Origin of the sequence: Massiliimalia timonensis (assembly GCF_900186585.1) — a bacterium.
Taxonomy (GTDB): domain Bacteria; phylum Bacillota; class Clostridia; order Oscillospirales; family Ruminococcaceae; genus Massiliimalia; species Massiliimalia timonensis.
This window is the reverse complement of record NZ_FYDD01000004.1, coordinates 115,344-172,827: the sequence shown is the minus strand read 5'-3', so window position 1 is coordinate 172,827 and position 57,484 is coordinate 115,344. Positions and strand designations below refer to the sequence as shown.

At 46.7% G+C, this 57,484-nt stretch carries 59 protein-coding genes, 1 riboswitch and 1 other annotated feature (2 of these 61 only partly in view); of the genes, 36 read left to right on the top strand and 23 right to left on the bottom strand.

Annotated elements, in window-relative coordinates; translation table 11 throughout:
- Window positions 1–288 carry the 5' end (the start) of a chromosomal replication initiator protein DnaA gene (gene dnaA / locus CIB36_RS08550; RefSeq protein ID WP_093989160.1) on the bottom strand. The gene continues 1,119 nt to the left of window position 1, outside the view, so only the first 288 of its 1,407 coding nucleotides appear in the window; the start codon lies at window positions 286–288; the stop codon falls past the left edge of the window.
- A gap of 613 nt (window positions 289–901) precedes the next feature.
- Here dnaA and rpmH point away from each other — a divergent pair.
- From rpmH to CIB36_RS13165, 13 genes are all read left to right on the top strand, one after another.
- Window positions 902–1,036 (top strand): 50S ribosomal protein L34, encoded by a 135-nt coding sequence (rpmH, locus tag CIB36_RS08545; RefSeq protein WP_093989159.1) that lies wholly within the window; start codon window positions 902–904, stop codon window positions 1,034–1,036.
- 147 nt (window positions 1,037–1,183) lie between these two features.
- Window positions 1,184–1,561 carry a ribonuclease P protein component gene (gene rnpA, locus CIB36_RS08540; protein ID WP_093989158.1) on the top strand — a complete coding sequence of 126 codons (378 nt, stop codon included), beginning with the start codon at window positions 1,184–1,186 and terminating at the stop codon, window positions 1,559–1,561.
- Between the two features lie 2 nt (window positions 1,562–1,563).
- Window positions 1,564–1,818 (top strand): membrane protein insertion efficiency factor YidD, encoded by a 255-nt coding sequence (yidD, locus tag CIB36_RS08535; RefSeq protein ID WP_093989157.1) that lies wholly within the window; start codon window positions 1,564–1,566, stop codon window positions 1,816–1,818.
- A gap of 40 nt (window positions 1,819–1,858) precedes the next feature.
- A complete protein-coding gene (locus tag CIB36_RS08530; protein WP_093989156.1) occupies window positions 1,859–2,944 on the top strand; it encodes a YidC/Oxa1 family membrane protein insertase in 1,086 nt (361 codons plus the stop codon).
- Window positions 2,945–2,959: 15 nt separating this feature from the next.
- Window positions 2,960–3,802, top strand: a complete 843-nt coding sequence (gene jag / locus CIB36_RS08525; protein ID WP_093989155.1) for an RNA-binding cell elongation regulator Jag/EloR — start codon at window positions 2,960–2,962, stop codon at window positions 3,800–3,802.
- Between the two features lie 98 nt (window positions 3,803–3,900).
- The gene (mnmE, locus tag CIB36_RS08520; RefSeq protein WP_093989154.1) at window positions 3,901–5,271 is read left to right on the top strand and encodes a tRNA uridine-5-carboxymethylaminomethyl(34) synthesis GTPase MnmE; all 1,371 of its coding nucleotides are present in this window, start codon (window positions 3,901–3,903) and stop codon (window positions 5,269–5,271) included.
- A 15-nt stretch (window positions 5,272–5,286) separates the two neighbouring features.
- The gene (mnmG, locus tag CIB36_RS08515; protein ID WP_093989153.1) at window positions 5,287–7,191 is read left to right on the top strand and encodes a tRNA uridine-5-carboxymethylaminomethyl(34) synthesis enzyme MnmG; all 1,905 of its coding nucleotides are present in this window, start codon (window positions 5,287–5,289) and stop codon (window positions 7,189–7,191) included.
- The gene (rsmG, locus tag CIB36_RS08510) at window positions 7,184–7,897 is read left to right on the top strand and encodes a 16S rRNA (guanine(527)-N(7))-methyltransferase RsmG (RefSeq protein WP_093989152.1); all 714 of its coding nucleotides are present in this window, start codon (window positions 7,184–7,186) and stop codon (window positions 7,895–7,897) included. The genes mnmG and rsmG overlap by 8 nt, the downstream gene beginning before the upstream one ends.
- A gap of 124 nt (window positions 7,898–8,021) precedes the next feature.
- Window positions 8,022–8,828 (top strand): ParB/RepB/Spo0J family partition protein, encoded by an 807-nt coding sequence (locus CIB36_RS08505; RefSeq protein WP_093989151.1) that lies wholly within the window; start codon window positions 8,022–8,024, stop codon window positions 8,826–8,828.
- A 157-nt stretch (window positions 8,829–8,985) separates the two neighbouring features.
- Window positions 8,986–9,759, top strand: coding sequence for a ParA family protein (locus CIB36_RS08500; protein ID WP_093989150.1), 774 nt, complete (start codon window positions 8,986–8,988; stop codon window positions 9,757–9,759).
- Window positions 9,760–9,770: 11 nt separating this feature from the next.
- Window positions 9,771–10,634 (top strand): ParB/RepB/Spo0J family partition protein, encoded by an 864-nt coding sequence (locus tag CIB36_RS08495; RefSeq protein ID WP_093989149.1) that lies wholly within the window; start codon window positions 9,771–9,773, stop codon window positions 10,632–10,634.
- 31 nt (window positions 10,635–10,665) lie between these two features.
- A complete protein-coding gene (gene serS / locus CIB36_RS08490; protein ID WP_093989148.1) occupies window positions 10,666–11,946 on the top strand; it encodes a serine--tRNA ligase in 1,281 nt (426 codons plus the stop codon).
- Between the two features lie 79 nt (window positions 11,947–12,025).
- Window positions 12,026–12,148 (top strand): HAD hydrolase family protein, encoded by a 123-nt coding sequence (locus CIB36_RS13165; protein WP_158662641.1) that lies wholly within the window; start codon window positions 12,026–12,028, stop codon window positions 12,146–12,148.
- Window positions 12,149–12,187: 39 nt separating this feature from the next.
- On the opposite strand, the gene CIB36_RS13310 is transcribed toward CIB36_RS13165, so the two are convergent.
- Window positions 12,188–12,349 carry a hypothetical protein gene (locus CIB36_RS13310; RefSeq protein WP_158662640.1) on the bottom strand — a complete coding sequence of 54 codons (162 nt, stop codon included), beginning with the start codon at window positions 12,347–12,349 and terminating at the stop codon, window positions 12,188–12,190.
- 137 nt (window positions 12,350–12,486) lie between these two features.
- On the opposite strand from CIB36_RS13310, the gene CIB36_RS08485 reads away from it, so the two are divergent.
- On the top strand, window positions 12,487–12,744 hold the full coding sequence (locus CIB36_RS08485; protein WP_154825409.1) for a pro-sigmaK processing inhibitor BofA family protein: 258 nt from the start codon (window positions 12,487–12,489) through the stop codon (window positions 12,742–12,744).
- Window positions 12,745–12,803: 59 nt separating this feature from the next.
- On the top strand, window positions 12,804–13,514 hold the full coding sequence (gene deoD, locus CIB36_RS08480) for a purine-nucleoside phosphorylase (RefSeq protein ID WP_093989146.1): 711 nt from the start codon (window positions 12,804–12,806) through the stop codon (window positions 13,512–13,514).
- Window positions 13,515–13,557: 43 nt separating this feature from the next.
- Here the strand turns inward: deoD and CIB36_RS08475 are convergent, their stop codons facing one another.
- From CIB36_RS08475 to CIB36_RS08460, 4 genes are all read right to left on the bottom strand, one after another.
- Complete coding sequence (locus CIB36_RS08475; protein WP_203226443.1) at window positions 13,558–14,220, bottom strand: zinc-ribbon domain-containing protein; 663 nt, start codon at window positions 14,218–14,220, stop codon at window positions 13,558–13,560.
- 55 nt (window positions 14,221–14,275) lie between these two features.
- Entirely contained in the window at window positions 14,276–15,082 is an 807-nt protein-coding gene (locus CIB36_RS08470; RefSeq protein ID WP_093989145.1) for an HAD family hydrolase, read from the bottom strand.
- A 162-nt stretch (window positions 15,083–15,244) separates the two neighbouring features.
- Window positions 15,245–16,720, bottom strand: a complete 1,476-nt coding sequence (guaB, locus tag CIB36_RS08465) for an IMP dehydrogenase (RefSeq protein WP_093989144.1) — start codon at window positions 16,718–16,720, stop codon at window positions 15,245–15,247.
- 252 nt (window positions 16,721–16,972) lie between these two features.
- Entirely contained in the window at window positions 16,973–17,740 is a 768-nt protein-coding gene (locus CIB36_RS08460) for a heparan-alpha-glucosaminide N-acetyltransferase (RefSeq protein ID WP_093989143.1), read from the bottom strand.
- 157 nt (window positions 17,741–17,897) lie between these two features.
- Here CIB36_RS08460 and CIB36_RS08455 point away from each other — a divergent pair, with 157 nt between their 5' ends.
- The 12 genes from CIB36_RS08455 to aspS all read left to right on the top strand — a co-directional run bounded on the left by CIB36_RS08455 (window position 17,898) and on the right by aspS (window position 30,605).
- Window positions 17,898–18,278, top strand: coding sequence for a cell division protein ZapA (locus CIB36_RS08455; RefSeq protein WP_154825406.1), 381 nt, complete (start codon window positions 17,898–17,900; stop codon window positions 18,276–18,278).
- Window positions 18,259–20,328, top strand: coding sequence for a U32 family peptidase (locus CIB36_RS08450; protein ID WP_093989141.1), 2,070 nt, complete (start codon window positions 18,259–18,261; stop codon window positions 20,326–20,328). The genes CIB36_RS08455 and CIB36_RS08450 overlap by 20 nt, the downstream gene beginning before the upstream one ends.
- A gap of 12 nt (window positions 20,329–20,340) precedes the next feature.
- Complete coding sequence (locus tag CIB36_RS08445) at window positions 20,341–20,610, top strand: DUF4321 domain-containing protein (protein ID WP_093989140.1); 270 nt, start codon at window positions 20,341–20,343, stop codon at window positions 20,608–20,610.
- Window positions 20,611–20,707: 97 nt separating this feature from the next.
- Window positions 20,708–21,271 (top strand): Maf family protein, encoded by a 564-nt coding sequence (locus CIB36_RS08440; RefSeq protein WP_229408222.1) that lies wholly within the window; start codon window positions 20,708–20,710, stop codon window positions 21,269–21,271.
- Between the two features lie 113 nt (window positions 21,272–21,384).
- Window positions 21,385–22,413: a rod shape-determining protein gene (locus CIB36_RS08435; protein WP_093989139.1), complete on the top strand. Its 1,029-nt coding sequence runs from the start codon at window positions 21,385–21,387 to the stop codon at window positions 22,411–22,413.
- Between the two features lie 58 nt (window positions 22,414–22,471).
- Entirely contained in the window at window positions 22,472–23,296 is an 825-nt protein-coding gene (gene mreC, locus CIB36_RS08430; RefSeq protein ID WP_158662639.1) for a rod shape-determining protein MreC, read from the top strand.
- On the top strand, window positions 23,293–23,793 hold the full coding sequence (gene mreD / locus CIB36_RS08425; RefSeq protein WP_093989137.1) for a rod shape-determining protein MreD: 501 nt from the start codon (window positions 23,293–23,295) through the stop codon (window positions 23,791–23,793). The genes mreC and mreD overlap by 4 nt, the downstream gene beginning before the upstream one ends.
- 14 nt (window positions 23,794–23,807) lie before the next feature.
- On the top strand, window positions 23,808–25,772 hold the full coding sequence (locus tag CIB36_RS08420; RefSeq protein ID WP_093989136.1) for a peptidoglycan D,D-transpeptidase FtsI family protein: 1,965 nt from the start codon (window positions 23,808–23,810) through the stop codon (window positions 25,770–25,772).
- Between the two features lie 148 nt (window positions 25,773–25,920).
- Window positions 25,921–26,661, top strand: coding sequence for a P-loop NTPase (locus tag CIB36_RS08415; protein ID WP_093989135.1), 741 nt, complete (start codon window positions 25,921–25,923; stop codon window positions 26,659–26,661).
- Window positions 26,662–26,760: 99 nt separating this feature from the next.
- Window positions 26,761–27,168 carry a methylglyoxal synthase gene (locus CIB36_RS08410; RefSeq protein WP_093989134.1) on the top strand — a complete coding sequence of 136 codons (408 nt, stop codon included), beginning with the start codon at window positions 26,761–26,763 and terminating at the stop codon, window positions 27,166–27,168.
- Between the two features lie 290 nt (window positions 27,169–27,458).
- Window positions 27,459–28,808, top strand: a complete 1,350-nt coding sequence (gene hisS / locus CIB36_RS08405) for a histidine--tRNA ligase (protein WP_093989133.1) — start codon at window positions 27,459–27,461, stop codon at window positions 28,806–28,808.
- A 15-nt stretch (window positions 28,809–28,823) separates the two neighbouring features.
- The gene (gene aspS, locus CIB36_RS08400; protein ID WP_093989132.1) at window positions 28,824–30,605 is read left to right on the top strand and encodes an aspartate--tRNA ligase; all 1,782 of its coding nucleotides are present in this window, start codon (window positions 28,824–28,826) and stop codon (window positions 30,603–30,605) included.
- Between the two features lie 74 nt (window positions 30,606–30,679).
- Here the strand turns inward: aspS and CIB36_RS08395 are convergent, their stop codons facing one another.
- From CIB36_RS08395 to rny, 3 genes are all read right to left on the bottom strand, one after another.
- A complete protein-coding gene (locus tag CIB36_RS08395) occupies window positions 30,680–35,380 on the bottom strand; it encodes an EAL domain-containing protein (RefSeq protein ID WP_093989131.1) in 4,701 nt (1,566 codons plus the stop codon).
- A gap of 18 nt (window positions 35,381–35,398) precedes the next feature.
- Complete coding sequence (locus CIB36_RS08390) at window positions 35,399–35,620, bottom strand: DUF6514 family protein (protein ID WP_093989130.1); 222 nt, start codon at window positions 35,618–35,620, stop codon at window positions 35,399–35,401.
- Window positions 35,621–35,722: 102 nt separating this feature from the next.
- Window positions 35,723–35,805, bottom strand: a riboswitch (cyclic di-GMP riboswitch).
- Window positions 35,806–35,971: 166 nt separating this feature from the next.
- Window positions 35,972–37,537: a ribonuclease Y gene (gene rny, locus CIB36_RS08385; protein WP_093989129.1), complete on the bottom strand. Its 1,566-nt coding sequence runs from the start codon at window positions 37,535–37,537 to the stop codon at window positions 35,972–35,974.
- A gap of 408 nt (window positions 37,538–37,945) precedes the next feature.
- Between rny and rpmG the strand changes: the two genes are divergently transcribed.
- From rpmG to CIB36_RS08340, 9 genes are all read left to right on the top strand, one after another.
- Window positions 37,946–38,095: a 50S ribosomal protein L33 gene (gene rpmG / locus CIB36_RS08380; RefSeq protein ID WP_093989128.1), complete on the top strand. Its 150-nt coding sequence runs from the start codon at window positions 37,946–37,948 to the stop codon at window positions 38,093–38,095.
- An 18-nt stretch (window positions 38,096–38,113) separates the two neighbouring features.
- Window positions 38,114–38,353, top strand: coding sequence for a preprotein translocase subunit SecE (secE, locus tag CIB36_RS08375; protein ID WP_093989127.1), 240 nt, complete (start codon window positions 38,114–38,116; stop codon window positions 38,351–38,353).
- Between the two features lie 64 nt (window positions 38,354–38,417).
- Window positions 38,418–38,936, top strand: coding sequence for a transcription termination/antitermination protein NusG (gene nusG, locus CIB36_RS08370; protein WP_093989126.1), 519 nt, complete (start codon window positions 38,418–38,420; stop codon window positions 38,934–38,936).
- A gap of 103 nt (window positions 38,937–39,039) precedes the next feature.
- Entirely contained in the window at window positions 39,040–39,465 is a 426-nt protein-coding gene (gene rplK / locus CIB36_RS08365; RefSeq protein ID WP_077532707.1) for a 50S ribosomal protein L11, read from the top strand.
- Window positions 39,466–39,520: 55 nt separating this feature from the next.
- Window positions 39,521–40,216 (top strand): 50S ribosomal protein L1, encoded by a 696-nt coding sequence (gene rplA / locus CIB36_RS08360; RefSeq protein ID WP_093989125.1) that lies wholly within the window; start codon window positions 39,521–39,523, stop codon window positions 40,214–40,216.
- 38 nt (window positions 40,217–40,254) lie between these two features.
- Window positions 40,255–40,430 (top strand) — a sequence feature (ribosomal protein L10 leader region).
- A gap of 75 nt (window positions 40,431–40,505) precedes the next feature.
- A complete protein-coding gene (gene rplJ, locus CIB36_RS08355) occupies window positions 40,506–41,006 on the top strand; it encodes a 50S ribosomal protein L10 (RefSeq protein WP_093989124.1) in 501 nt (166 codons plus the stop codon).
- 53 nt (window positions 41,007–41,059) lie between these two features.
- Complete coding sequence (gene rplL / locus CIB36_RS08350) at window positions 41,060–41,434, top strand: 50S ribosomal protein L7/L12 (RefSeq protein WP_093989123.1); 375 nt, start codon at window positions 41,060–41,062, stop codon at window positions 41,432–41,434.
- 300 nt (window positions 41,435–41,734) lie between these two features.
- Entirely contained in the window at window positions 41,735–42,151 is a 417-nt protein-coding gene (locus CIB36_RS08345; protein ID WP_158662638.1) for a DUF2752 domain-containing protein, read from the top strand.
- A gap of 16 nt (window positions 42,152–42,167) precedes the next feature.
- A complete protein-coding gene (locus CIB36_RS08340; RefSeq protein ID WP_093989121.1) occupies window positions 42,168–42,584 on the top strand; it encodes a DUF4234 domain-containing protein in 417 nt (138 codons plus the stop codon).
- A gap of 49 nt (window positions 42,585–42,633) precedes the next feature.
- Here CIB36_RS08340 and CIB36_RS08335 read toward each other — a convergent pair whose 3' ends face one another.
- The 14 genes in view from CIB36_RS08335 to alaS are tightly spaced (at most 32 nt apart) and all read right to left on the bottom strand, a layout consistent with a single transcriptional unit that may run on beyond the window.
- The gene (locus tag CIB36_RS08335; RefSeq protein ID WP_093989120.1) at window positions 42,634–43,368 is read right to left on the bottom strand and encodes a ThuA domain-containing protein; all 735 of its coding nucleotides are present in this window, start codon (window positions 43,366–43,368) and stop codon (window positions 42,634–42,636) included.
- A gap of 15 nt (window positions 43,369–43,383) precedes the next feature.
- A complete protein-coding gene (locus CIB36_RS08330; RefSeq protein WP_093989119.1) occupies window positions 43,384–44,340 on the bottom strand; it encodes a carbohydrate kinase family protein in 957 nt (318 codons plus the stop codon).
- Window positions 44,341–44,362: 22 nt separating this feature from the next.
- Window positions 44,363–45,439 (bottom strand): 6-phosphofructokinase, encoded by a 1,077-nt coding sequence (locus tag CIB36_RS08325; RefSeq protein ID WP_093989118.1) that lies wholly within the window; start codon window positions 45,437–45,439, stop codon window positions 44,363–44,365.
- A gap of 18 nt (window positions 45,440–45,457) precedes the next feature.
- Window positions 45,458–45,979 (bottom strand): Gx transporter family protein, encoded by a 522-nt coding sequence (locus CIB36_RS08320; RefSeq protein WP_093989117.1) that lies wholly within the window; start codon window positions 45,977–45,979, stop codon window positions 45,458–45,460.
- A gap of 13 nt (window positions 45,980–45,992) precedes the next feature.
- Entirely contained in the window at window positions 45,993–46,379 is a 387-nt protein-coding gene (locus CIB36_RS08315; RefSeq protein ID WP_093989116.1) for a NusG domain II-containing protein, read from the bottom strand.
- Entirely contained in the window at window positions 46,376–47,416 is a 1,041-nt protein-coding gene (locus CIB36_RS08310) for an FAD:protein FMN transferase (RefSeq protein ID WP_093989115.1), read from the bottom strand. The genes CIB36_RS08315 and CIB36_RS08310 overlap by 4 nt, the downstream gene beginning before the upstream one ends.
- Window positions 47,397–48,464: a DUF3048 domain-containing protein gene (locus CIB36_RS08305; RefSeq protein WP_093989114.1), complete on the bottom strand. Its 1,068-nt coding sequence runs from the start codon at window positions 48,462–48,464 to the stop codon at window positions 47,397–47,399. Before CIB36_RS08305 ends, CIB36_RS08310 begins: the two co-directional genes overlap by 20 nt.
- A gap of 17 nt (window positions 48,465–48,481) precedes the next feature.
- Window positions 48,482–49,693 (bottom strand): DHHW family protein, encoded by a 1,212-nt coding sequence (locus CIB36_RS08300; protein ID WP_093989113.1) that lies wholly within the window; start codon window positions 49,691–49,693, stop codon window positions 48,482–48,484.
- A gap of 27 nt (window positions 49,694–49,720) precedes the next feature.
- Window positions 49,721–51,160: an MBOAT family O-acyltransferase gene (locus CIB36_RS08295; RefSeq protein ID WP_093989112.1), complete on the bottom strand. Its 1,440-nt coding sequence runs from the start codon at window positions 51,158–51,160 to the stop codon at window positions 49,721–49,723.
- A 15-nt stretch (window positions 51,161–51,175) separates the two neighbouring features.
- Window positions 51,176–51,784, bottom strand: coding sequence for a toprim domain-containing protein (locus CIB36_RS08290; protein ID WP_093989111.1), 609 nt, complete (start codon window positions 51,782–51,784; stop codon window positions 51,176–51,178).
- A 13-nt stretch (window positions 51,785–51,797) separates the two neighbouring features.
- The gene (holA, locus tag CIB36_RS08285; protein WP_093989110.1) at window positions 51,798–52,832 is read right to left on the bottom strand and encodes a DNA polymerase III subunit delta; all 1,035 of its coding nucleotides are present in this window, start codon (window positions 52,830–52,832) and stop codon (window positions 51,798–51,800) included.
- Between the two features lie 12 nt (window positions 52,833–52,844).
- Complete coding sequence (locus CIB36_RS08280; protein ID WP_093989109.1) at window positions 52,845–55,022, bottom strand: ComEC/Rec2 family competence protein; 2,178 nt, start codon at window positions 55,020–55,022, stop codon at window positions 52,845–52,847.
- Between the two features lie 32 nt (window positions 55,023–55,054).
- Window positions 55,055–55,396: a histidine triad nucleotide-binding protein gene (locus tag CIB36_RS08275; RefSeq protein ID WP_093989108.1), complete on the bottom strand. Its 342-nt coding sequence runs from the start codon at window positions 55,394–55,396 to the stop codon at window positions 55,055–55,057.
- A gap of 27 nt (window positions 55,397–55,423) precedes the next feature.
- Window positions 55,424–57,484 carry the 3' portion of an alanine--tRNA ligase gene (alaS, locus tag CIB36_RS08270; RefSeq protein ID WP_093989107.1) on the bottom strand. The gene runs 579 nt beyond the window's last position, so the window shows 2,061 of its 2,640 coding nt (coding positions 580–2,640); the start codon falls outside the window, past its right edge; the stop codon is at window positions 55,424–55,426.

Below are 57,484 nucleotides of genomic sequence, written 5' to 3'. Positions count from 1 at the left end.
CGTTTTTGGGATGTCCTGTTGGTCAATATTTTGCTGGATCTCTTCATTGGTCTGGATCACTAGGTTTACTGGAAAGCCTAAAATTTCAGTAAAACCCTTTTCCAGCTTGTTTTTATACTGGTTATTCAAAATATCCTTATGAAAGGGATTCGCAACACAGATGTGTGCGTTGCTTCCCTCCAATTTGATCGCTTCAATCGGGCTGATCCAGCATTGAAAAGCAACATCACTGATTTCGGATTTTAAACTATTTTTAACGAGATTCAACACCTCAGAAAATGACTCCATGTTTAAAAAACCTCCTGTGTTGATAATAAGTGAAAAACTAGTAAAAATAATGTGGAAAAAGGTTGACAAATAAAAAAATGAAAGATATGATATAACAAATAATTGTGATAGAACCTTTCATTTAGATTGATTTAAAGTTCTAGAAAACGTATTTACCTAAGAATAAATTATACCAAAATTTCGTGGGTTTTTCAAGCGAAAATACCAGAAATAGGCGTTTTACACGAAAAAGAGTTTCTTTTTACAGCATAAAAATTTTGCTTGTATAAGAATCTATTATATAAGGAAGAAAGATGAGAGAAAAATCTTTATTTTTTTGCTTTTGGAATATATTGGAAATATAAATGAAACTGCATTTGTTTTTGATAAACAGCGTGGGAGGAAAATGGAAAAAAGTAGGATTTAGCTATGATAACAGAAAGATCATAAAAATTTGAAGCTGATTTTTTGAAAAAAAGATTGACAAATGCCTTTAAAATAGGATATAATACTAAATTGCAGGGTTTTGACCGGTTATTAAGGTATTATTTATTATGAATAATACGATATGTATAATTGGCAAGCTGAAGAAACTAGAAAATGTTTATTTTCTCTGCTGAGAGGAGGAAAAAAGATGAAAAGAACTTATCAGCCGAAAAAAATCCATAGAAAAAAAGAACACGGCTTCAGAAAAAGAATGGCAACTTCTAACGGAAGAAAAGTTTTGGCTAGAAGACGCGCAAAAGGCAGAAAACACTTGACCTACTAATTTGTTTTTAATCAGACCACGTTTTTTAAATGTGGTCTGAACTTTATTTTTTTCATTCATAACCACTTATACGGCCACCTTCAGAGAAACCGGACAAGCCGGTTTGTTTGTTGTGGTCAATTTTTATGTAACAGAGAATCATTATACATGAAAAATCTAGTCAGTATTAAGCTAAATAAAGAGTTTAAAAGAGCTTATTTTCAAGGGAAATTTAAAGCGCATCCTTATCTTGTCACCTATTTGATCAAAAATAGGGGAACAGTAAACCGGATCGGAATTACCACAGGGAAAAAAATCGGGAAGGCACATTTAAGAAACCGTGCAAGAAGGGTAATCCGGGCGGCATACTTAAATTGCCGGGAAGAGATCCCTTTTCAGACTGGATATAATATTGTATTTGTGGCCAGAGAGAAAACACCGTTTATAAAATCGACAGAGCTTCAAAAAGTGATGAAAAAACAGCTTTGTTTTTTACTTAACCAAAACGCAGGCTTTGATCAGCGCCGCAACAGGAAAGATTCTTAGATATGAAACGGATTTTTGTTTTATTCGTTCGGTTTTATCAAAAATTCCTTTCGGTTTTAAAGCCGCCTTGCTGCCGGTTTTATCCCACCTGTTCCCAGTATGCCATAGAAGCTTTCAAACGCCACGGCGCGGTAAAGGGGTTGATTTTGGCAGTTTGGAGAGTGTGCCGATGCAACCCATGGAATGTAGGTGGAATCGATTATGTGCCGAAAAAATTTCGATTGTCTCGTAAAAATAATCATGAAAAGCCTGAATAAAAATCCTGTTTTTATAAAAATTTAATTTTGGAGGTTTGACATGGGATTTCTTGGTACCCCGCTTGGATGGATCATGCGATTCATTTATGAGTTCATTCACAATTATGGATTCACCCTCATCATCTTCACGGTTTTGGTTCGGATGTTGATGTTCCCACTCAGTGTAAAACAGCAAAAGGGAACAGCAAAAATGCAGATATTCCAGCCGAAGATCCAAAAACTACAAAAGCAATATAAAAATGACAAACAGCGTTTGCAGGAAGAAACCATGAAGCTGTATGAAGAAGAGGGCTATAATCCAATGGGAAGCTGTCTTCCGCTGATTATCAACATGGTTGTCTTGTTTGGTATGATCGACGTTGTATATAAGCCGCTGAAGCATTTGTTAGGCGTTTCTAACGATTTGATTACCAAAGCAACTGAAATGCTGACAAAGTTAAATTATAAAGCGTCTTCTATGACGGAACTGGATATTATGAATATTATCCAGGGAAACCCGATTTCTCAAAAAGGGGTTGAGGTTTCGACAGATATGTTCAATTCTATCTTCAGTGCGGATTTAATTCAGCAGATCCAAAATTTTGATTTTTCTTTCTTAGGTCTTAATCTGGGGGTCATTCCAACATGGGGGCTTAACGCAACGATCATTATTCCGCTGTTATCTGGTATCACATCGTTAGCAATGTCCTTAATGACCTTACACAACCAGAAAAAAACTATGGGACAGCAACAGGGAATGGGCGCTATGAAAGGTATGATGATTATCATGCCTATTTTCTCTACATGGATCGCTTTTAGTTTCCCAATCGGGTTAGGTTTATACTGGACTGTTGGTAACGTATGTATGATCATTACCAATGCGATTCTTTATAAAGTTTATTCTCCGGAAAAAATGAAAGCCCTTGTTGAAAAGGAACAGGCTGCAAAGAAGAAAAAACCAAAATCAAAATATCAGCAGGCAATGGAAGCAGCAAGAGAAGAACAGCGCAGACGGGCTGGACTTCCGCCGGAAAAGACAAAGAAAGCAGAAGAAACAACAACAGAGGACGAAATGAGCGCAAGCCAGAAACTTGCTTTAGCAAGAAAACGGATGGCAGAAAAATACGGTGACGAATACGACGAATAAAGGGAGGTCGTAACAATGATGAACGAAGTAATTACATCAGCAAAAACAATTGAAGAAGCAGTGGAAAAAGCTTGTGAACAGTTGGGTGTTTCAAAAGATAATTGTGATGTGCAAATTTTGCAGCAGCCAAAAAAATCTTTGTTTGGGATCATTAAAACCGAAGCTCAGGTAAAGGTGACTGTAAAAAATGTTTCTGCCGCAGAAACAAAAGCTGCTGTTATCCAAGAGGATAAACAGGCTCCTGCAAATAAGGATAACAGGGAAGCGAAGGTTGCTGCCGCAGTTGCTTATTTGACCGAAGTTTTATCAAAAATGGGGCTTGATGTTACGATTGAACAGGAAATGAAAGAAGACAGTGCGGTCTTAACATTAGTGGGCGAAAATTTGGGTATTTTGATTGGCAGGCACGGCGAAACGTTGGATTCTTTACAGTATTTGACCTCCTTGGTCTGCAACCGTGTAGAGGGAAGCTATTTCCGTGTTACTTTAGATTGCGGAAATTACCGTGAAAAAAGGGAAGAAGCTTTAAAAGAGCTTGCAAAGAAGATCAGTGTAAAAGTAAAGCGTACGGGAAGAAGCCAGACCTTAGAACCAATGAATCCTTATGAAAGAAGGATCATTCACGCAGTATTGACAGATATTGAAGGCGTTACCTCTAAATCAAAAGGGGAAGAGCCAAACCGCCGGGTCGTTGTGATCTCCACCAGCAAGAAACGGAGTAATTACAGCGGCGGGGGAAACCGTGGAAGAAGCAGTTATCAGAAACGGAAACCGGAAAAGACCATGGAAGAGATCTTGAAAGCGGAACGTTCTGAAGCGGAACAGAAAGCAAAATTATATTCTAAGATTGAACTGTAGATCAAATTTTATAATAACCGAAAAACGTGTCTGATTTTCAGGCACGTTTTTATGGATTTATTCGAAGTTATCAATGGAAGAAAGAAAAGGGATTATCTATGTCAAATACGATTGCGGCAATTGCGACGCCCCTCGCGCTGGGCGGGGTTTCAATGATTCGGATCTCTGGGGATGAGGCGATCAAGATAGCGGACCGAATTTTCCATCCTTCCCGTTGTGATTCCTTGCAGGAGCTAGAAGGTTATTCTGCATCTTACGGCGTCGTGTTTGATGAACAGGGTGCGATAGACGACGGGATGGCCTTAATTTACCGTGCGCCAAAAAGTTATACAGGGGAAGATGTTGTAGAAATCTCCTGTCATGGCGGGATCTATATTACAAAAAGAGTATTGCGTCTAGTGATAGAAAAGGGCGCAAGGCTTGCCGGGCCGGGTGAGTTCAGTAAACGTGCCTTTTTGAACGGGAAGCTGAGTTTAACACAGGCAGAATCTATTATGGATCTGATCAATTCTAAAAGTGAACAGGCTATGCGCTCTTCCCGGGCGCAGATGGATGGGGCGCTTTATCAAAAAATTGAAGCAATGAAAACCACTCTTTTAAATACTGCTGGTCATCTTGCCGCTTGGGTAGATTATCCAGAGGAGGAAATTGAAGAAATTCGGGAAGAAACACTGCTAAAAACCTTACAAGACTGTGAAAAACAGATGAACCATTTATTGGATACCTTTGATACAGGAAAAATGCTCCGGGAAGGAATCGAAACAGCGATCGTAGGAAAAACAAATGTGGGGAAATCAACGCTAATGAATCTTTTGTCGGGCTGTGAAAAGAGTATTGTAACAGATATTGCCGGTACGACTCGGGATGTGATCGAAGAAACCGTAAATCTTGGAAATGTGATACTGCGGCTGGCTGACACTGCCGGGATCCGGGAAACTGATGATTTTGTGGAACAAAAAGGGGTGGAGTTATCCTTAAAACGTATCAGGAACGCCGGTTTTGTGCTTGCGGTATTTGATTATTCAGAGGAATTGAACGAGGATGACCGGAAAATCATCCAGGAAGTGATAGCCTGCAATACCCCGACGCTGGCTGTTGTTAATAAAACGGATTTAACTCAAAAAATAGACTTATCGTATATAAATGATAATTTTAAACAAATAGTATATACCGATCGAAAAGATCCGTTCAGTTTACAGCGATTGATCGACGCAATTGAAACTGTATTGGAATTTCACCAAATTGATTTATCAGACGGTATGATCGCCAATGAACGCCAGCGGTCCTGTGCACTTCGCACCCAGCAGGCTTTAAAAGAAGCTGTGCAGGCAATGGAATTTGGTATGACGTTAGACGCGGTAACTGTTTCGATCGATCAGGCTATCGAAGCATTACTAGAATTGACAGGGGAACGAGTAACAGAAAAGGTCGTGGATCAAGTATTCCATAATTTCTGTGTCGGCAAATAAAAGGGGGAACCTCATTTGAGTTATTATATTGGCGATTATGATGTCGCTGTGATTGGTGCCGGACATGCCGGCTGTGAAGCGGCGTTGGCTGCCGCAAGGCTAGGTGTGAAAACAGTTATTTTTACCTTAAGCCTTGATGGGATTGCAAATATGCCTTGTAATCCGTCGATCGGAGGAACAGCAAAAGGTCATTTAGTCCGGGAGATCGACGCCCTTGGCGGAGAAATGGGGAAAGCGGCGGATGCTACGTTTCTGCAAAGCCGAATGCTGAATCAGGGAAAGGGACCAGCAGTACACAGCCTGCGGGTACAGTCTGATCGGCAGGCATATCATACTTATATGAAGAAAGCCTTGGAGGCTCAGGAGAATTTACAGATCCATCAGGCTGAAATCGTAGACGTTACGGTAAAGGAAGGGAAGCTGACAGAGGTTGTTACAAAGTTGGGGGCGATCTATCAGGTAAAAGCAGCAATCGTGTGCAGCGGGACTTATCAGAATGGATTGATCCATGTTGGAGATGTGTCCTATTCCAGTGGGCCGGATAATATGCTTCCTTCTGTTGGTCTGACGGAACGTTTGGCAGAGAAGGGAATCACGATCCGGCGTTTTAAGACAGGAACGCCGTCACGCGTCCACCGCAGGAGTATTGATTTTTCTAAAATGGAAGAACAGGCTGGGGATGAACCGATCACCCCGTTTTCCTTTACGACGAAGGGTGAATTGAAAAATCAAGTGCTCTGCCACATTGCCTATACAAATGAAAAAACTCATGAAGTGATTCGGCAGAACCTGCACCGTTCCCCTTTATATAGCGGGAAAGGACAAATTAAAGGTGTAGGCCCACGCTATTGTCCCAGTATTGAGGATAAGATCGTCCGGTTTGCGGATAAGGAACGGCATCAACTGTTTGTGGAACCAATGGGGCTGGATACCGAAGAAATGTATTTGCAGGGAATGAGCTCCTCTTTGCCGGAGGATGTCCAGCTCGCCTTTTTACGCACCATTCAAGGGCTAGAGCATGTAGAAGTCATGAGAAATGCCTATGCGATCGAATATGATTGCTGTGACCCGCAGGAGTTGCTGCCGACCTTGGAATTCAAGGCAGTGAAAGGATTATACGGGGCAGGCCAGTTTAACGGGACCTCCGGTTATGAAGAGGCAGCCGCACAAGGGTTGGTCGCCGGAATCAATGCGGCGTTGTCCGTATTGGGAAAAGAGCCGTTTGTTCTGGACCGAGCCAGCTCCTATATTGGTACTTTGATCGACGATATTGTGGTGAAGGGGTGTTCTGATCCTTACCGGATGATGACCTCACGAAGCGAATACCGACTGGTTCTCCGTCAGGATAATGCAGATAAACGATTAACACCGTTAGGGTATCAACTGGGCTTGATCTCTGAGGAACGCTATCAGATGTTCTGTGAAAAGGTACAGCAGATAGAAGAGGAATTAAAGCGCTTACAGAAAACAACGATCTCTCCCTCTGATGAATTGAACCAGCTTCTTGTTTCACGTGAAACATCACCAATGAAAACCGGACAGCGTGAAACAGAATTGATTCGCCGGCCGCAGATAAAATATGACGATTTGGCTCCGTTTGATCCGGAACGGCCGGACCTTTCCCGGGAAGTGCGGGAACAGGTGGAAATTGAGATCAAATATGAGGGATACATCAAAAAACAGCTGGCTCAGGTGGAAGAGATGCGGAAGCTGGAGGGGAAAGCCCTTTCCGAAGAGATAAAGTATGACCAGATTTCTGGACTGCGGCTGGAGGCGGTTGAAAAGCTGAAGAAGGTGCGCCCTTTGAATATCGGTCAGGCCTCTCGTATTTCTGGGGTAAGCCCGGCAGATGTTTCTGTCCTGCTTATTTGGCTGGAGCAGCAGAAATATATGAAAAAGGAAGAAAACAAAGATGATTGATAAATTATATTTAAAGAATCTGCTGGAGGATGAGGGGTTTTCCCTTACAGAGGAAATGCTTGCAAAGTTTGACCAATATGCGGCGCTTTTGGTATCCTGGAATGAAAAAATAAACCTGACCTCGATCGTAGAACCAACGGACATCTGCATCAAGCATTTTTTAGACAGTGTTTTGCTGTTAAAGGCTGTAGAGGTGAAACAGAGAAGTACGATGATCGATGTGGGTACTGGAGCGGGGTTTCCCTCGGTACCCTGTAAGATTCTGAGGGATGACTTATCCCTTACCTTATTGGATAGCCTTAATAAACGTATTCTATTTTTGGAAGAAGTGGCGGGAAGACTGGAACAAGACACAGTATGTGTGCATGCCCGTGCAGAGGAATTTGGGAAAAAACCGGATTTCCGGGAACAATTTGATATTGCAACAGCCCGGGCTGTTGCACATCTTCGGGAATTAAGTGAATATTGTCTGCCATTTGTCAAGGTCGGCGGCGTTTTCGCTTCCTTGAAAGGCTATGAAATAGAAAAGGAGTTAAAGGAAGCTGAGAAAGCGATCGTATGTATGGGTGGACGTATTAGGGAAATTAAAAAATACGAATTACCGGATGAAAATAAACGAGCCATTGTAATCATAGAAAAAATATCGCAAACTCCGACAAAATTCCCTAGAAACACAGCAAAAATGAAGAAAGCACCTATTCAATAATAGTAAAATATGTAAATAAATGTAAAATTCCAGAATTTTTTGAAAATGGAAAATACTGGAAATTTCCTTGTTTCTATGTTATTCTTAATTCAGGAAATATTTCCTGAATAAGGAGGAATAGAAAATGCAGTTGACGTTAAAAAAGGACAAGGTTGTGAACCGGGTCGTTTTATTGGATATCGGAGAGATCAGGACAAATCCTGCCCAGCCAAGAACCGTTTTTGATCAGCAGCAGCTGACAATCTTAGCAGATAGTATCCGGGAAAATGGGCTGTTACAGCCAATTACAGTTCGGAAAAGTTATAAGGGTTATTATGAATTGATTTCGGGGGAACGAAGACTGCGTGCTTGCAGAATGCTTGGAAAAGAAAAGATTGAAAGTATAGTGATAGAAAAATCAGAACGCGAGTCGGCGATTCTATCCATGATCGAAAACCTTCACCGGGAAGACTTAAATATGTTTGAACAGGCGTCTGCGCTTAAGAATTTGATTCATGAATGGAATATCACACAGGAAGAAGCCGCAGTAAAGCTTGGGATTGCTCAATCCACGGTAGCGAATAGGCTGCGAATATTAAGGTTGTCAGAAGAGGAACAGGAGTTGATCATCCGTTACCATTTGACAGAGCGGCATGCCAGGGCGCTTTTAAAGGTCGCAGATCCGCAAAAGCGTTTAGAAACGATTTATCAGGCAGCGGAAAATGAATGGAATGTTGCGCAGACGGAAAAATATATTGAAAATATGAATGAGGTAAAACACCACAAAAAATATATTCCAATCATAAAAGATGTGCGGCTGTTTATCAATACAATCAATAAAGCGATCACGGTGATGAAATCTGCGGGGATTCCGGCAACTGCTAAAAAAATTGACGAAGATTCTTACATAGAGTATGTGATCAAAATCCCAAAGCGAAAAAAAGTGGTATAATTTTTTTATTAAAAAGAGCGGAATTTCTCCGCTCTTTTTTTATTATGTTTCACGTGAAACATTTTATCAAGAAAAGGTTTAAAAAGAAGAATAATTGTGATATAATAAAAATAATCAACAATATAAAAAAAGAAAATACGTTTAAAAGGACTGTGTTATGGGAAAAATCATTGCGATTGCAAATCAAAAAGGCGGAGTCGGAAAAACGACCTCCGCTGTAAATATTGCGGCTGCATTGGGAAAGCTGAAGAAAAAAACGCTGTTGGTGGACATTGACCCACAGGGAAATGCCACTAGCGGATTGGGATTCAGCAAACGGGATGTGGAGCTTTCCTCCTACGATATGATTATTGGCGGAAAAAAGGCAAGTGAAGTAATGATTGCCACAAAATTTGACCGGCTCAGTCTGATTCCTGCGAATATGGAGCTTGCCGGTGCGGAGATCGAGCTGGTGGAGATCCCGGACCGTATCAATATTATGAAAAAGGCATTGGTAGGGGTTAAAGAAGACTTTGATTTTATTATTATAGACTGTCCGCCATCTCTTGGGCTGATCACGCTCAATGCACTGACTGTTTGTGATACGGTTTTGATTCCGATCCAGTGTGAGTACTATGCTTTGGAGGGGCTATCCCAGCTGATGGCTACGATACGGCAGGTCAAAAAAATGTATAACCCGACCATTGATGTGGAAGGGGTCCTTTTGACAATGTATGACGGACGTCTAAACCTGACGATCCAAGTATTGGACGAAGTGAAAAAGTTTTTTCAAAAGAAAGTATATAAAACAGTGATACCGCGCAATGTGCGGTTATCAGAGGCGCCAAGCTTTGGCCAGCCGGTCATTTACTATGACAAAGGCTCGAAAGGGACAAAGGCATATTTAGATTTGGCGCATGAAATGATAAAACAAAATAGAAACAGAGGATAACGGAGGGCAAGATGGCAAGAAAAAAAGGCTTAGGAAAAGGCTTGGAAGCCTTATTTGAGGATAACAATACAGCTGTTTCCGCAAGCGGGGTAGAACTGATAAAAATCAGTGAGATCGAGCCAAATAAAAATCAGCCCAGACGGGATTTCGACCAAACGGCACTGGAACAGCTTGCGGATTCTATTCGGGAGCACGGAATCATACAGCCGCTGGTACTGCGGCCGCTGACCGCCGGAGGGTATCAGATCGTTGCGGGGGAAAGGCGTTACCGTGCCAGCCGGATGGCAGGGCTGAATGAAGTTCCCGCCGTAATCAAAGAGCTTACGGATACGGAAACAATGGAGATCGCACTGATCGAAAATTTACAGCGGGAGGATTTAAACCCTGTAGAAGAAGCGCTGGGATACCAGGAACTGATGGAAAAATATGATTTTACGCAGGATGCTGTGTCCAAAAGCGTGGGGAAATCACGCCCGGCAATCGCAAATTCCTTAAGGCTGTTAAATCTTCCTGAGGAGGTGCTGGACATGGTACGGGACGGCTCGCTGTCCTCCGGACATGCCAGGGCGATCTTATCGTTAGAAGAACCCGAACAGATGGTATCACTTGCAAAAAGAGTGGCAGACGAGGGATTAAATGTACGGGCAGTTGAAAAACTGGTGAAAAAAAGCAGCGAAAAACAAAAGGAAGAAAAACCGGCAGATTTTGTAGCAAAGGATAAGTATTTTTCTGAAATGCAACTGGCGCTGACAACCGCGTTGGGACGGAAGATCGCCATTGAAAAGGGCAGAAAAAAATCAAAGTTGGTAATTGAATTTTATGATGAAACCGATCTGAAAGAAATTGCCCAAAAGCTGACCGGGGAAAATCAATAATAGAGTAAACAGGATAAAGGGGAAAGAAAGAATGTTAGACATTAAATTTGTAAGAACAAATCCGGAGATCGTAAAGGAAAACATCAAAAAGAAATTTCAGGATGAAAAATTGCCGCTTGTTGATGAAGTGATCGATCTAGACCAGCAGTTCCGGGATGCGAAAACACGCTGTGACTATCTGAGAAGCCAAAGAAATACGATTAGCCGCCAAATTGGTGGACTGATGGCGCAAGGTAAGAAAGAAGAAGCGGAACAGGTGAAAAAACAGGTCACCGATATGGCCGCAGAGCTTTCTGAACTGGAGCAAAAAGAGGAAGTGTTGGCGGAAGAAGTAAAAAAACGGATGATGGTGATCCCAAATATCATTGACCCGTCGGTTCCAATTGGAAAAGACGACAGTGAAAATGTGGAAGTGGAACGCTTTGGAGAGCCTGTTGTGCCGGATTATGAAGTGCCTTACCATGTCGATATTATGGAACGGCTGAACGGTATTGATTTAGACAGTGCGAGAAAAACCAGCGGAAACGGCTTTTACTACCTATGCGGAGATATTGCGCGGCTTCATTCTGCGATCCTATCCTATGCGCGTGATTTTATGATTGACCGGGGCTTTACCTACTATATCCCGCCATTTATGATCCGTAGCAACGTGGTAAACGGAGTGATGAGTTTTTCAGAAATGGAAAATATGATGTACAAGATCGAAGGGGAGGACCTATATCTGATCGGCACCAGTGAACATTCCATGATTGGAAAATTTATAGACACAACTTTGGAAGAGGATAGCCTGCCAAAATGCCTGACCAGCTATTCTCCCTGCTTCCGGAAAGAAGTAGGGGCGCACGGGATCGAAGAAAGAGGTGTATACCGGATCCACCAATTTGAAAAGCAGGAAATGATCGTAGTTTGCAAGCCGGAGGAAAGCGCAGACTGGTTTACAAAGCTGTACCAGAATACCGTTGATTTTTTCCGCACATTAGATATTCCGGTAAGAACGTTAGAGTGCTGCTCCGGCGATCTGGCTGATTTGAAGGTAAAGAGCATTGATGTAGAAGCATGGTCCCCAAGACAGAAAAAATATTTTGAGGTGGGAAGCTGCTCTAATTTAGGAGATGCACAGGCGCGCCGTTTGGGGATCCGGGTCAAGAATAAGGAAAAAGGAAATTATTTTGCACACACCCTGAATAATACGGTCGTCGCACCGCCGAGAATGCTGATCGCATTTTTGGAAAATAATTTGCAGGCGGATGGATCGGTTGCGATCCCAGAAGCACTGCAGATGTACATGGGTGGAAAAGAAGCGATTCGGTAATGAAACCAGAAAACCCTGAGAAATTTTTCTCAGGGTTTTCTATTGATAAATGTTATAATGAAAGCCAAGGAGGAATAAAATGAGTACATTATATGTGTCCGACCTTGACGGGACGCTCCTTCGCGATGATCAAAAAAAATCGAAGAAAACGAACCAAATAATTAACCATTTGGTTGGGGGAAGACAGTTTGTTTATGCATAGCACGGTCATATCAAATTATTTAGAAAGCCTATTCCATTTTTAGCTGTGAAATTCTAAACGGCAGGGGGAAGCGCTGTTCTTACAGGCATGGCTTAAACAACATCGCTTTACAGAACCATCTTGTTGATGCGTTACTTCAATCGCAACATTTTTCCCGGCAGAAATACAGTATTTTTCTTCAATAGAGGTGTAAGCTGTCATTGATTCCACTCCTTTACGCAAAAAATCTATTGATAGAATATGTGGTTTTGAAAAAAATATTCCTAAATTACTGTGGACATATTTCCCGAACTCAGCACATAAGTATAGGTGAGAGTAATTGGGAAAGAGGGAATTTGATGAATATACAAAATTTATTATATACTATTTGTATAATATTTATTATTATCAATATTATGTATTATCGAACAAGAGCTCATAAATGGACGAGCGGCCTAATTGGAATGGGAAGCGGAGTAGCGGTTTTAATTCCTCTGCATTATTTATTAGAGATGAGCGGTCTTTCCTTAGCCATCAATTACTTTACGATCCTATTTTCCATGGCGTTTGGAATTCCCGGCGTTATTTTTATGATGATCGATTCTATCCTGTTCTGATATTGCGTTTCTTAGTAGGATGTGGTAAAATGACTAAAACGTGAAAAGGAAGGATCAGTATGAATACACCGACCCCGCATATTCAGGCAAAACAGGGTGATTTTGCAAAAACTGTATTAATGCCCGGCGACCCGCTTCGCGCGAAGTTTATTGCGGAAAATTTTTTAGAGAATGCTGTCTTGGTAAATGAGGTCCGCGGTATGTTGGGATATACCGGATATTATCAGGGGAACCGAATTTCAGTGATGGGCAGTGGCATGGGGATGCCCTCCATGGGGATTTACTCCTATGAGCTGTTTCATTTTTATGAGGTGGAAACTATTATTCGCATCGGAACGGCCGGCGGTATGGGCGATGATGTCAAGCTAAGGGACGTTGTGCTGGGGATAGGCGCCTGCACAAATTCTAATTATGCAGAACAATATGGTCTTTCGGGGACGATCGCGCCGATCTGTGATTTTGAACTGGCAGTAAAAGCCATGGAAACAGCGAAAAGGTTAGGGATCCCGGTAAAGGCCGGAAATATATTGAGTTCAGACCTTTTCTATGATGGGGGAAAGGGCAAGGAGCAGTGGCGCGACATGGGTGTTTTAGCTGTAGAAATGGAAGCAAACGCTCTATATTTGAATGCGATCCAAGCCCATAAAAAGGCGCTTTGTATCTGCACCATCTCAGACCATATCTTTACCGGAGAGGCGTTGAGTTCTGCTGATCGGCAGACGAGCTTTTCAGATATGATGAAACTGGCGCTGGAAACGGCGATTGGATAAAAAGTAAAAAAGAATGGTATGGAATTTATCCATACCATTCTTTTTATTTGATCAATGTAAATTTTCCGATCAACGGGATTTCAAAATATTCGTCCTGCGCAGCTTTGATGATACCAATCACCATACAAACAAAACAGAATATGCTTACAACCCAGACTACGATACTAAATAACACAGAGATCACAGAGTAAACGCCAAAGAGACTCCATATGTTACCAATAGTATTACCCAAAATAATGTCAATGATCAAAAATTTGGCTAACGAAATACCTGCGTTTAGAATCAGTAAAATTAAGCCTTGATTGCTGAATTTCCGGCTGTCGTGGTTCTGAGGGTCAAAGGCTAGCGGGAGCCAGAATAAAATTGGAACATAAGCCAATACACGGAATACCTTAGAATTGCTTACAGACGGAGAGCTGGGAGCAGCTCCTTGAGGCTGTGACCAACTGCCGGAAGGCTGTTGCTGAGCAGGATTTTGGTTTGGAGTCGGCGCCTGCTGGTACTGCCAGGAGCTTGGCTGCTGAGGAGCGCTTTGCTGTGCCTGTGCTTCAGGCTGCGGTGCGGCAGGGGCCTGCGCCTGTGTCCCAACACCCTGTGTAGGTTGAGCTTCTGCTGCCTGAGGAATATTCGCCGCCGTACCGCATTTTGGACAGAATGCGGCGCCATCTGGCATATTATTTCCACACTTTGTACAGAACATAATCATCATTTCCCTTCTCTTCAAAAGTACATGTTAATAGCTAATGCCATTTTATCATATTTTATGTCAAAAAGCAATCTGCAGAGGAAAGGTATTTCCAAATTTCCCGTGTCACACCATAATGGTCATTGGACGGAGCGATCCAGCGTCCATATTGTTTCATATCGTCATTGGCGTTTTCCATGACAAAACTGTAATCAGCCCGGGCCAACATTTCAATGTCATTGTAGAAATCCCCAAAGACCATTGTTTGAGCAGGGGAAATAGAGAACTTTTTCTGCAAAAATTGCAGTGCTTTCCCTTTATTTACAAATGGATTCATAGCATCCATCCATAATTCACCGGAAACAACAAGGTTTAATTCATCGTCTAACTCGTGTTTTAGCTTTGGATAAGAGTTGACGGCGGCATTTTGCAGGTCACAGATCGCTACCTTTAAGATGGGTTCAGAAACAGAATACACATCATTTAAGATATTTCCCGTTGAAAAATAGGAACGGAGATATGGCTCGAACGCAGGGGAATAGGGCTGGTAATAGCAGTTAAGCGGGGCACAGAGGATCGGGAGAATATTGGGGATCTGTTCACAGGCAGTGAGAAGCTTTTCCAGTTTTTCCCGCGGCAGTGTATTTTTGTAAAGCCACTGATCACGGTGGATGATGCTCGCCCCATTATCACAGATAAAAAACATGTCTTCAAGATATGGCTGAAAAATTTCCCGCTGTTTCGGGTAGGAACGTCCGCTTGCCGCAACAAATAAGATACCGCGTTTTTTTAGCTCCTGAAATATTTGGTCAAAATCAGGCGGAAAATTTTTGTTGCTGTCTAAAAGGGTCCCGTCCATGTCTGATACGATCATTTTTACCATGAAGTTCCCTCCTTTATTGGTTTCAGTGTATCGAACTTAGAATCCCCTGTCAAAGGATTTGTAAAAAGATTGGAGCAGTGTACAGAACTGTTGGAAACCAAAGAAAAATTCTGGAAAACACGCCAAAAATCCCGCACAACAATTTTGTTGTGCGGGATTTCATTAGATCTGTACAGAATAGTTCGGCGCTTCTTTGGTGATATAAATATCGTGCGGGTGGCTTTCTTTTAAGCCCGCGCCGGTAATACGGACAAATTGTGCTTTTTCGTGAAGCTGTTCAATGGTCTCGCAGCCACAATACCCCATTCCTGATTTCAAACCTCCCATCATTTGGAAGATCGTGTCGGAAATAGGTCCTTTGTATGGAACACGCCCTTCTACACCTTCTGGGACCAGCTTTTTATTGTTCTGCTGGAAATAGCGATCTTTGGAACCGTTGTTCATAGCGGCAAGGCTTCCCATACCGCGGTATACCTTGAATTTTCTGCCCTGGTAGATCTCATTTTCTCCTGGGGATTCATCACAGCCAGCAAGCAGGGACCCAAGCATAACAGTGGAAGCGCCGGCAGCAAGAGCCTTCACGATATCCCCGGAATACTTGATCCCGCCGTCAGCGATAACAGGGATGTTGTATTTAGCAGCCATGCAGGCGGCGTCATAAACAGCAGTGATCTGCGGAACGCCGATTCCGGATACCACACGGGTCGTGCAGATAGAGCCAGGCCCGATCCCTACTTTAACTGCGTCTGCACCGGCTTTGATCAAATCCTCCGTAGCAGCCGCGGTGGCCACGTTTCCTGCAATGACAACTGCGTCAGGAAATGCCGCTTTTACTTTTTTCAGGCAGTCCATAATGCCAAAGCTGTGCCCATGTGCGGAATCCAAAACCAATACGTCAGCCTGAGCTTCTAAAAGCGCGCCTGCACGTTCCAGTACATCCGCTGTTACGCCGATCGCGGCGCCGCAGAGAAGCCGTCCCTTTTTGTCGCGGGCAGTATTTGGATATTGGGTCGCTTTTTCAATATCCTTGATGGTGATAAGGCCTTTTAACAAGCCGTTTTCATCTACGATGGGGAGTTTTTCAACCTTATGCTTGCACAGGATTTCCTGTGCCTGTTCCACTGTTGTGCCAACCGGAGCAGTGATGAGGTTTTCCTTGGTCATGACCTCTTTGATTTTAATATTAAAGTTTGTTAAGAATTTTAAATCGCGGTTTGTGATGATGCCAATTAGCTTTCCGTTGTCGTCTACGATCGGAACGCCGGAGATCTTGTATTTTGCCATCAGGTCATTTGCGTCGTAAACAAAGTGTTCCGGCCCAAGATAGAAGGGATTCAGGATAACACCGTTTTCAGAGCGTTTTACTCGATCCACCTCGTCGCACTGCTGTTCAATGGACATGTTTTTGTGGATGATCCCGATCCCGCCTTCACGCGCAATGGCAATCGCCATTTTTGATTCGGTAACGGTGTCCATAGCGGCAGACATGATCGGAGTATTGAGATAGATGTCTTTTGCAAGCCTGGTCTTAACAGACACATCGGCAGGAAGAACATCAGACTTTGCAGGGATGAGCAATACATCGTCAAAGGTCAATCCTTCTTTTACAAACTTGTTTTCAAACTGTGTTTCCAGCATGAAACAAACACTTCCTTTCTTAACAAACATGATCTTCGCAGAAAGAGTACGAATGATATATTGTTCTCCATTATACACCTTTTTTTCCTAACTTTTCAATGGAAAAAAATTAGATATTCTGTCAGATTTTATACGCCTTTTTAGTAAAATACGCCAAATGCCTAAAAAGCGGCATTTTTCCCTTAGTTAAGGGAAAAATAAGGGTCGTTGAAAGAAATAAATAAATATACAAAAAGTATATTTATAGATATATCAACTATTTGCAATTATACAATCTACCAACCACATCCCGCCGAATAAAAGAGGCTGATGCAATAAATAGATCCAAAGAGTGTGCCTACCCACAAAAGATAAAAAACGGCTGTGCAGCTGGTAAAAAAATACCGGGAAGCTGCCGCGCTTTAAGGGAACGCCAAGATAGGTTCCAGCGAGGAACAAAAAGATCCATGGAATGATCGGAAAATAATCCGCAGAGTAGAAAAAGTCATTTTTTAAACCAATAGGAAATAAATAGGGGGATCGGTACCATGATTCCGACAAGGGGATGATCGGGTAGGAAAAGAATCCCAAGGAACGGTGTGGAAAGTTCCAAGATAAGGCAAACAGCACACACAATATGGGAAGCATGACGGCAATGGAAAGATGATCCAGCGCCTTTTGAAGAAGCGCAAACAGCAGAATAGCGCACCCTAGAAAGTGGAGGATCCCAAAATAAATAGGCAGTTCCGGCACAAAAAGGAGGGAGCCCGCGGTCATAACCATTCCAAACAGCAGGCATAAAAGACCCCGTTTTGGGTTGTTTCGGGAAAACCGGCAGGATACGCCGGAGATCAAAATAAACATTCCTGCGAACAGATCGCGCAGGAAAATTACAAGCGGGCTGTAAAAGAAAGGAAAAGAAATAGGGAAAAAGGTGAGCAGATTGTAGACGCCGTGATAAACTACCATGCAGAGGATAGAAAATCCCCGGATCTCGTCCAGTAAAAAGATTCGATGCTTTTTATTATAAGCGGATTGCATAAAAACCTCCTAAGATGCTCCTGCTTTCGTGGAAAAACCGCAAATTAAGGGATGATCTGATAAGTTTATACTTGAATGAAACAGGATTTCGTATTATAATGATACTGTATATATTCCGGGCTGCTTTTGGGCAGCAGAAAGGGACAGGGTGTTTGAGATGAATAAAGTGAGAGTTACCATATTGGGAAAAGAATATGTTCTCAAAACTCCGGAGAAAGAAGAATATGTGGTAGGCTTGGCAAGAACCATTGACCGTACCATTCGTGAAATTATGAAAGCGGACGAAACATTGTCCATTACCAGTGCGTGTATTCTTGCTTCTTTGGATGCCTTTGACGCGAAAACCAAGATGGAAACAGATGTTGACAATTTAAGATTCCAGCTGAAGGATTACATCAATGATGCAATGCAGGCCAACAATAAAGCGGACGAGCTGGAAAAACGGGTAGAACAGCTGGAAGATGAAAAGAAAGATCTGGAAAACCAGTTAAGCCTTTATACCTTGAAAGCAAAGCTTGATGATGCGGCAGAAGCATAAGATCGAAATTCTAGCCCCGGCAGGAAATGTGGAATCTGTGACAGCGGCTGTGCTGAATGGCGCAGACGCTGTTTATCTTGGACAGAAAGCTTTAAATGCCCGCCAGAATGCGGAAAACTTTACTGATGAAAGCTTTCGTGAAACGGTGCGGTTTTGCCATCTGCACGGGGTAAAGGTATATCAAACGCTGAATACTGTGGTTTTCGACGAGGAATTCCCCCTGTTGCGAAAAACAGTCCAGCTGGCCTGCGAGGCCGGGGTGGACGCTCTGATCGTCCAGGATTTTGGGGTACTGCGCGCGGTGCGGAGGCTGTGCCCGCAAATGCGGATCCATGCTTCTACCCAAATGACTGTGCACACAGTACAGGGTGCCTTGCTGTTAAAAGAGCTGGGGGCAAAACGGGTCGTCCTGTCAAGGGAGCTTTCCAAAGAACAGATCCGTGAGATTGCAGAACAGACTGGGCTGGAAATTGAAGTGTTTGTTCACGGCGCGCTGTGCATGTCCGTGTCCGGGCAGTGTTATATGAGCGCCTTGATCGGAGGAAGAAGCGGAAATAAGGGCAGTTGTGCAGGGACCTGCCGGCTGCCTTTTTCATCTGTGCCGGGACAGGAACGATATGACCTTTCTTTAAAGGACAACTGTTTGGCGGGACACTTTGAAGAGCTTTGCGGGCTGGGGATCACCTCGCTGAAGATCGAGGGCAGGATGAAACGGCCGGAATATGTGGCGGCGGCGGTTTCCGCTTACGCGGCGTTAAAACAGGGGGAAACACCTGATATGGAACGCCTGCGCGCTGTTTTTTCGCGCAGTGGGTTTACGGACGGCTACTTTACCGGAAAGACCGGTGCGGACATGTTCGGCTACCGGCAAAAGGAGGACGTGCTTTCCGCGACAAATCAGGTGCTTTCAAACCTGCGGGAAACCTACCGGAAAGAAAAACCGTTGTTTCCTGTTAGGATGCATCTCAGCATAAAGGCGGGCGAGCCTGCCCGGCTGAGTGCAGAGGCAGGGAAAGGCACTGTGATGGCATACGGTGATGTTCCGCAGACTGCGCAGCGCCGCCCCATTACGCTGGAAAGCGCGAAAGAAGCGCTGGAAAAGCTGGGCGGCACGGTGTTTTATTTGGAGGATCTGACCGGGAAACTGGAAGAGGGCCTGATGCTTCCCCGTTCCGCTTTAAACGAGCTGAGGCGGGAAGCGGTGACAAAGCTGGAAGCACAGCGAAAAAATTCTTCTGAAATAACCTTTGAGGACCGGCCGTTTGTGTTTACCGAGCCCCGAAAAAGAACGTTGCGCGGTATACGCGCGCGGTTTGAGCGTGCCGGGCAAATACCGTGGGAATGGCTGGACCGGCTGGATTGGGTGATCCTGCCGATCGGGGAGGTTTGGCGGCACGCAAAGGTATTATTGCCATATTCCTCCAAAATCATACTGGAGCCGGAACGTTTTATGGCCGGAACGGAAAACAGGGTGATTGAACAGTGCAGGGCCTTGCGGGAGCAGGGGTTTATCCATTTGTCTGCCAGCAATCCCGCGCATATCCAAATCGGCAGGCTTTTGTCCATGCAGGTACATGGCTCCTGTTTTTTAAACTGCACCAATTCCATGAGTATCGCGCAGTATGAGGAACTTGGTCTTGAAGATATGGTCCTGTCCTTTGAACTGACTGCGCAGAAGATAAAACGCCTGCGGGGAACGATTCCCTTTGGGTTTGTGGCTTATGGCTCCCTGCCGCTGATGCTGCTGAAAAACTGCCCTGTCAAAAGCGTAAATGGCTGCGCGGCGTGCCAGGGAAAGAGCGTGCTGACCGACCGGACCGGGGCGAAATTCAGGGTGCTGTGCCACGACCGGGAATATCAGGAGCTATTAAACAGCCGGGTGCTGTGGCTGTGTGATAAAAAGGCGGATTTTGCCCACACTGATTTTGCGCTGCTTTATTTTACGGACGAGGCAAAGCAAAGCTGTTCCGAAGTGCTTGACGCTTATTTTGCCGGAGAGCCGGCAAAAGGGGAGTTTACCCGCGGGCTTGCTTATCGTGGGATACAATAAGGAGGAAAAAGAATGAAGTTTAAAAACGGGTTGGTTTTTACCATGTTTTTATTGATGGGGATTCTGCTGGGGAGCGTTTTAACGGAAATTGCCCAAAAGGTATCCTTTTTAAACTTTTTGACCTGGGGGAAAAGTATTGGGATCGGGGTGCCGAATCCAATCACCATCGACCTGTCTGTATTCAGTTTTTCCTTTGGTTTTAGCCTGCAAATGAATTTGGCGTTGTTGTTTTGTATTATCGGGTCGCTGATCTTTTATAGTAAGGTTGGAAAACGGATCTAATGAAAAAAGCTCCTCTAAAAAAGGAGCTTTTTTATCACGAAAAGAGAAATCGGATCCCAATTACATGAGAAAGGAGTGCTTTCGTTAAGCGAAAGCAATGATAAGCAAGATGGTTATTCTGGCGTCGCAGTCGCCGCGCAGGAAAGAGCTGCTTCAAATGATCGTTCCCAAATTTTCTATTGAACCCTCCCATTTTGAAGAAAAGGCGGTTCAGGAAAGGATACCGGAACGGCTGGTCCGGCTTTTAGCGGAGGGAAAAGCAAAAACAGTGTGGGAAAAGCATCCAGAGGATCTGGTGATCGGGTGCGATACCATCGTATTGTCCCCGGATCACGAGGTGTTTGGAATCCCCGAAAACAGGGAGGAAGCAAAAAGAATGCTGTTAAGCCTGTCCGGCCGGACTCACCGGGTGATAACAGGGGTATGCGTGATGCGCCGCGGGAAAAAGTCTGTGTTTCACCAAACCACAAAGGTGACGTTCCAAATGCTGACCGATTCGGAGATCGAAGCGTATCTGGATACCGGCGAGCCGTTTGATAAAGCGGGCGCTTATGGGATCCAGGGATATGCAGGCGCGTTGGTCGAGCGGATCAACGGGGATTACTATAGTGTGGTAGGACTGCCTGTGGCAAAATTAAGGAAGGTACTGCAAAAATTTTAAGATCGAAAAAGAAAATTTGGTGTTTTCTCATTTTTTAAAGTCAGGTGACATATTTTGCTGTTTTGCGGACAGAATATCACTATACGGCTTCTGGAAAGGAGAAAACACCAAAAATGTTTTCAAAAGAAATTGGAATTGATTTAGGGACAGCGAATACCCTTGTATATATGAAAGGCAAAGGCATTATTATCCGCGAGCCGTCTGTTGCGGCGGTGGATATCCGCAATAATGTCGTCAAAAGCGTGGGGCAGGAGGCAAAGGATGTGATCGGCCGGACGCCCGGTTCCATCGTGGCGGTGCGCCCGCTGAAAGACGGTGTGATCGCTGATTTTGACATTACCACCAGCATGCTTCAGACCTTTATAAAACGCGCGATGAACCACTCCTTGACAAAACCGCGGATCGTGATCTGTATCCCGTCCGGAGTCACTGACGTGGAACGCCGCGCGGTAAAAGAATCTGCCGAAAAGGCGGGGGCAAAAAAGGTGTCTATCATTGAGGAGCCTATGGCCGCAGCGATCGGCGCCGGGTTACCTGTAGCAGAGCCAACCGGCAGTATGGTGGTTGACATCGGCGGCGGGACCACCGAAGTGGCGGTGATCTCTTTAGGCGGGATCGTGACCGCGCGTTCTGTCCGGGTGGGCGGAGACGAGTTTGATAGTTCGATCATCCGCTACATTAAAAAGAACTACAGTTTGTTGATCGGGGAGCGGACTGCGGAACGAATCAAGATAGAGATAGGCTCCGCATATCCAATGGAAGAAGAACGCGCCATGGAGATCAAAGGCAGGAACCTGATCAACGGGCTTCCGCAAAATTTGGTGATCTCCTCTGCGGAGATCCGGGAAGCATTGTCGGAGCCGGTTTCCCAGATCTTAAACGCGGTGCGGATCACTTTTGAACGCACGCCTCCGGAACTGGCGGCAGATATTATCAACAGCGGCGTAACGCTGACCGGGGGCGGCGCCTTACTGCTGGGGCTGGACCGCCTGATCGCGGAGGAAACCGGGATGCCGGTACTGATTGCAGAAGAGTCGCTGGACTGTGTGGCAAAAGGGGCTGGGATGGTATTAGACCATTTTGACAAATTGGGCGAAGTGCTGGACCGAGGGCTTGGGAGAACGTTTGAGCGCGCATATTAAAAAAGGATACGGTCGGAAGATCGTATCCTTTTTTAAACGGAAGAAAGGAGAGGGAAAGGTGAAACAGTTTTTTCGCAGCGGCGGCTTTAAAGTGATTGTGATCATGTTAGTGATACTGGGCGGCGTTTGCGTTTATTCTGCCGCCGCCACCCCTGTTACGCCGGCAGAACAGGCGATCGCCGCCCTAGCGGTTCCCCTGCAAAGGCAAAGCACTGCATTGACGCAAACTGTGACCGGATTCTGGAACAGGCTGTTTCATTACGGAGAGTTGGAGGAAAATTTTCGGGAAGTGGAGCAGGAACGGGATGAGTTAAAGAGAAAGCTTGTGGAATACGAGGAATTAAAACGGTCAAACCTACAGCTAAAGGGGATACTTGGGATAAAAGAAGAACATCCCGACTATACCTTTGAAGAGGCTAGCATCATCAGCCGGGACCCCGAATGGGGTGATAACCGGTTTACGATCAACAAAGGGACCCGGCAGGATGTGCAGGAACGGGATATGGTTTTGGTGGCGGGCGGTCTGGTGGGCCGTGTGGAGAAAGCTGGAGCAAATTACGCGGTGGTGACAGCCTTGACTGATCCAAATTTTCAGGTGGGGGCATATGATAATAGCACCAATTATCTGGGCGTCGTATCCGGAAACGGAGATTCCTGTGAGATCAGGTATCTGACCCAGGAGCCGGAGGAGGGCGCGCTGATCGTCACTTCCGGCGCTGGAGGGAATTGCCCGCGCGGGCTCTTGATTGGAAGTGTTAAAAAAAGTGAAAAGCAAAAAAGCGGGACTACCTATGCGGCGAGCCTAGAACCTGTGATCGACCTTTCCCGGCTGACTGACGTCATGGTGCTCACCGGCTTCGATGGACAGAAGGAGGAACCATGATATTCGCACAGGAAAAGAGCAGAATCCGTTTTTTGATCTATACGTTGATGCTTTTCGTGTGTGCGGTGATCCAGGCTACCCCAGGGATGCTTCCGGTGCAGGGGGTCAGGCCGCTGTTGCTGATCCCCCTGCTGGTGAGTATTGCGGCGGAGGAATCTGAGCTTTGTGCGGCGGTTTGCGGTATGGGCGCCGGGCTTTGGTGGGACTGGTCAGCCGGCGGTATTTTTGGGTCCCGGGCGGTATTTTTGGTTGTCTGCATGACAGGGGTTTCTTTGCTGTGCCGGTACTTGTTCCAGGCAAAATTATGGAATGCCGCCCTGCTTTGTTTGATCATCACTTCACTGGAGCAGGCTTTTCAGGTCCTTTTGGCAGGGGAATGGAAGAATTTTGATATTTATTATGGCTTATGGCAGACAGGCTACACAGTAGTCTGGATATTTTTGTTTGCGCCTGTTATTCGCAGGATCTCACATTTTTTTGAACTACCGGTGGAATAGAAAGGGGGAGCTTTGTGGAAAAGCAGAAAATGGTTTACAAACGGACCTGTGTTTTAGCACTGTTATTGTTGGCAATGTTTGGATCCACCTGCTTCCGCCTATCGGATTTTCAGGTAGTAAGGGGAGAAGAACTGCTGAAAAAAGCACAAAATGAGGTGATCACAGTGAAGACGGTCCCTGCTGCGCGGGGAACTATTACAGATCGGTACGGCAGGGTCCTTGCCGCCAGTGAAACGTCTTTCCGGCTGATTTTGGACCGCACCTTTTTGGAAAAAGAGGAAACGAATTTGGTATTATCCCGATTAATGAAAATTTTATCCGAGGAGGGTATTTCCTGGAAGCAGGACTGTCCTTTGGAGTGGAAGGAGGAAAGAATTCAGTTTTCTGATGCTGATTCCGCGAATGAATTGGCTGACTTGTTAAAAACAGAGCAGGACCTATCCGCGCGGGAATATACGGACCTTTTGCTGAAACGGTACGGCTTGGAAAAGCTGACGCCAACTACCTTTGAGATTTTGCGGGTACGCTACAGCATGGAAAAGGATCGGTTTGTGACGGGGAGCAGGTATCCGCTTGCAGAAAAACTGACGATTCAGGCAGTGAGCCGGATCGAAGAAGAACAGAGCCTTTTGCCCGGGGCCGAGATCGAGGAAGTCCCGTCCAGAGTATACCAAAATGGGGAGGTAGCTTCTCAGCTGATCGGCACCGTAGGTCCGATCTATCAGGAAGAGTATGCCGAGTTGAAAGGGAAAGGCTATGCGATGGACGATATTGTGGGAAAATCCGGTGTGGAAAGCGCTTTGGAAGAACAACTGAGGGGGCAGAACGGAAAAATCAAGGTGATCCAAAGCAAAGAAGGAACGGTAATAGATACCGTTGTACAGCAGGAAACCATTGCGGGAAGTACTGTGAGGCTGACCATTGACGCCCTTCTTCAGGAAAAGCTGCAAAAGCTGTTGTCCGAATTTGTCAGCACTGCCCATAGCGAGGAATACCGTTCCAAAGGCGGGGCGATCGTGGTTCTGGATGTCAAGACGGGAGAGGTGCTCGCTGCGGTAAATTCCTCAAACTATAGCATGGAACAGTATCAGGAAGACTACCAGGCATTGCTTCAGGATGACACAAAGCCCTTGTTTAACCGGGCATTGGATGGGCTGTATCGTCCGGGCTCTTCTTTAAAGCCGATGGTCGCAGCCGCTGCTTTATCTGAGGGAAAGCTACTGCCGCAGGAGGAGCTGGTCTGCGTCAGCCCATATGAATACCGTGATCAGAAGTACACCTGCCTGCAAACGAATCACAGCGGACCGACCTCTTTGACAGAAGCACTGCACTGGTCCTGCAACACCTTTTTTTATCAACTGGGGCAGCGCCTTGGAATCGAAACGATGAATGAATATGCCGCATATATGGGTCTAGGACAAAAAACGGGTCTGGAGATCCAGCAGGCAAAGGGACGGTTTGCCTCGCCGGAAGTTACCGAATCGCTGGGTGGGACATGGTACCCGGGCGATTTGCTCCAAGCTGCTATTGGACAGAATGAAACGGCGGTTTCTCCGATCCAGATGGCCTGTGAAGCTATGACCATCGCGAACCGGGGCACCCGGTATGAAACGCATATCATCCATTCCATCCAACCTATGGGCGGGGAGGAGCAGATCACCAAGCCGGTGATTGCATCAGAATTTGAACTTTCCGAAACGCATTATCAGGTGATCGAAGAGGGGATGGAACTTGCCGCTCAAAAAGCGGGGATCAGCGGCGCGGCGCAAAAGACGGGGACTGCCCAAACCACTTCGATTAGGCGTGTAAACAATGATTTTATTGGATTCTATCCGTTGGAAGAGCCGCAGATCGCTGTGAGCTGTATTGTAGAGGATTGCGGCGGAGGCACCGCAAAACTGCTGAGCGACATCATATCTTACTATGAAGAATGTAAAGCAGAAGGTGAGATATTGCAAAATTCACAATCAAATGGGTGATTTATGCAAAAAACCTACAACAAAAGTTTATTCACCTAAAAAAACTTTGACAAATAGAAGAATGATTGGTAAAATATGAGTATATCATAGTATGGGGAACTATCTAAATTTTCCTCATATGGTTTGATAGAAAGGCAAGTAACAGTATATGACGAAGATTATTTCCGTAACCTCAGGGAAAGGCGGCGTTGGAAAATCCACCGTTTCAGCAGGTGTTGCGGCGGCATTTGCCCGCCGTGGCAAGAAAACGCTGATTGTAGAGTTGGATATGGGTCTTCGCGGGCTTGATTTGATGCTGGGGATGGAAAATCGGATCGTGTACGATTTGGGAGATGTGCTACAAGGGAGATGCCTCCCTTGGGATGCCGTTGTGCAGTCGGAAGAAATACCGCGACTGTGGTATTTGGCAGCGCCTTCCCGTACGCTTCTTCAATTTCGGTTCGAGGATCTGGTCAAATGCGTCAACGATCTGAAAGAAAAGTTTGACATCATTATTTTGGACACTCCCGCAGGGTTAGGCATCAGCATGATGGCTGTCCGCGACCTTTCTGATTACGCCGTGATCGTAGCAACGCCGGACCCGGTTTGCATCCGTGACGGGGCCAAGGTGGCTGAGATGATGGAAGAAATGCATTTTTCCGATTACGGAGTTATGATAAACCGTGTCAGCCGTGCGGCGGTCAGAAAATCCAGCATCCATGATCTGGATGATGTGATCGACGGGGTGGGTGCACCGCTCATCGGCGTTCTTACTGAGGATTTGGCTTTGCAGAATGCACAATCAAGGGGGTTGATCCTTCCGGAAGATACCAGGCCGTCAAAGGTATTTTTGGCATTGTCCAAACGGCTGGAGGGGATATATGTCCCTCTGGTAATTGACCGGCTGTAATCATTTCAGCACTACATTATTTTACATACAGCACGTTGTTATTTGGCAGACAACAGATAGCAGCGGTGACGACTTGTTGTCTGAGAAAAGGGGTTTAAGATGAATATCGCACTAATCGCAGATGATGCCAAAAAGGAATTGATGGTTCAGTTTTGTATTGCTTATTGCGGAATTTTAAGCCGCCATACTTTATGCGCTACAGGGACCACCGGTAAATTTGTTTCCGAAGCAACCGGTTTGCAGATTCAACGGTTTTTAAGCGGCACACAGGGCGGAGCGCAGCAAATTGCTTCCCGCGTTGCCTGCAACGAGATCGACATGGTGTTGTTTTTCCGGAGTTCCCTTTCTGAAAAGGATTTGGACCCGGATGAAAATAACCTGTTGCGTTTATGTGATTTCCATAATGTCCCGATTGCAACGAATATTGCAACGGCAGAGGTTTTGGTTCACGGGTTGGAACGCGGCGACTTGGATTGGAGAAATATTGTAAATCCAAGGAATGTATAAAGCGAGGAAAAAGACGGAGTACAAAAGGTGTGTGCCCACAGAGAAGGCGGTATTTGCTGAGAACTGCCTGCGTCAGCCTTTTGGAAGATAGCTTTGGAGCTTACGTTTTTTCTGTTTGACGGTATCAAACGGAATAAAGAGAGGCAATTTGCCTGAACTTGGGTGGCACCACGGAGAGAAAGCTCTTCGTCCCTTGGTCGATTGTAGATCAGAGGGACGAGGAGTTTTTTGATTATAACAAACAGTATTATAAAAAGGATAAATACTGATAGTAATAGGAGGAAATGAGGATGGCTGGTAAAATCATTAAGGCGCCAAGAGGCACACAGGATATACTGGGAACAGACAGCTATAAATGGCAGTTTGTAGAAAGACTGGCTTTGGAAAACGCCGGTCTGTTTGGTTTTTCAGAAATGCGGACCCCAACATTTGAGCAGATGGATCTGTTCAAGCGATCGGTTGGGGACACTACCGATGTAGTCCAAAAAGAAATGTATGAGGTCCGCGCAGAAAAAGGGAAGGACCTTTACGGCCTAAAACCGGAAGGGACGGCTGGTGCTGTGAGAAGCGCGATCGAAAACAACCTGCTAAAGGGTGCGCTCCCGTTAAAGGTGTGTTATGTTACCCCGTGTTTCCGGCATGAACGCCCACAGGCAGGCAGGCTGCGTGAGTTCCACCAGTTTGGGGTGGAGATGTTCGGCGCGCAGTCACCCAGTGCGGATGTAGAGGTTATCTGCGTTGCGCGGGAACTGTTCCAGATGATCGGCTTAAAGCAGGTAATGCTGAATATCAATTCCATCGGTTGCCCAACCTGCCGCGCGGAATACCACAAGGCGCTGACCGAATACTTCCGGCAGTATCAGGACAAGCTTTGTACGACCTGTCTGGAACGCCTGGACAAAAACCCCATGCGGATCTTAGACTGCAAGAGCACGGTCTGCTCAGAAATCGCTAAAGGAGCGCCGGTCGTCTTGGATTATCTGTGTGACGACTGTAAAGAGCACTTTGAAGGGGTGAAAAAACGTCTGGACGCGCTGGGGATCGAATATAAGATCGACCCCACGATTGTGCGGGGGCTTGACTACTATACCAAGACTGTATTTGAATTTATTTCCGGCGATTTGGGCGCGCAGGCTACGGTCTGCGGCGGAGGCCGTTACGACGGGCTGGTAAAACAGATGGGCGGGGACCCGACCCCGGCGCTGGGCTTTGCCGTTGGTTTGGAACGGCTTTTGCTGATCATGGAGGCACAGGGAATCGAAATTCCAAAACCGGAAACCTGTGAGTTGTTTATCGCAAGCATGGGAGAAGCAGCAAATATCAAAGCGTGCGAGTTGACCAACGCACTGCGTTCGGAGGGGTTTTATGCGGAATGCGACCTAATGAACCGGAGCGTAAAGGCGCAGATGAAATATGCCAACAAAATCGGCGCGAAATATACGATGGTACTGGGGGACAGCGAGCTGGAATCCGGCATTGCAAAACTCAAAGAGATGGAAACCGGGACAGAACGGGAGGTCGATTTCCGGGCTGACCTGGCACAGGCGCTTTATGATATTACCATTGAACGGGCAACAGAGGATTTGGCGGAAGAATTCGGCGGGGAAGCGCTGGCTTCGGCAATGGGAATGAAACGGTAAGGAGTGTACAGGGAAATGGCGGAAAGCATGAAAGGCTTAAAAAGAACACATTACTGCGGGGATCTACGCCTTGCAGATGAGGGAAAGGAAGTTGTAGTCGGCGGCTGGGTGCAGAAACAGCGGGATAAGGGGACGCTGGTCTTCGTTGATCTGCGCGACCGGACAGGGATCGTCCAGCTCACCTTTGACGATCGCAGCGACCCGGCTGTCCACGAAAAGGCAGCGGGACTGCACAGTGAATATGTGGTGATTGCTAAGGGGACAGTATTAAAGCGGGAAGCCCCGAACCCAGACATCCCAACCGGGGATGTAGAGATCTTTGTCACGGAGCTGCGCGTCCTTTCTGAAGCGCAGACACCGCCGTTCCACATCAGCGGGGACAACAAGGTCAATGACGAGATCCGGCTGAAATACCGGTATTTGGACCTGCGTCGGAAAACATTGCAGGATAACTTACGGATCCGGCATGAGATCGCAAAGTCTACCCGGGAGTATTTTTACGAAAATGGCTTTCTGGAGATCGAAACGCCGATGATGATGAAATCCACACCGGAGGGCGCGCGGGACTATCTGGTTCCCTCTAGGGTGCACAATGGGAAATTTTATGCGCTGCCGCAGTCCCCGCAGATCTACAAACAGCTTTTGATGATCGCGGGCTATGACCGGTACATCCAGCTAGCGCGCTGTTTCCGCGACGAGGACCTGCGCGCGGACCGTCAGCCGGAATTTACCCAGATCGACATGGAAATGAGCTTTGTGGACATTGACGATGTGCTGGAAATTGGGGAAGGCTTTGTGAAAAAAGTTTTTCAGGATGTGCTGCATGTGGATGTTCCTACCCCGCTTCCAAGGATGACCTATCAGGAAGCGATGGAACGGTTCGGCTCTGATAAACCGGATACCCGTTTTGGAATGGAAATTACGGATGTGTCTGACTTAGTGAAAGACAGTGAATTCGGTGTGTTCCAAAACGCCGTAGAAAACGGCGGCAGTGTGCGTGCGATCGTTGCAAAAAATGCGGCCTCGGCGCTGACCCGGAAGAATATCGACAAGCTGGTGGAATATGTCCGTGGGATCGGGGCAAAAGGGCTTGCCTTTGTCCGCTGGGCAGATGAAACGCCGTCCTGCTCTTTCTCCAAGTTTATGAAAGAGGGGGAACTGGAGGCGATTCTGGAGCGTTTGGGCTGTGAAAAGGGAGATGTCGCCCTGTTTGTGGCGGATAAAAACAGCGTTACTCTGCCAGTGTTGGGCGCGCTTCGCCTGACTGTGGCAAAACAGCTAGACATCATTCCAGAGGGATATAATTTCCTGTGGATCACTGAATTCCCGTTTTTTGAATGGGATGAGGAGCAAAAAACATGGATCGCTATGCATCACCCGTTTACCATGCCGATGGATGAATGCCTGGAATACATGGAAACCGATCCGGGTCGTGTCCGTGCAAAGGCCTACGACCTGGTGCTTAACGGAACAGAACTGTCCAGCGGGTCTATCCGCATTACCGACCCGGTTTTACAACAGAAAATGTTTGAAGCGTTGGGACTAAGCAAGAAAGAGATCGAAGCGAAATTCGGGTTCTTAGTGGATGCGTACCAGTACGGCGCTCCGCCGCACGGCGGCATGGGGATCGGTTTAGACCGGCTTGCTATGATCATGACAGGGGCGGAAAGCCTGCGCGATGTTGTGGCGTTCCCCAAAGTGCAGAACGCCAGCGAGTTGATGAGCGAATGCCCGTCAACGGTTGACGAACAGCAGCTCCGGGAACTGGGGATCCAGTTGATCCAAACAGAAGAATAAAGAAAATCCCCTCCGCCAAAATACGGCGGAGGGGATTTTTAAAAAGCGGCCCAAAATATTTGGGCCGCTTTTTATTATAAGCACCTTATAATACTGGGAGGATCAGCCAATGTCCACATGGACCCTTCCAGATATTTGCGCTCAAAATCCTTAATAGGAAGAGGCTTGTTGAAAAAATACCCCTGTGCATAGGTGCAACCAAAGGATTTTAAAATATCCAGCTGTTCTTTTTCCTCTACTCCTTCCGCAATGCTGTCGATCCCCATTTCGTGGCAGACATGGATCAGGTTCTCCACCAGAAGCCGGGTCGTCGCATTGGAATACAGATCGTTCATCACGCTTTTATCAAATTTCAGACCGCTGATCGGCAGGGCGGAAAGGATGGAGATATTGCTGTATTCCGAGCCAAAGTCATCTAAGGACAGCCGGTATCCCGCATCGATCACCTGCTGGCTGATTTCGGTGAGGGTGCGCCGGTTCAATTCTCCCATGCTTTCGGTGATTTCGATCTCCAAAAGGGAGCGGTCGATCCTGTACCGGTTGGCAATGGCGTTGATGGTATCTACAACATGTTCCTTGATCAAGGTGCAGCGGGAGAAGTTGATGGAGATCGGAAAAACAGGAAGGCCGCGGTCCAGCCAAGAACGTAAGGTTTTACACACCTCCTCCAAAACAAAAAAGTCAATGTAGTGGATGTTATTCTCGGCCTCCAGCTGAGGGATAAAGCTCATGGGCGGCACTGTTCCATGAAGCTCGTCAGAATACCGTACCAGCGCTTCTGCTCCTTTGATCTCGCCGCTTTTGATCTCCGCCTTGGGCTGGAGGTATACTTGGAAATTGCGGTTATCCAAAGCGGCTTTTAAACGCTCCAGACGGATAGCGCGCAGCCGGTCATCATGACATGGATCACCTTTGGTGTGTTTGATCATCGTCAAATAATCCCATGCGATATTCAGCACTTGGTTGGGGATGATATCTTCGTCTTCCCAAGAAAAGCCAAATGAAACACAGCCAGGGCAAGCGTTGTTAGACAAGGAGCGGAGCCGCTGCACCTTGGACATAAACGTTTCGTAAGTGATGTCCTGGCTTAATGCCACAAAGGAATCACCGCCGATTCGGAATGCAGCCTGTTTTCCAAATTCCTGGATCATAAGACCGGCAAGGTTTTGCAGAAGAGAATCGCCGTAATCATGGCCGTATTCCTGATTGATCAGGCGCAGGTGGTTAACGTCCGCAACAACTGCCCCCAGCGAGGATAATGCCTCAGGATGCAGCTGGGAAATGCTTCTGGTATAGCATTCCCAGTTCAATAAACCAGTCATCAGGTCGTGGTCGGCCAAATGCTTTTGCTGGACTTGGATCCGGCGTTTCATAATTTCATTAGTCATAAAATAGGAAAGCGACTGTAGCAGGGTGGTGTTGTCTAAATTTCCCCGTGGATTTTCGATCCCAATATATCCGATCAAGTTAGAATCATCAAGCAGGGCGACTGCAGCAAAGGTTTGTACATTTTTTTCTGTTAGGATCGCAAACTTTTCCGGAAACAGGGTTTGGATCTGTTCGATCTCGTGGAATAAGACGACCCGCTTTTCCTTTAAGTCGGCCAGCCAGTCGGAAATTTGACTGTGTGCGATCCGTTCATTCTCATTCTGGGCAGGAAAAACCCCTTGCGCGCACCAATCCTCTGGGGAAACCTGGATCTCAAAATCTTTGACTTTAACATAGTAGGTCCGGTCTGCCCGGTAAAATTTACCCAAATTTTCCAAAACACCTTGGACAGCGTGTTCCAAAGACTTGGTAGTCAATAACAAAGAAGCGCACTCTAACAGAACGTGTTCCGCCAGAACCTTGGAATTTAATTGGGCTTCGTGCTTAGTCAGATCAGTAAAAATCTCCAGTCGCGCACGGGCGCCATCCCAATGGATGATTTTATCCCGAATCATAAAACGCTTATGCAGCCGGGAGTTTAGGTTTTCCCAGGTTTTGAACCCTTGTTCCTCAGGAAGATGGTTTTGGCAGAATACACATGGTTGGGAAAAACCCTGTAGGACCTCGTAGCATTTTCTGCCATGGTAGTCTTCCAGATCAAATTCCCTTTGAGCGCTTTCATTCATAAACAAAATACTGTGGTTTATTTCATCAATGACAAAGATCGCGTCATCTAGCTCATCCATCATGCACTCGGCGCCCAGATGACGCTTGGCGATACATCCATCGTAAAGCATCCCCATGGTATGCGTCTGGGAATGACCGTTAAAACAAGTGAACTGCGCCTTTCCTTGAAATTTAGCATCATAAAGTGCGGAATCCGCCTGCTGGAACAGCTTTTGGAAACTGGTGCCCTTTATTTCGGAAATAACGACACCAACAGAAGCAGAAGTGCACAGGGGCTCATTGCCAACGGAAAAACTGATGTTTAGTTTCCGGCAGACCTTTTCCGCCGCTTCCGTTGCTGTTTTACGGTTGGGGATCTGTTCAAAGAAAAGGATGAACTCATCTCCGCCGAAACGTCCGGCAATACTGTTTCCATCAGATTCCACACGCAGGATCCGGCCGATCTCCTCTAAGAGCTTATCCCCGATATGGTGCCCATATTTATCATTGATCTGTTTAAAATCGTCCATATCAATGATAAAAAATGCGCAGAGGCCTTTTTGTTCCTGATTCTGGGAAAGCAGCTGCCCGATCATGGATTCTGCCGTCTGCCGGTTATAAAGTCCGGTCAGGGCATCCCGTTCCGCACGTTCACGCAAAGCTAACTCAGTCTTCTTTCGCTCGTTAATGTCCCGTACATAACATAACGCGTAAAGCTCAGACGATTCAGGATCGCATAAGATAGCCAAATGGAACGAGCACCAGATGATCTTTCCGTTTGCAGTGGTACAGCGGTATTCGTGGTGGAGAGTTTGGCGATTTTCTGAGATAGCCTGTTCAAGCGCCTCAATAGAAAAGGTCTCTTCAAAACGCTTTTGATCTCCCTTGTTGGCGATACAGGCCAAAATCTCGCGGTATAGCTGGTCATAGGTTACCAGATCCTGAAAAGAATTTGGCTGGTAGTTTTCGCTCCAGATGCGGAGCACCTTATTTTGTGTAAGATTGATTTTTGCGGAGATCAGCACGTCGGCAGAAAGCATTTCCAACAAATGCTCCTCCTGAAAAAAACGCTGTTCGGCTTCTTTTTGAGCAGTGATATCCTCCGACACGGCAACGGCACGTACCGGCCTTCCATCCGGGTCAAAGATATTGGTATAGTTTATTTTTTCCCAATAGTATTTCCCGTCGGTTGCCAAAATCCGTACAACAGCCTGTGCTGTGGCAGCACCTTGGTATAGCTGTTCATATAGATCCAGATATTTTTGCGCGTCGTCCGGATGGATACTCTCGCTTTGGATCAGGCTGTCGGGGACATTGCGGATCGTTTTTTCCCCGCCAAAAACCTGATGTGATTTGTCTGTTTGGATAATGCATCTTGTTTTCAGATCATATTCCCATACATTGATTTTAGTTTGTTCAATCGCGATCTGGAAACGGGATTCGCTCCATTGCAGCTGCTGTTCAAAATGCTTGCGTTCATCAATATTGATCACCATACCACTGAGGATCATCCCCTCATTGGTATGGGTAAGCCCAGCACTGGCGTGAATCCATGCCAGCTGCCCGTTCCCGCGAATGATACGGTATTCCAGACAAAGAGAGGTTTGTCCCTGCTGGATCGCCTTTTCAATTTTTTGAGAAACCTCTGGAAGATCTTCGGGATAAACAAGATGTACGGCATGATTTTGCAGCTTGTCCTGTATTTCCTGCTGGGTATATCCGTGGATCTGGTAATAGCATTCATTGGCGTAAAGAATGGTGAATCCCTCGTCTATCCGCGCTTTGAAAAGCCCGCCGATCTGGCTTTGCGCGATGAAGGAAAGCTCATTTTCCGCCTCAACCTGGGCAGTGACATCGAAGCATACGCTGATGATCACTTCACGCCCATCCTCTACAGTGATCTTTCGGCCTTTGTCGTATACCCATACAAAGCCCCCGTCGGCTTTAAACATACGGTAGGTAACCGTATAGGTATCTCCGGTTTGGAAAGCGTTGAAAACAGTTTGAATGACATGTTCCCGGTCGCTGGGATAGATGCAGTTGATGACAAGTCCATCGACCGACTCGACAAAAGCGTCGTATGTAGGGTAGCCAAGGTATTCCAGCATCCGGTCGTTGATAAAATAGAGAGGGAAATCAGGTTCGCAGTATCCCCCCATAATACCGCCCGGCAAAGCCTCGCCGACAAGCTGGAGCAGCTTTCTATCAATTTTGGATGCCTGCTGGCTGAGGAGCTGCTCCCCAAAAATAATCGGAAAGAATTCCTCCTCTGTTTGCTGTGCAGCAGGAAAAGAAACGTGGACAGCTTTGATATAAAACGTGCCCTCCACCTCACAAAGCATGGCGCTTTGCCGCATTTCCACCTGGATCGGGATACCACCAGATAATTGCTTTTTTACCTGGACCACTGCATAAAGAGAAATGTCTGTATGCTCTGACGCAACGACTTGTTTAAAGGCGATCTGGAAAGGAATAGGATCCTGTTTGATTTCATCTTCAATCAGTTTTCTGAGTTCAGATTTATTTAAAGCTACTTCTTGGGCGCCTGTCCCAATGCTCTGTATATCCTCTGTGTAAAAAGAAAGTGTCTTTTCCACATCCCGTTCAACCAGATAGGTATGCATCATCGCCTTTAATCTAGAAAAAGCCCTTGATTGCCGTTCTGTCAATATATCTGCCATATCATGCTCCTCCGATCATTATACGGTTTGCAGTGGAATCTGGTTACTGGTTAAAAAATCCTCTACAATATCATAAAGGTGGATCGGCTCCAGTTCTTCGGAATTACACAATGCCACCAGAGAGTCAACTGCTCGTTTGTCTGGAGAAATATCTTCGATCGAAACCGCATCGCAGCGAATGCCAAAAGACGTATAGTTCTTGCCCTCTATAGAGTACATACCGATTGTTGTCTGATACATGATCAATACCCCAAGTCTCGTTCATATTTTGCAAATAAAAAGCCTGCAGACGAAAAGCTGCAGGCAAATTGTAAACAAAAAACACAAAAGCTTGTGTTTGATTGCTGCAACTGGCTGTCATGTCAGAAGACGAAGACCCTATAGCTTTGCGCCACCGGTTTTCACCGGGTTTGCTAATTATTTAATTCATTATTACGTTAACATATTTTCCAATAAAAGTCAACAACCAATTCCAATATTTGCAAAATTTTACCAGAATATTACCATTAAAAATTAATATAATATTTATATCAAATTGTATATCGCCGATTCTAAAATAAAAAAGGATGGTGCTTTAAGCACCATCCTTTTTTATTTGGCAAATTCAATTGCACGGCTTTCACGGATCAAGTTGACCTTGATCTGGCCCGGGTAATTGAGTTCGTTTTCAATTCGCTTTACAATATCGCGGGCGACCAAAACCATTTTGTCGTCTTTGATAACTTCCGGCTTGATCATAACACGGACTTCACGGCCAGCCTGAATCGCAAAGGATTTTTCAACTCCGTCAAAGGAGTTTGCGATTTCTTCCAGTTTTTCCAGCCGCTTGATAAAGCTTTCCAGATTTTCTCTTCTTGCCGCCGGACGGGCTGCTGAAATTGCGTCAGCCGCCTGTACCAAACAGGCGATCACGGTCTTCGGTTCCACGTCATTGTGGTGCGCCTCAATTGCGTGAAGTACTGCTGGACTTTCCTTAAATTTCCGACATACATCGACGCCGATCTGGACATGAGAACCTTCGATCTCGTGATTGAGGGCTTTTCCAATGTCGTGCAGCAGGCCTGCGCGGCGTGCTGTGGTTGCGTCTACTCCCAATTCGGAAGCCATAATGCCGGCAAGGTGCGCCACCTCAATGGAGTGGTTGAGCACGTTCTGGCAATAGCTGGTCCGATAGGTGAGACGGCCAAGGAGCTTGACGATTTCGTAATGAACGCCATGAACGTTCGTTTCCAAGATCGCGCGTTCCCCTTCCGTTTTGATTTTATGTTCGATTTCACGGCGGGATTTTTCCACCGTTTCTTCGATTCGTGACGGATGGATCCGTCCGTCTGAAATCAGTTTTTCAAGGGTTAGGCGGGCAAGTTCCCGTCTAACAGGGTCAAAGCATGATAATGTTATCGCTTCAGGTGTGTCGTCGATAATGAGGTCGACACCTGTCAATGTTTCAATCGCACGAATGTTGCGGCCTTCTCTTCCGATGATGCGTCCTTTCATTTCATCGTTTGGCAGCGCCACAACAGAGACAGTGGCTTCAGAAACCTGTTCTGCAGCCAGCTTGGAGATAGCAAGGGAAATCAGTTCTTTTGCCTTGTCTTCGCATTCATTTTTGATCTGTTGTTCATAGGCGGTGATTTTCTGAGCCTTTTCATACACCAGATCGTCTTCCAGAGAAGCCAGTAATTGTGCCTTTGCTTCTTCTGCCGTCAGGCCGGAGATCCGCTCCAGATTGTCGATCTGGCTGCGTTTGATAATTTCGGCTTCTTCTAATTTTTGGTCTGCTTGTTTTAATTTGTCGTTTAGTTTTTCTTCTTTTTTCTCTAAACTGTCCATCTTTTTATCGAGGGACTCTTCTTTTTGCATAATCCGACGTTCCTGTCTGGATACTTCATTTCGCCGTTCCTTGATATCGCGGTCAGCCTCCGAACGAAGCTTGTGGATCTCGTCCTTAGCTTCTAACAGCGCTTCTTTTCTCCGGGTCGCAGCGTCTTTGTCTGCGTCCGTTAAAATACGCTGGGCTTCCGCCTCCGCACTTCCAATTTCTGCCTCCGCTATTTTTTTTCGGTGGGAGATCCCCACCCGAAAAGCAATGACAGCAAAGATAATACCGGAAACGACAAATGACGCCAGACACAACAGGATTACCATTGTGGTTGTCATTTGTTTCATTACCTCCTGTGTTCAATTTTCAAGATGCCCTTTTTCTTCCATCTATCAATTCGCAACTTTAAGCATTTAATACATTATCATTATTTATTGTATAATTTTTCGGTGGCGATGTCAAGAAGAAGTTATACAAAATCTCATATATCCCGGTCAGGAAAGATAGATGGATTGTACAGATGTACAAAAGCAGGAAAAAAAGCGGTTTTAAACGGCATATTCGGTTGACAAACCCTTGTGGGTTGTGCTATGATAAATATTACCTCAAAGAAGGTTTATTTTTTTGTGCGCATTTTTAAAAATTCACACTGCGGTGATCGACATAAAGTGCGCAAAAATAAACCGGAAATCAAAAACAGTCCTTGAGGGAGGCAAAAAAAATCCGATTTAGCAGGAGGTGCCGAAATGAGGGTTAAAGTTACATTAGCTTGCACAGAATGCAAACAGCGTAATTACAACACAACAAAAAACAAGAAAAACGATCCTGACAGGCTCGAAATGAACAAGTATTGCCGATTCTGCAGGAAACACACTGCTCACCGGGAAACCAAGTAGTAGGAAGGTGGTTGGAAAATGGCAAAAGACGCAGCCGCTGTCAAAGCAAAGCCGAAAAAAGAAAAAAAAGGTTTCGGCCGTTTTTCCCGCTTCTTCAAAGACCTTAAGAGCGAAGTGAAGAAAGTCGTTTGGCCCAACAAAAAACAGGTGAAAAACCATACGTTGGTCGTTTTGGGCTTTATGGCAGTTGCCGCAGTTTTCCTTTGGATCGTCGATGGAATTCTGGGGCTGATCGTCCATTTGGTATTTGGTTCTTAACCGTTCCAAACCGGACAAGCAAACGAATTTACCGAAACAAGTTGAAACTGGAGGGACTGATACGATGTCAGAAACTGCAAAATGGTATGTTGTGCACACCTATTCCGGATATGAGAATAAAGTGGCGCAAAACATAGAAAAAGTTGTCGAAAACCGCAGTCTGCAGGATTTGATTTATGAGGTCAAAGTTCCTACTGAAAAAGTTGTGGAAGTAAAAGACAACAAAACGCGTGATATTGAACGCAAGATTTTTCCGGGTTATGTGCTCGTGAAAATGATCCTGACCGATGATTCTTGGTATGTTGTACGGAATATTAGAGGGGTGACCGGTTTTGTCGGTACCTCTACCAAGCCTGTCCCGCTTACGGAAGCAGAGGTAAAGGCGCTGGGTGTGGAAACCGTTCAGGTCGAAGTAGACTACGAGGTTGGCGACAGCGTCAACGTGGTGGCCGGTCCTTTGGAAGGCTTTGGCGGCATTATCAATGAAATCGACATTGAAAACAACCGCGTTGCGGTGACAGTATCAATGTTCGGGCGGGAAACCCCTGTCGATCTGGAACTGAACCAGGTCAAAAAGGTGTAGGCGTTTTCATTTTATGGAGTGATAGAATAAAACGCTTGTGGGAGGAACAGAAATCTGAAAACACTGTTCCGCCATTTACCACGAATTTTTGGAGGTGCAAATTATGGCTCAGAAAGTAGCAGGCTACATCAAGCTTCAGATTCCTGCCGGCAAAGCTACTCCGGCACCACCGGTTGGTCCTGCATTAGGTCAGCACGGTGTCAACATTATGGCATTTACAAAGGAATTTAATGAGCGCACGAAAAACGATATTGGATTGATCATTCCGGTAGTAATCACAGTTTACGCAGACCGCTCCTTTACGTTTGTTACCAAAACTCCGCCGGCAGCTGTTTTGATTAAAAAGGCCTGCGGCATCGAAAGCGGTTCGGGTGTTCCGAACAAAACAAAGGTAGCAAAAATTACCAGGGAGCAGGTACAGAAAATCGCGGAAACCAAGATGCCTGACTTAAACGCTGCTAACATCGAAACTGCGATGAGCATGATCGCTGGTACAGCTCGTTCCATGGGTATCGAAGTAGTCGATTAATTACCCTGGTGGGAGGAAAAATCCGCTATATACCACTTTTAGGGAGGAAATGTGAATGAAACACGGTAAAAAGTATACTGACAGTGCGAAAACGATCGAACGCGCAAAACTGTATGACGTAAAAGAAGCGTTGGATTTGACAGTTGGCGCGGCAAAAGCGAAATTTGACGAAACGATCGAATTGCACGTTCGCTTGGGCGTTGACTCTCGTCACGCTGATCAGCAGGTCCGCGGCGCGGTTGTTCTGCCGAACGGGACCGGTAAAAATGTAAGAGTTCTCGCAATCTGCAAAGGCGACAATGTGGATAAGGCATTGGAAGCTGGCGCCGATTATGCTGGGTCTGACGAATATGTTCAGAAGATCCAGAGCGAAGGCTGGATGGAATTTGACGTTGTAATCGCAACCCCGGATATGATGGGTGTTGTTGGCCGTTTGGGTAAAGTGTTGGGTCCGCGCGGCTTAATGCCTTCTCCAAAAGCTGGTACTGTTACCCTGGATGTGGCAAAAGCAGTTACCGAAGCAAAGGCTGGTAAGATCGAATACCGTCTGGACAAAACTAATATTATCCACTGCCCGATCGGAAAAGCTTCTTTCGGCTCTGATAAACTGGAAGAAAACCTGGAAGCACTGATGGGTGCTATCGTAAAGGCAAAACCGGCGGCAGCAAAAGGCCAGTATCTGAAATCCTGCGTTGTGACTTCTACTATGGGTCCTGGTGTGAAAATCAATACTGGTAAATATGGTGTCTAATTTGGGTCTTGACAAGATAGTCAATTTCCCGTATAATAATTAAAGCTGTTATTTTTCTATAGACCACAGGTGCAGATTTTGTATAATTGTGCTACGCAGCGCAGCCTGTCGAGGAGGAATAAAAGGCGGATCATTTGAATAGGGCCATGCCTTATTATATGTAGATCAGTCCTTCCCTTCTCATGTAGAAGCGGAAGGATTTTTTATTTCATAAAAAATCGATCGCCCGATTCCAGCCGGTTTTTGACTGGTGGAAAAATGCAGTAGTTTGTTATGGAGGTGAAACGATTTGCCAAGTGAAAAAATCTTAAGTCAGAAGCAGCAGTATGTTGCTGAGCTTGCAGAACAGCTGAAAAATTCCTGCGCTGGTGTGATCATTGATTATAAAGGGATTACCGTTGCAGAAGATACTGAGTTCAGAAAAGAACTGAGAGAAGCTGGCGTACAGTATGCAGTTGTGAAAAACACCATGCTGAAATTCGCGGCAAAAGAAGCTGGTTTGGATGGCTTATGTGATGTTTTGGAAGGTACGACCGCTTTGGCGACCCACGCTGAAGATCCGATCGCTGCTGCAAAGATCATCGGAAAATATGCCGATAAGCTGAAAGACAAAGTTACCATTAAAATTGGTTACATGGACGGCGAAGTAATGGACGCAGACAAAGTTGTCGCACTGGGAAAACTTCCTTCCAAAGAACAGCTGGTTGGTCAGCTGGTCAGTGTTTTGGTTGCTCCGATCCGTGGTTTGGCTGTTGCGCTTAATGCAATCGCTGAAAAAGAAGAAGCATAATCCGTATCTGTGGATAAACATGACAAATTAAATTATTTAGGAGGATTTATATCATGGCTGATATCGCAAAATTTATTGAAGATATTAAAGCATTATCTGTATTAGAGTTGAATGAACTCGTAAAAGCAATCGAAGAAGAATTCGGCGTTTCCGCTGCTGCTCCGGTAATGATGGCTGGCGCTGTTGCAGGCGGTGCTGCTCCGGCTGCTGAAGAAAAATCTGAATTTGACGTTGTTCTGGCTTCTGCTGGCGCAAACAAAATCGCAGTTATCAAAGCTGTTAGAGAAATTACTGGCCTGGGCCTGAAAGAAGCAAAAGAATTGGTTGACAACGCTCCGAAACCAGTCAAAGAAGGCGTTTCCAAAGATGCTGCTGAAGAAATGAAGACAAAATTGACTGAAGCTGGCGCTGAAGTTGAACTGAAGTAATTTTGTTTACTGTCAAAAAAGCCAAAAGGTAAATGCCTTTTGGCTTTTTTTATGATAAAGAGGGGTTGGCTGTTTTTAAAAGGCGCCGCGGCCGGCGCGTATCGGGAAAGAATGAGGCTTTTGTTGAAAATAGCCGGCGAAAAAATTTTACCAAGGTAGATTCGCCGGGTCCGATCGGTAAAAAACAATATTATAAGTCGTAGATTTTCTTAAATTTTCCCGATAAAATACGATAAAATATTGACTTTGACAAGTATTTTCGATATGATTGAAATAAGAAAATGAATGATTGGTGGATCCATGAAAAAGATTGCAAAACTTTTCGGTGTTCTGATTGGAACGGCCTTTTTGGTATTTGTTTTGGATATAGGCTGTATTTTTCGGACATTGACTGGGTTTCCGTGCATGGGCTGCGGGGTCACTAGGGCGTTTTTGGCTTTCCTGCAAGGGCACGTGGTTGACGCTTTTTATTATCATCCTTTATTCTGGCTGACGGGGATTTTAATTGTTTTAGCATTGTGGAAAGATGGCATGGTTTTTCGTTCTGCAAAGGCTAACCGGTGGTTTTGGATCATTGTACTATTGGTATACCTTTCTGTGTATATTGTACGGATGGTGCTCCTGTTCCCGGATACCCCCCCTATGGATTATAATTATGAGGCACCGGCCTATCATCTGTATCAATATATTCTGGAACTGTTCACCAAATCATCATAAAGGGAGAGAATGAAACATGATTCAAAGACGAGAATTTTGGATGGTACTATTGCTGACCATCGTCACCTGTGGGATTTACCATTATTTTTACCTGTACCAGATGACAAAAGACATCAACACAATGGCTGGGAATGATGGAAAAACTGTTGACCCAACGTTGGCAGTTATTTTGAGCATTGTCACCTGCGGTATTTATGATATTTGGTGGTATTACCAGATGGGGAACCGTATGCAGACCATGGGTACTGTGAATGCGATCCCTGTAGAAGAAAACGGCACCACTTATTTGCTGTGGTACCTGCTTGGCTTCGTTGTATGTGGTTTAGGGATTTGGGTCGCTATGTATTTGTTTATCAAAAACTTTAACAATCTTGCGTTTGCGTTTAATTCCCATATGTCTCATAATGTTCCACCGACTTCTCCGGCTATGTAAGAAAACCTGTAAAAAAAGAGCTGATACAAATTGTATCAGCTCTTTTTATTTAATTTTTCTGACGCTGCTGTTCTGGGGTCGGGTCAATGTGAGGAGAACCAAGCTTTTCACGGCGTTTTGGGTTATAAAGCCATGTTACGGCATTTTGGATGATCTTGCGCACATAAGGGTTTTTGTAGGAAGAGTTGGTTTCATGGCCGGGCTGGAAATAAAAGATCTTTCCGTACCCCCGTGTCCAGGTACAGCCGGAGCGGAAAACATTTCCGGAATCGAACCAGCCTACAAAGATCAATTCATCAGGATCGGCAATATCAAAAGGCTCAGAATACATTTCATCGATCCCAACTTCAAAGGAGTCTGGGATCCCCTCTGCGATAGGATGACCGGGCTTGACACAGAACAGGCGTTCATAACAGTCATCCCGCCATGCAAGGTCACAGGTGGTGCCAAGCAGGGCTTTTAAAGGCTTACAGTAATGGGAGGAATGCAATGGTAAAAATCCCATCCCTTTTAGGATGCGCTCCTGAATTTTTTTCACCAGTTCATCGGGCACCTCGTCGTGGCATTGGTGCGACCACCAAACCAATACGTCGGTCTGGTCTAGGATTTCGTCGGAAAGCCCGCAGTCTGGCTGGTCTAAAGTAGCGGTGCGGACCTCCACCTCCGGAAGCTCTTCCACGATCTCTTTTAAAGTGTTATGGATCCCGTTTGGATGCACTGCCAGTACTTCCTTTTTTCCATTTCTTTCATCAAAATTTTCGTTCCATATTGTTACTCGAATCATTTTATTCCCTCCTGTTTAAGCGTTGATCAGGGCGTGTACTTCTTCTTCAGAAGGCATGGATTTGATCGCGCCCTTTTTGGTGGTCACCAAGCTGGAAGCGGCATTTCCAAAGGCGATAGCCTCCATCAGCCCGTCATAAGTCAACTGTTCCAGATCTTTGTCCAGCAGATAGTGCAGCATACAGCCGCAGAAAGTGTCTCCTGCGCCGGTGGTGTCGATCGTTTTTACCTCCCGGAACGTTTCGCGGAAACCCTTCTGCCCTTGATAATAGAAGGAACTGCCGTCCTTGCCCAAAGTCACGAACATCACTTTTACGTTGGGGTTTTCTTCCTGCACCTTTTTAGCGGCTAAGTCCAAATCTTCGATGCCGGTAATAAATTGCAGTTCATCCTCGGAGATTTTCAAAATATTGCATTGGCTGATCCCGTACCAGATCATCTCTTTAGCGGTGTCCAGACAGTCCCATAGCGGCGGACGCAGGTTCGGGTCAAAGGAGATAACGGCGCCGTGCTCCTTGGCGATGGCGATCGCTGCTTTGGTAGTTTCCCGAATCAGTTCTGATGTCATAGAAAGGGTGCCAAAGTGAAAGATCTTCGCATTCTTTAAAATATTTAGGTTCAGTTCCTCCTTATTCAGCATCATATCCGCGCCGGGATTGCGGCAGAACGAAAAATTACGGTCGCCGTGCTCGTCTAAATGGACGAATGCCAGAGTAGTATGTACTTTGGGATCTGTCACCAGACCTGTGCTATCGATCCCAATATCTGTAATCGTTTTGCGCAGAAGTGTGCCAAAGCTGTCATATCCCACTTTTCCCAGAAAGGCCACCTTTCTGCCTAAGCGGTTGAGCATTGCCAGTACATTGCAGGGCGCCCCGCCTGGATTTGCTTCCAGCACCTCATTTCCTTGCTCACTTTGTCCGTATGGGGTGAAATCAATTAAAAGTTCCCCCATTGCAACAACGTCAAACATTGTTACTCCTCCTTTTTGTGTGTTAATCTCCAAACGAAATGCCCATATCCTTTGCAACCTGTACCATTTGGTCATCCTTTGGCACCAGCTTCGCTTTTCCGGCAATGTCAGAGAGTTTATTTTCAGTGACTACGTTTCCTTTCAAGGCAACGGTAACACCAAATTTCTTTGCTTGGATCAGCCTTGCGGCATAAGCACCAAACCGTGTGGACAATACCCGGTCATACGCAGAAGGCGCGCCTCCACGTTGTAAATGTCCGGGAACCACTACCCTGGTTTCGCATCCAGTATGGCTTTCCACATAAGCAGCAATCTGCTCAGAAACCGTATGGAAGCCCTGTTCTGTGCGCTGACGCAGGCGTTCTTTGCGTTTTAGCTTTGCTTCGTCCATTGTCATAGCGCCTTCTGCAACTGCAATGATCGAAAATGCTTTACCGCTTTCCGCACGGCGCTTTACAGCCGCCGCAACTTTTTTGGGATCATAGGGGAGCTCTGGAAGCAGGATAATATCCGCACCACCCGCGATCCCCGCATGGAGAGTCAACCAGCCCGTCTTGTTTCCCATCAGCTCCACTACCATGACACGGCCGTGGCTGGCCGCTGTAGTGTGAAGCAGGTCCAGCGCTTCGGTGGCGATGTTCAATGCGGAATGGAACCCAAAGGTAACGTCAGTACCGTATAGATCGTTATCGATCGTCTTTGGCAGTCCGATAACATTTAATCCCTCTTCGGCCAGTAAAGCCGCCGTTTTGTGGGTACCATTCCCGCCCAGGATCAAAAGACAGTCCAGCTTCATCTTTTGGTAGTTTTCTTTCATATTTTTAACTTTATCAATATTATCTTCCCCGATCACCCGCATTTGTTTAAACGGCTGACGAGAGGTGCCTAAAATCGTTCCACCCAATGTCAGGATCCCAGAAAAATCGGACTGTTTCATAACGCGGTATTCCCCGTGTATCAGCCCGCGGTAACCGTCCTGAATACCGATGATCTCCACATCATCCATCAATTCATACGCCGCTTTTGCAACGCCGCGGATCACCGCGTTCAGTCCGGGGCAGTCCCCCCCGCTGGTTAAGATACCAATTCGTTTTGCCATGGATATTCCTCCTTTATTTTACACGGCCGTATCGTTTCCCAACCCCATATGGGCCGAACGCGCCAGAAATAGCTGCCCGACCAGCCCGGTACAACACCCGCTGATGCCCCCGGCCGCCAATAAAATCGGCAGATAGGCAAGTACAGCACTGCTTTGAAAAAAGATACCGGCACAGATGATCTGTCCGATCTGGTGGCATGTAGCGCCTGCTGCGCTGATCCCGATGACGGAAAAAAAACTGGGGTATCCCTGTTTTAACAGACTCATCACAAGCATAGCCAAAATCCCACCGCTTAGGCTGAATGCAAGAGAGGGAACAGAGCCGAACAGCATTCCCTGCAACAGGCAGCGCGCCAGCAGGATACTGAACGCGTAGCGCTTTCCCAATGCAATCAAGGCAAACAAAGTCACGATATTGGAAAGCCCCAGCTTGATCCCGGGTAAGGGAACCAGCAGCTGGAGAGGGAGCAAATGCTCCAAATATCCCAAAGCCAGCGCTAAAGCGGTCAAAAGACCGGCAGTTGCCGCACGTTTTGCCATATCTTACCCCCTGCTAAGAAATAATATCGACCTTGGTATCCTCGCCGGAGACGATCCGGATCAAGAGGCTGTTGGGGAGGCAGGCAATCGTTTGATAGCCGTCTGTGATCCACCCTGTGTGGACACAGAACTGGTTGGGACAGCTTGACTCCAAAACCCGTACCCTTTCGCCGTCGATCTCGATGATATTCTGATACTGGCCGGAAACGGTGATAGTTTGTTTCTTTCCCTTGAACAGTGGAACTTCTTTTATTATATCATGTTCCTGTGAAATGATACAATACTTTTGCCCCTCCGCCTTTTGGGAAAACAAAAAAATACAGGTTGCCGCGATCAAAAGGAGGATCATCCCAAAAATAAGTAGATCTCCTTTTTTTAATGGAATTTTTTTGTATCTCATGCTGGTCCCTCCGACATGACCTGATACCGTTCTGATTCTGTCAGGGAAAAGCACTCTTTCAGCCCGTCAGTTAGGAAGATTTGATGATCGTCTGTTACAAAAACAGCATCTAAAGTATCCTCTTTTTCACAGAAAGACATTCCTTTTTCGGCGCCCATTACAAACAGGGCCGTGGAGTAAGCATCCGCCTTGGCAGCGTCTTTGCAAACTACGGTGACAGAGCGCAGCCCGCTTTGAGAAGGCGCTCCGGTAGTGCGGTCCAAAATATGGTGGTAGCGTACGCCCTCCTGAATAAAAAAACGTTCATAGTCCCCCGAAGTGACAACAGCGCAGTCGGAAACCGCCAGATACCCCAGATAATCTGCTTTCCCATCCGGGTCGCTGATCCCGACCCGCCATTCGCTTTGATCCGGCTTTTCTCCATGCACGTAAACATTTCCGCCCAAGGATAACAGATAGCCATCCAAAGAAAACTGTTCCAGCGCTTTTACCGCCTCATCGGTAGCGGCGCCTTTTGCGATCCCGCCCAAATCGAGCTGAATTTCATTTTTTAAAGAAACGGTGTCTTCTGTGATCATAAGGTTTTCATTCCCGCATCGTTCCAGTACGGCCTGCCGTTCGCCTTCTCCGGGAACCTGCTGCTTTTCGGTGCCGATCCCCCATAAGGAAACCAGTCGTCCTAATGCGGGGTCGAAGGCATTTTTTGTTTCCCGGCTTAGCTGGGAGGATTTTTCTAATAAAGCGATGGTGCGTAGATCCAGTTGCCCGGTAGGCAACGTTCCATAAAGATTTAACCGTGCAATATCGCTTTGCGGGTCGGTTTTTGACCAAAGGCCGTCTAAGTCCTCGATTTGTGTTTGAAAGTGCTCGGCGGCCTGCTTTGCCTCCGCTCCGTAAAATTTTGCAGTAATGGCCGTATCCATGGCGGTAAAGGCAGATCGTACCGGCTGTGTATCCTTGCAAGAGGAAAAGGCCAAAAGCGGAAACGCGCAAAATACCGCCAGAAGAAAGCCCCGTTTAAGCCTGAGCGTCGTCAAAGGTGGTTTTCTCCTTCATATTGTCCGGTACAAACAGCACCCAGCTGTTGCCGGGGTTTACTGTTAATGCTTCGCCCGATTCTGTTTGGAACGTCAGCGGATTTTTGGCGTCGCCCTTTGACCATGTGATCGCAGTCCGCGTCCCGTTGGTCAAATACCAGCCACCGCCGCTGCTGAGGGAGAGGTCGACATGCAGCCCGTCGGACATCAGCGGGATGTTATCATACAGGATGAATACGTTTTTGATATGCACCTTTTCCTTGGTGTTTCCGTCAATTACATCGTCGTCAAATTCTACTTTGGTGTAATCCTTATTTGTTTCATCATAGTTAAAAGTAGTTTTTACAGCAGAAGAAACCTTTACATAAGCCTTTTTAGCAGAGTCTGTGAAGGAAACAGAATCCTCTTCCTGTGCAAACTGGTAAGCGGTGGGGGTATCCCCAGTCAACCCGATTTTAGTGCCCGTTAATGCATCCTGCAGGTTTTCCTGGGTCATGAAGCGGGTGTGTTCAATATCCTTATGCAGGGAACGGTCGGTATAAAAGTACTTGTTTGCGTAGATCATGCCGTCAATATCGTCCACACCATATTTTTTCAGGGAATCGTATCCAAAAGTGCTCCCGCCCCAATGAATAAAGATGGTATGGAAGGGAAGGGACAGCTCAACGAAATCATGCCGTACGGAGCGGTTAGAGCCAAAGTCTTTTGTTTTGCTGTAATCGGCATAGATCGCCATGAGCCGGGTAAGGCCGCCTTCTACCGGTAATTCATAAATAATATCCGCCTGTGAGATCCCGCGTTGCGGCCAGGAACGGTGATGGTTATTGATCATAAAGCTGACAGGGCGTTTCCCCACCATTGTTTCATCCAGATCGTAAAGGCCGGTCAGCGGGTTTTGGTTTCCTTGCGGCTGCACTTCGGCAGGCTCTGAGGAAACAGGGGGGAGGGAACTGGTTTCCTCTGCGACCTGCTTTCCACAGCTTCCCATGGTCAAAGCCATGGCGGAAGCCAAAGCAAAGGTAAAGATACGTTTCATTGATTGTTTCATAAGGGGGAGTGCTCCTTTCAGGAATTTTCTGTTTCTCCGATATTGGGCAGCCTAGCCGCTACGCTGATGTCGGAGATATAATTTTTTACTTGGTATAAAAACAAGATCGTATCATAGTCAGCAGGCTTTATCAGGCTGGCTTGATCATCTGTGTATTTACTTAGGTTGACAAAGGTAATAGACCGGTAATGCAAAGACAAAAACTGAAGCAAAGGTTTTGCGTATTCATCGCCAAACAAAAGCAGATCCTGACCGGTATCAATGGTAGTGTGAATTTTGGTAACGCCGCAATCTTGTCCCAAAAATACATCCATTGCGTTGGGGGTATTCAGCGTCTCGTAATAGTACATGGAACTGGAGGTCTGGCTTTTTGTTCCTTCATAGCGGATCACACGGTCTATTACAGTGTTCGGGGCATAGGTGTATAGGTCGATTCGGTCGGGTGAGCCTTTTCGGACCAGGGTTTTTTGATAAAGGTTTCCCAAATAGTCATACTGGACATGCTCAATATTAAAAGAATCGCTGGAGATAGCCGATAGTCCCATACTGGTGACTAGGCTGCCATAGGCTGTATATGCGCCAAGCGACGTCCAATTGGAATCGGTGTGGTAATATAGATCCTGTTTTTGATTTGCCAAAAGCGCTGTGTGGACGTCGATTGCACTGACATCCTGTAAAGCTCCATAATCCGAGGCGGCAGTTTTGCTATAAGCTGAGTTATTACTTGAAAGCGACGTGTTTTGCTTGCTGTCCCCGTAAATGTTGGTGATAAACGAGGTTTGGTCCAGAACATTAGGTGCGTCTGGCATTTGTTCCCGGTACACTTCCTGTGCAGAGGGGACCAAAGAAAAATAGATCGGAATGTCTTCCCCGTATCTTGATACAAATTGGTTGACCGCTTCGGTATTCCGGCGTGCGGTAATAGGGTTCGCGGCTCCAATGTTTTCGACCAAGCGGTCTTTTAAGCAAAAAACCTGATCTATTTTGGGGCCGGAGATCAACAAAGAAAGGTGATTGTTTGCCTGTATAAAAAACTGGCTTCCGGGGAGCCTGTTCTGTAGTGTTTGGTTCCATCTGGAAATTTTATTTTTGTGTAGTTCCAGGGCGCTGGAGGCAGGGACAGAGGCCTGCGGTTCTGCCGAGGGCTTCTGCGGCCATACAAGCGCTAGCACGCCCAGCGTCAAGCTTAAAACACATCCCATGACCGGGGAGATCATCTTTTTGTTCATAGAGGGGAAACCCTCCTTTCCAGTGGTTTAGAAGTGGACGAAAAAGGTTGTGCCAATACCGGCCCCGCCCGCCAAAATAAGCAGGCACAGCAAGGTCAAAACGATTTCGCTGGCGATCCGCAGCCCCAAGGCCGCCCGGGAAGATCTTTGCTCGCATTTTAATCCAAGATTATGGATCAGGCTGCCGCTTCCCAAAATACAGATCAGCAGGATCACTGCGTAACAGCCCAGCAGGTAAAGGCTGGTGCCATCTGCAAAAAAGCTGCCTCCGCCGGCAAACAGCTCGCCCCACGAACCGGCGTTTCCGGTGAACATTGCTTTATAGTATGCCCAAACCTGAGTAACATCTTTGATTTCAAAGATGACCCAAGCGCACAGGACGATCACAATGGTGTAGATCCGTTGGATCAAAATAGGCAGTTTTTCGAGCAGGGGGGAAAGGAACAGCTGCTCCACTGCGATCAATACCCCAAGGACTAGACCCCACAGCAAAAAGTTCCAGCCGTTCCCGTACCAAAGTCCCATTAAAGCCCATAAAAGGATGAGGCGGAACATGGTGATCAAAAACGAATCATGCTTTTTCCCCAGCGGGGAGATCACATAGGATTTGCACCATACAGTGAGGGAGATGTTCCACCTGCGCCAGAAATCTGTCAGGCTTTTGGCAGTATAGGGGGAATTGAAATTCATGGGGAATTCAAACCCAAGTATCTTGGCGATCCCGCGGGCCATATCGGTATAACCGGAAAAATAAAAGTAGATCCCAAACGCGAACCCCAAAATCCCAAGCCATGCGGTCAGGACGGGAAGGGTGGCATAATCCATTTCCTTCACGGTTTTCCATAACGAAAGCATTGTATCTGCCAAGACCAGCTTTTTTGCCAGCCCCCGGATAAATAGATTATATCCTTTGGAAATGGTGTTTGCGTTGGTCTGGCGGCTGACGACCGTTTCTGAAATGTCGCTGTACCGTACGATCGGACCGCAGATCATCTGCGGGAACATGGAAAGGTACATGGCAAAAGAGACAAAGTGCCTTTGCACCTTGACGCGGTTACGGTAAAGATCCGCCAGATACGAGATCCCCTGCAAGGTATAAATAGAGATCCCAATCGGGATCAAAAAGTCAAAGCCAAGCTTACTTTCTGCCGGAAGAGTCAGAAAGCTGAAATAGAATAGTTTGTGTTTCATGAAAAGAAGGCAGATCACATTGATACATACCCCGATGATCAACGGGACCCGCGCGCGTTTTTTGCTGCGCCGGTACCGGTAGATGGACAGGCCGCACAGGTAATCCGCCACGATCAAACATGCTAAGACCGGAAGCGCGGGCAGGGCGGAGCAGGCATAAAAGACGAGGTTCTCCAGCAGCAGCACTAAATTCCGGTAACGTGCAGGCGTTAAAAGATAGACCAGCACAGCGGCCGGTAAAAATAAGAAGATAAACGGGATACTGGAAAACACCATGCGGGTCACTCCTTTCTATTGCTCTTGTGCAGGGAGGTCGAGCTCTCCCCGCAGCTTTTGGTATTCTTCATAGGTGATGAGACGATTGATGACCTGCAGCAGGGCATTGGTGGAAAGATAATGGGGAAGCCCAAGCCTTTTTAACAGCCTTGCCCGCTTTTCCGAGCTGTTTTCCCCGCCAATCAGCCCGTCCTCCAGAAAATCAGCGCGGGTGATCTGGCGCCCGGCAGGCGGGGCCTTCTGGGAGGTTACGCCCTGTTCCTCCAGCAGCTTTTGCAGCAGTTCGATGCAAAGCCCTTCAACGCCCAGCGTGCCCTCCTTGGAGGGAGCGGATTTACGCTTTTCCTTTCCATGTATCTGTGGGATGTACACATGGATGACAGGGGCATCTTTTACAACGGAGCGCACCAGATTCCGGATACGGAATCCTGCAACATCGGAATCCGTCATGACGATCAATCCCTGTTTTTTCGCAAGGGTACGGATCAGCTCCCGCTTTTCTTTATCTTTAAAGATGCGGAAACCGTCGGTTGTAAGGATCATCCCATCAATAAAGCTTTCCAGCTTTATTTTATCATATTTTCCCTCCACCAGGATCACCTGGCGGATCTTTAGCTTCTCCATCTGTTCTTCCTTCCTAGCGGGCCGCCATCATCTCGCCTAACATCTGCTCCAAGATGATTCGGTTGTCCAACCGGGAGGATTTTAACAGGCGGTCTGCCTTTTCCAGGCTTTCCATGCACCGGCGGATCTGCCCCAGGGAAAAACGGGAAAGATCCTGCCCAAGTTTTTGGATCTGGTATTTGGAACGGTAATGGAAATCAGCCATCACCTGTTCATTGGAAACGCCTGCCGCCTTTGCCGCTTTGACCCGGTACAGGCTTAGAAAGGAGCTGGATAAAGCGCCTAAGATCATGACTGGCTCCGTGCGCAGATAAAACAACCTGTCAAGAATAGAAAAGGCCTGCTCATATCGGTTTTTTAAAATCGCGTTGGACAGGTCAAACGCTGTGTTCTGGATTGAGGAAACACAAAGGAGATCCATGCTCTGCGCAGTGACCGTCCCGTTCTCCCCGGCGTAGCACAGCAGCTTGTCCAACTCATTTAAAATCATGGCGTACTGGGAGCCGCACTGCTCGATCAGCCGTTCGCATAACTCCGGTGCCATGGTGACGCCTGCTTTTTGACAGCGGTTTAACACCGCTTTTTTTAAGGCTGCCTTATCTTGAAAAGAAAATTCGGTCACAACGCCGTTTTTTTCAACGGCCTCATAAATTTTCTTGTATTTCGCATTTTTCTTCGGCTCAACGCTTTGCCGGGTGTCGTAAAGCACCAGTACAGTCGATGGATTCGGATTTCCCAGCATGGATATAAGCTGTTCTAAATCCTGCTTTGCGAGCTTGTCAAGGTTCCAGTTTTTTATGGTGATACAACGGTATTTTGCCATCATCGGCAGGGTTTCATAAATGCTTTTCAATTCCCCAGCCGAAAGGGCGTCGTCCTCGTACCGGTGCAGATTAAATCCCTCAAAGGCGGGCTCCACAGTCTGGCTGACGATTAGATCCACGGTATTCCGCATCAGCTGGATCTCCGGGCCGTAGAAAAAGTAAATCGGCGCGATCTCGCCCGAACGGACCGATTTCATCAGTTTATCGCTTTTTACGGTCGGCATGAAATTCCTCCTTTAATGGATTCGGGAACAGATCCCGTCTTTTTTGATTTCAAACTGGATTGCTTCCCGCTTCGCAGTTTCGTAAAGCTGGTCGCAGAGCACAGGCCGCCATTGCTTTTCTAAAAGGATCAGGTGTTCGGCTTTGATTTCGGTGAGATCTGTGACGGAGCCAGATACAAAGACTGTTTGCGCCTGCGTTTGGCGTAGCTCGTCCAGACAACTAGAGAGGAGCATCGAGTACCCGTGGTAATTGATTTGGACGCCAAACTTTTCCCCGTGATCATGTATGGTGAAGGAGGCGTCGAAGCCATCCGTTGTTTGGATCTCAGACCCAAATCCGATCGGCTGGATCTGTGCCGCATGCTCTTCCATCATTTGCCTGCAGGCGGTGTTTTCTGGGTTGTACAGCAGGTTTTGGACCGGCATTGCCTCAGCCAGATTCACCGTGTCCTGATATTCCTCAAAATCTGGGTACAGTAATACTAAAGTATTGATCTGATGGACCCCCATCCGTTTCAGGTAACGGTAAGTGGATTCATCAATGTAATCGTCGTCACTGCAGGAAAATACAATCGCCTGAAACCGGTCAATAAACACCACATTAGAGGTCGTCCCATCACCAATTACCGCGACTCGGCCCGTGTCATATAAAAACAACAGAGAAAGCGCATTGCTGATCAGGAAAAAGCATACAGAAAATAATAGGAATGGAACTGCCAGCCTGCGGCGTTTCCAAAATAAAAGCCCCATCACAAGAAAAAGCAGGCAGATGACAAACCATGCCCCTAAAGCCGGATAGTCCAATCCCATAGAAGCGAATGGCAGAGAACCGAAAAACCGGGCAATGCCGTTTTGCAGGTCAATGAAAAACTGCTCTGCCGCGGTCAAAAGATGGAGCAAGACCTCTGGCGTTGGAATCGCCACGAAGAGCAAAACAAAGATCCCAAAAGCAATAATCACAGATGCAGTCGCCGTGGTAAACAAATTGCTGATAGGCGCGATCAGGGATATAGTCCCAAACGAAGCAAAATAAACCGGCAGCAAAAATAAATTCGCGCTGAAGGTCAAGGATAAAAGTCCGGTTATTTTCACTGCGGACGGGGAGGTCAGCCCCAGCTTGCGGCAGACCCAGTCCTGACAAGGTTTTGCACACAAAAGAATGCCTAATGTAGCAGAAATAGACATCAGCAAACCTATATCCATTATAGCATAAATGTCGCATAAAACAATGAAAAAACCAGCACAGCACAAAGAATTTACAGAATCAGCGCGCCGGTAACACAGGCGGCCGATCTGTAAGATCAGGATCATCCCGCCCGCACGCATGGCAGATCCGCTCATGCCGCTTATGACTACAAACCCTATCGTGGCTGTCATTTGCAGGATGACCGCCAGCCGGCGGGGAACACGGAACAGCCGCAGCAGCAGAAACAAGGCTCCGGATAGGATCGCTACATGAACGCCCGAGATCGCCAGCAGATGGACTACGCCCGCATCGGTATAATTCTGCTTTAGGGCAAAGGGGATCCCGCTTCTATCTCCCAGCAGCATACTGTTTAGGATCGAAGCCGCCTCCGGGGAGAAATACTGCTCAGCCTTAGCGCGCAAAAAGCGGCTGCATTCATTCACATAGTATCGGAAAGAACGCTGCTGCGCCGGCGTTACCGTTACCGCCGCGTCACCATCGTAGTAGGAAAGCAGCAGAATATGCTGTCCGCGGTAGTAGCGCGCGCCGTCAAAATAGCTGGTGGTGTCCGGCGCGAAAAAACGTACCGGCAGGGTGATCTGATCTGAGATCTCCACCTCCAGCGGCTGGTTGGTATAAAGCAGGCTTTCAAACGAAACAGGCACTGATCCACTTGGCTCTATCCCGATTTGATAGCTGTATTTCTGGTTTCCGCGGGAGGTGATTGACTTCACCGTTGCGTGGATCTCGACCGTCTGCTCCTGTAAAGGAAGAACTTGTTCCTCCCGCAGGGTGTTGGGCAGGAACAGGCCGAATGCCAAGGCGGCCGAGCACAGGGCCGTGCAGGCAATGACCCGTTTTTCTCTAGAGAAAAAGAAAAGGACTGTAAAAAACGCAAGGATACAAGCCGCCAGTCCGACGGCTTGTATCCCCGCGTTTAAAAAGGAAGCAAGAAAAGCCGCTGTTAAAAAGCTTCCGCCGATTATACAAAACGGTCTTTTCATGCTGGATCCTTCCTCTCATTTCAATATTTAGATTAGCCGGGAGGCCACGCTAAACAGCGCTTTGCCAGCACATGGAAGTGCAGGTGCCCAACCGTTTGCCCGCCGTCCTGGCCGCAGTTGTTGACGATCCGGTACCCGTTTTCCAGTCCCAGCTCCTTTGAAAGCTTGCTGATCACTACAAAGATGTGCGCCACAACGCCGGCATTCTCTTCCGTCAGCTCATCGGCGCTTTTTATATGCGTTTTCGGCACTACCAAAAAATGTACCGGCGCTTGCGGGTCAATGTCGTAAAAAGCGTAGCATAACTCGTCTTCGTGCAGTTTGTTAGACGGGATTTCCCCGGCAATGATTTTACAGAACAGGCAGTCTTCCATTAGAACGCCCCTCCTTTTTCAATTTTGTTATGGTAATACTTTTTCCAAGATCGTTGGCACAGCCAGCAGCGCCTCGTCGATCTTTGTCTGGTCGGCAACGCCCGCCATCGCGCTGTCCGGGCGTCCGCCGCCCTTGCCGCCGGTTATCGCCGCCGCCTCTTTTACGATCTTTCCGGCGTGAGCGCCTAAAGCGACCGCTTCTTTTCCGCACACGCAGAGCATATTCGCCTTTTCGCCGTTAACACCCACTAAAACGGCAACTGTGTTCGGCGCTTCCGATCTCAGTTTATCTCCCATTGCGCGCAATGCCTCGGTGCTGATGTCGGTCATCATGGCCGATACCACCCGGCAGCCTTTGATTTCTGTCGCATTATCCGCCAAAGAACCAAACTGCATGGCCGCTAGTTTTTCATTGAGCATTTCGATCTGCTGGTTCCGTTCTTTTAATTCCTGCATCATGGAACCGCATTTCCCAACCAGCTCCGCCGGGTTGGAAAGCTTTAATTCTGCCGCAGCCTTGTGAAGCGTAGCTGTGGTTTCCTGAAGCAGTTCCAAGATCTGCATCCCGGTTTTGGCTTCGATTCTGCGAACGCCTGCCGCGACGGAGGATTCGCTCACGATTTTAAACAGCCCGATCTTGGAGGTGTTGTCAACGTGCGTGCCGCCGCAGAACTCAATGGAGTAGCCGCCTGCGTTTACGACCCGGACGACATCGCCGTATTTTTCCCCGAACAACGCCATAGCGCCGGTCGCTTTTGCTTCTTCGATCTTCATTTCCTTTACTTCAACAGGCAGTCCTTCAAAAATCTTCGCGTTGACAATCATTTCCACGGTCCGGATCTCTTCCGGGGACATCGCCTCAAAGTGGGAGAAGTCGAACCGCAGGGTGTGGGCGTTGACAAGCTGTCCGGCCTGATGGACATGATCGCCAAGAACTTCCCGCAAAGCAGCTTGAAGCAGGTGCGCAGCCGTATGATTGCGCTTAATGGATTCCCGGATGGCGTTCATCACTTCCAACTGTACGGTTTCGCCGACCTGAAGCATACCTTCCTTGATTTCGCAGGAATGCAAAAACAATCCGGTCCCGGTTTTCTGAACATCCAAAACCTCCGCGGCGCAGCCGTTTGCCGTCAGTCGTCCCTTGTCCGCCACTTGTCCGCCGCTTTCCGCGTAGAATGGGGTAATGTCGACAACAACGGTCGCTTTTTGTCCGGCCGCTGCGGTTTCCACCTTTTCGCCGTCCACCAAAAGCGCTAAAATTTTCCCTTCAGCTTTTAGGGCGTCATATCCTACAAATTGGGTCTTCACCCCCGCAAGCCCCAGCGTTTCATCTGCCCAGGCAACATCATCCTGCGACATTCTTGCTTTTCTGGCACGCTCCCTTTGCACGTTCATCAGTTCCGTAAAGGAGACCTCGTCGATGTCAAAGCCTTTTTCCGCGATGATTTCCCGGGTCAGGTCGATCGGGAAACCATAAGTATCGTACAGACGGAATGCATCCTGTCCGGACAGGGTTTTCTGTTCTTCACCGTTCTGCATGCTCTCCATGATCTGATTTAAGATCTCAAACCCTTTTCCAATGGTCTTGTTAAAGTTTTCTTCCTCGATCTTAATGATTTTTTCCAAGAAGTTCTGTTTTTCTTTCAGTTCTGGATAAGCGGCCTCATTTTCTTTTACTACTGTGGAAACCACCCTGTATAAGAATGGTTCGTTGATCCCAAGCAGCCTGCCATGACGCGCCGCCCGGCGAAGCAGCCGCTTTAACACATAGCCGCGCCCCTCGTTGGCTGGCATCACGCCGTCCGCCAGCATAAATACCGTGCTGCGGATATGGTCGGTGATCACCCGCAGAGAAACATCTTTGGTTTCGTCTTCGTGATATTTTACCCCGGCGATTTCACTGATGTGCTTCATGATATTTTGCACGGTATCCACCTCAAACAGGTTGTCTACCCCCTGCATGATGCAGGCAAGGCGTTCCAGCCCCATCCCGGTGTCGATGTTCGGATGCTCCAAGCGAGTGTAATGCCCCTCTCCGTCATTGTCAAATTGGCTGAATACCAGGTTCCAGAATTCTACATAGCGGTC

Coding starts and splice junctions, on each gene's coding strand:
- mreD (WP_093989137.1), top strand. CDS start 23,293: ATGATATTCGCACAGGAAAAGAGCAGAATCCGTTTTTTGATCTATACG.
- rnpA (WP_093989158.1), top strand. CDS start 1,184: ATGAAAAATCTAGTCAGTATTAAGCTAAATAAAGAGTTTAAAAGAGCT.
- CIB36_RS08455 (WP_154825406.1), top strand. CDS start 17,898: ATGAATAAAGTGAGAGTTACCATATTGGGAAAAGAATATGTTCTCAAA.
- CIB36_RS08390 (WP_093989130.1), bottom strand. CDS start 35,620: ATGTATCAGACAACAATCGGTATGTACTCTATAGAGGGCAAGAACTAT.
- CIB36_RS08445 (WP_093989140.1), top strand. CDS start 20,341: ATGAAGTTTAAAAACGGGTTGGTTTTTACCATGTTTTTATTGATGGGG.
- CIB36_RS08345 (WP_158662638.1), top strand. CDS start 41,735: ATGAAAAAGATTGCAAAACTTTTCGGTGTTCTGATTGGAACGGCCTTT.
- CIB36_RS08440 (WP_229408222.1), top strand. CDS start 20,708: ATGATAAGCAAGATGGTTATTCTGGCGTCGCAGTCGCCGCGCAGGAAA.
- CIB36_RS08330 (WP_093989119.1), bottom strand. CDS start 44,340: ATGTTTGACGTTGTTGCAATGGGGGAACTTTTAATTGATTTCACCCCA.
- rplK (WP_077532707.1), top strand. CDS start 39,040: ATGGCTCAGAAAGTAGCAGGCTACATCAAGCTTCAGATTCCTGCCGGC.
- CIB36_RS08495 (WP_093989149.1), top strand. CDS start 9,771: ATGGCAAGAAAAAAAGGCTTAGGAAAAGGCTTGGAAGCCTTATTTGAG.
- CIB36_RS08530 (WP_093989156.1), top strand. CDS start 1,859: ATGGGATTTCTTGGTACCCCGCTTGGATGGATCATGCGATTCATTTAT.
- CIB36_RS08395 (WP_093989131.1), bottom strand. CDS start 35,380: ATGGCAGATATATTGACAGAACGGCAATCAAGGGCTTTTTCTAGATTA.
- CIB36_RS08450 (WP_093989141.1), top strand. CDS start 18,259: ATGATGCGGCAGAAGCATAAGATCGAAATTCTAGCCCCGGCAGGAAAT.
- CIB36_RS08505 (WP_093989151.1), top strand. CDS start 8,022: ATGCAGTTGACGTTAAAAAAGGACAAGGTTGTGAACCGGGTCGTTTTA.
- CIB36_RS08415 (WP_093989135.1), top strand. CDS start 25,921: ATGACGAAGATTATTTCCGTAACCTCAGGGAAAGGCGGCGTTGGAAAA.
- CIB36_RS08435 (WP_093989139.1), top strand. CDS start 21,385: ATGTTTTCAAAAGAAATTGGAATTGATTTAGGGACAGCGAATACCCTT.
- mnmE (WP_093989154.1), top strand. CDS start 3,901: ATGTCAAATACGATTGCGGCAATTGCGACGCCCCTCGCGCTGGGCGGG.
- CIB36_RS08410 (WP_093989134.1), top strand. CDS start 26,761: ATGAATATCGCACTAATCGCAGATGATGCCAAAAAGGAATTGATGGTT.
- CIB36_RS08290 (WP_093989111.1), bottom strand. CDS start 51,784: ATGGAGAAGCTAAAGATCCGCCAGGTGATCCTGGTGGAGGGAAAATAT.
- CIB36_RS08470 (WP_093989145.1), bottom strand. CDS start 15,082: ATGGTAAAAATGATCGTATCAGACATGGACGGGACCCTTTTAGACAGC.
- nusG (WP_093989126.1), top strand. CDS start 38,418: ATGTCAGAAACTGCAAAATGGTATGTTGTGCACACCTATTCCGGATAT.
- serS (WP_093989148.1), top strand. CDS start 10,666: ATGTTAGACATTAAATTTGTAAGAACAAATCCGGAGATCGTAAAGGAA.
- CIB36_RS13310 (WP_158662640.1), bottom strand. CDS start 12,349: ATGACAGCTTACACCTCTATTGAAGAAAAATACTGTATTTCTGCCGGG.
- CIB36_RS08320 (WP_093989117.1), bottom strand. CDS start 45,979: ATGGCAAAACGTGCGGCAACTGCCGGTCTTTTGACCGCTTTAGCGCTG.
- CIB36_RS08460 (WP_093989143.1), bottom strand. CDS start 17,740: ATGCAATCCGCTTATAATAAAAAGCATCGAATCTTTTTACTGGACGAG.
- CIB36_RS08305 (WP_093989114.1), bottom strand. CDS start 48,464: ATGAAACAATCAATGAAACGTATCTTTACCTTTGCTTTGGCTTCCGCC.
- rplL (WP_093989123.1), top strand. CDS start 41,060: ATGGCTGATATCGCAAAATTTATTGAAGATATTAAAGCATTATCTGTA.
- aspS (WP_093989132.1), top strand. CDS start 28,824: ATGGCGGAAAGCATGAAAGGCTTAAAAAGAACACATTACTGCGGGGAT.
- CIB36_RS08340 (WP_093989121.1), top strand. CDS start 42,168: ATGATTCAAAGACGAGAATTTTGGATGGTACTATTGCTGACCATCGTC.
- hisS (WP_093989133.1), top strand. CDS start 27,459: ATGGCTGGTAAAATCATTAAGGCGCCAAGAGGCACACAGGATATACTG.
- rsmG (WP_093989152.1), top strand. CDS start 7,184: ATGATTGATAAATTATATTTAAAGAATCTGCTGGAGGATGAGGGGTTT.
- CIB36_RS08295 (WP_093989112.1), bottom strand. CDS start 51,160: ATGGTGTTTTCCAGTATCCCGTTTATCTTCTTATTTTTACCGGCCGCT.
- CIB36_RS08475 (WP_203226443.1), bottom strand. CDS start 14,220: ATGATTATGTTCTGTACAAAGTGTGGAAATAATATGCCAGATGGCGCC.
- CIB36_RS13165 (WP_158662641.1), top strand. CDS start 12,026: ATGAGTACATTATATGTGTCCGACCTTGACGGGACGCTCCTTCGCGAT.
- guaB (WP_093989144.1), bottom strand. CDS start 16,720: ATGCTGGAAACACAGTTTGAAAACAAGTTTGTAAAAGAAGGATTGACC.
- holA (WP_093989110.1), bottom strand. CDS start 52,832: ATGCCGACCGTAAAAAGCGATAAACTGATGAAATCGGTCCGTTCGGGC.
- CIB36_RS08335 (WP_093989120.1), bottom strand. CDS start 43,368: ATGATTCGAGTAACAATATGGAACGAAAATTTTGATGAAAGAAATGGA.
- jag (WP_093989155.1), top strand. CDS start 2,960: ATGATGAACGAAGTAATTACATCAGCAAAAACAATTGAAGAAGCAGTG.
- CIB36_RS08315 (WP_093989116.1), bottom strand. CDS start 46,379: ATGAGATACAAAAAAATTCCATTAAAAAAAGGAGATCTACTTATTTTT.
- CIB36_RS08500 (WP_093989150.1), top strand. CDS start 8,986: ATGGGAAAAATCATTGCGATTGCAAATCAAAAAGGCGGAGTCGGAAAA.
- CIB36_RS08275 (WP_093989108.1), bottom strand. CDS start 55,396: ATGGAAGACTGCCTGTTCTGTAAAATCATTGCCGGGGAAATCCCGTCT.
- yidD (WP_093989157.1), top strand. CDS start 1,564: ATGAAACGGATTTTTGTTTTATTCGTTCGGTTTTATCAAAAATTCCTT.
- secE (WP_093989127.1), top strand. CDS start 38,114: ATGGCAAAAGACGCAGCCGCTGTCAAAGCAAAGCCGAAAAAAGAAAAA.
- rny (WP_093989129.1), bottom strand. CDS start 37,537: ATGACAACCACAATGGTAATCCTGTTGTGTCTGGCGTCATTTGTCGTT.
- rpmG (WP_093989128.1), top strand. CDS start 37,946: ATGAGGGTTAAAGTTACATTAGCTTGCACAGAATGCAAACAGCGTAAT.
- CIB36_RS08325 (WP_093989118.1), bottom strand. CDS start 45,439: ATGGCAAAACGAATTGGTATCTTAACCAGCGGGGGGGACTGCCCCGGA.
- CIB36_RS08280 (WP_093989109.1), bottom strand. CDS start 55,022: ATGAAAAGACCGTTTTGTATAATCGGCGGAAGCTTTTTAACAGCGGCT.
- CIB36_RS08300 (WP_093989113.1), bottom strand. CDS start 49,693: ATGAACAAAAAGATGATCTCCCCGGTCATGGGATGTGTTTTAAGCTTG.
- CIB36_RS08485 (WP_154825409.1), top strand. CDS start 12,487: ATGAATATACAAAATTTATTATATACTATTTGTATAATATTTATTATT.
- rpmH (WP_093989159.1), top strand. CDS start 902: ATGAAAAGAACTTATCAGCCGAAAAAAATCCATAGAAAAAAAGAACAC.
- deoD (WP_093989146.1), top strand. CDS start 12,804: ATGAATACACCGACCCCGCATATTCAGGCAAAACAGGGTGATTTTGCA.
- rplA (WP_093989125.1), top strand. CDS start 39,521: ATGAAACACGGTAAAAAGTATACTGACAGTGCGAAAACGATCGAACGC.